Origin of the sequence: Sphingobium sp. C100 (assembly GCF_000508185.1) — a bacterium.
In the GTDB taxonomy this organism is placed as follows: domain Bacteria; phylum Pseudomonadota; class Alphaproteobacteria; order Sphingomonadales; family Sphingomonadaceae; genus Sphingobium.
In genome coordinates, this window is the sequence record NZ_AYOY01000142.1 from 1 (window position 1) to 52,894 (window position 52,894).

Genomic DNA, 52,894 nt, shown 5'->3' on the forward strand with positions numbered 1-52,894 from the left:
AAGCCGATGAACCGGCCGCGCCGGCCGCGCCCGAAACGCCGGCCGCTGCTGCGCCCGAACCGCAGGCGGAAGCCGCACCCACGGCGCCCGCCGCTCCGGCAGCGACCGCCGCCGTGCCGCCGCCGCGCCGCCTCACCCCGGTCACGCCCGCAGGCGGAAGCCGCACCCACGGCGCCCGCCGCTCCGGCAGCGACCGCCGCCGTGCCGCCGCCGCGCCGCTTCACCCCGGTCACGCCGGCCAAGCGTCCTGAACCGGCCAAGCCGGAACGGGCCAAGCGTGGCGACGATAATCGCCGCCAGTCGGGCAAGCTCACCGTCACCAAGGCGCTGGCCGATGACGACAGTGCGCGTGCCCGCAGCCTCGCCGCGTTGAAGCGCGCCCGTGAAAAGGAACGCCGGGCCCATTATTCGGGCGGCAACCAGCCGCGCGAGAAGCAGTCCCGCGACGTGATCGTGCCGGAAAGCATCACGGTGCAGGAACTTGCCAACCGCATGGCCGAAAAGGGCGCGGACCTGGTCAAGGCGCTTTTCAAGATGGGCACCGCCGTCACGCTTAACCAACCGATCGACCAGGATACGGCCGAACTGCTGGTCGAGGAATTCGGCCACCGCATCCAGCGCGTGTCCGATGCCGACGTCGAAATCGGCATGACCGGCGAAGATGACGCGCCTGAAACGCTCCAGCCCCGCGCGCCGGTCGTGACCATCATGGGCCATGTCGACCACGGCAAGACCTCGTTGCTCGACGCATTGCGCGGCACCAGTGTCGTGTCGGGCGAAAGCGGCGGCATCACCCAGCATATCGGCGCCTATCAGATCAAGACCAAGGGCGGCGACCTCATCACCTTCCTCGATACGCCGGGTCATGAGGCTTTCTCGGAAATGCGCGCCCGCGGCGCCAACGTCACCGACATCGTCATCCTGGTGGTGGCGGCCGACGACGGGCTGATGCCGCAGACGATCGAGGCGATCAATCATACCAAGGCCGCCGGCGTGCCGATGATCGTGGCCATCAACAAGTCCGACAAGCCGGAAGCCAACCCGCAAAAGGTGCGCGAGCGCCTGCTGAGCGAGGAGATTGTGGTCGAGGATATGGGCGGCGACGTTCAGGACGTGGAGGTGTCGGCACTCAAGAAGACGGGCCTCGATGAACTGATCGACAAGATCCTGCTCCAGGCCGAACTGCTTGAACTGACCGCCAACCCCGATCGCCCTGCCGAAGGCAATGTGATCGAGGCGCAACTCGACAAGGGTCGCGGTGCGGTCGCGACCGTGCTGGTCCGCAAGGGCACGCTCAAGGTCGGCGACACCTTCGTCATCGGCGCCGAAAGCGGCAAGGTCCGGGCGATGATCAACGACCAGGGCCAGCAGGTGAAGGTTGCAGGCCCATCGACTCCGGTCGAGGTGCTGGGCTTGTCGGGCGTGCCGATGGCGGGCGACCAGCTCACCGTCGTCGAAAACGAAGTCCGCGCCCGCGAAGTCGCGGCCTATCGTCAGGAACAGGCGACCAAGAAGCGCACCACTGCCGCCCCGACCAGCTTTGAACATATGTTCTCGGCGCTCAACACGACCGTCATCGAATATCCGGTGGTGGTGAAGGGCGACGTGCAGGGTTCGGTCGAAGCGATCGTGACGGCGCTCAACCGCATCTCGACCGACGAGATCAAGGTCCGCATCCTCCATTCGGGGGTCGGCGCGATCACCGAAAGCGACGTCACGCTGGCTGCCGCCAGCCGCGCGCCGCTGATCGGCTTCAACGTCCGTCCCAACGCCAAGGCGCGTCAGCTGGCGGAGCGCGAGAAAATCTCGCTGCGCTATTATGACGTGATTTACGACCTGCTTGAGGAAGTTCGCGGCGAAATGGCGGGCCAGCTTGCGCCCGAACGGATCGAAACGATCGTCGGCCGGGCCGAGGTGCTTCAGGTCTTCCCAGCGGGCAAGAAGGACAAGGCGGCGGGTCTGCTCGTCCTCGACGGCATCATCCGCAAGGGGCTGTCGGCGCGTCTCACCCGCGACGATGTCATCGTGTCGCGCACGAACATCGCATCGCTGCGTCGCTTCAAGGACGATGTGTCCGAAGTGCGCGCCGGCATGGAATGCGGCGCGGTCCTGCAGGATACGAACGACATCAAGGCGGGCGATACGCTCGAACTGTTCGAAGTCGAAGAGCGTCAGCGCACGCTGTAATTCGAAACATGTTCCCCTCCCTTTCGGGGAGGGGGCAGGGGTGGGTGCGATTGCTTGAACAATCGCTTCCACCCTTTCGTTTTTTGGCGGCGCTCGCTACGTTCGCGACCCACCCCGGCCCCGCCCTGGAAGGGAGGGGGGAGAGTTAATAGATTATGGCTCAACAGCAATCCGAAGGCCCCTCTGTCCGCCTGCTGCGTGTGGGCGAGCAGGTGCGTCACATCCTCTCGGAGATTCTCCAGCGCGGCGACGTGCATGATGATGTGCTGACCAAACATGTCGTCAGCGTCACCGAAGTGCGCATGTCGCCCGACCTGCGCCACGCCACGGTCTTCATCAAGTCGCTGCTTGGCCAGGATGAAGAAGCGGTGCTGAAGGCGCTGCGCACCAACACCGCCTATCTTCAGCGGGAAGTGGCGACCCGCACCCGCCTCAAATATGCCGCGAAGCTCAAATTTCTGAGCGACGAGAGCTTCGATGAAGGCAGCCACATCGACAAACTGCTCCGCGCGCCGAAGGTGGCGCAGGATCTGGCGCAGGATGATGGTGAGGAAGACGGCAAGGAAGACGGCGAAGGATAACCCCTTTCGCCGGTCGACGTGACGGCGCGGCGGCGCTAACAGCGTCTTTCCCATAGTCGGGCAAAGGGGACGGGCGCATGAAGATGGTCGGCATTCTGGCACTGGGACTTGTGGCCTTGACCATGCCCGCCACGGCGCGCGAACCAGTCATTCATCCCGCCGTCATCAGCGATCCCAGGCCTGACGCCGCGCATCCCGCCGGCATGAGCGCCTTCGTCATTCCGGCGCAGGACGGCGCGATGAACGCGGTCATCTACACCGCCTCCGGTGCGGGGCTGCATCCGACCGTGCTGCTGCTCCACGGATTTCCGGGCAATGAGCAGAATCTGGACCTCGCCCAGGCGGCCCGGCGCGCCGGCTGGAATGTGTTGACGCTCCATTATCGCGGTAGCTGGGGCAGTCCGGGCGCCTTCTCCTTCGCCAATGCCTCCGAAGACGCCTTCACGGCGCTGCAATTTCTCCAGCAGCCATCGACCATCGCCCAATATCATATCGACACCAGCGCGATCGTCGTCGCCGGGCACAGCATGGGCGGCTTCATGGCGGCCGATGCCGCCGCGGCCGATCCGCGCGTCGCTGGCCTGTTTCTGATCGATCCGTGGGATCCGGCGCAGACCGTCGCGTCGCTGGCCACGCCCGACGGTGAAGCGGCGTGGAAGGCGGAGGTGGCAAGCGACCTGCCGCCGCTGCGCGGCGCCGGCTACGAAGGCCTGACCGGCGAGATCCGGGCCGATACCGCGAAGTTCGACCTTGGCCGGCAATTGGCGGGCTATGGCCGCCGGCCGCTCACCATCATCGGTGCCGAACGGGGGATCGGCGCCATGGCGCGCAAGGTCGCGGCCGATGCGCAGGGCGCCAACCCCAATGCCAAGCTGATGGTCTGGCCGACCGACCATAGTTTTTCCGACCAGCGGATCGCGCTCGCCGACGCGCTGGTCCGTTTTCTCGCCGCCGTCGCGCCCACCATGCGCTAAGCCGGATGAGGCTGGAATAAACCGCGATCTGCCGCAATGACATCGACGGCGCCCCGCCGCCGCTATTTCCCTCCACCTGCAAATCCCGTTATGCCGGATGCATGGCCAAGCTTTATTTCTACTATAGCTCGATGAATGCGGGCAAATCGACGATCTTGCTGCAATCGGACTTCAATTATCGCGAACGTGGCATGGACACCATGTTATGGACCGCCGCGATCGACACGCGCTACGGTCGGGGGCGGATCGTATCGCGCATCGGGCTGGAGGCGCAGGCCCATCTGTTCGAACCGGGCATCGACATGTTCACCGCCATCGCCGCCCAGCATCACCGCACGCCTTTGTCCTGCGTGCTGGTGGACGAGGCGCAATTTCTGTCCCGCGATCAGGTCTGGCAACTCGCCGCGGTCAGCGACGATCTTGGCATACCCGTGCTCTGCTATGGCTTGCGCACCGATTTTCGTGGCGACCTGTTCGAAGGCAGCGCGCATCTGCTGGGCATCGCGGACATATTGGATGAGATCAAGACGGTCTGCGAATGCGGGCGCAAGGCGACGATGAACCTGCGCGTCAACGCGGAAGGGGGGGCGATCCGCGCCGGCGCCCAGACCGAGATTGGCGGCAATGATCGTTATGTGGCGCTGTGCCGCCGCCATTTCCTGGCGCAGATGCGGGGCTGACAGGCGGGGCGGGTGGCATTACAGGCGCCCGATGCACGGCTGGATCATCCTCGACAAACCCCATGGCCTTGGCTCGACCCAGGCGGTGAGCGCGGTCAAGCGCGCGCTGCGCACGCAGAGAGAGCTGCTGGGCGGCACGGAAAAGTGGAAGGTAGGCCATGGCGGCACGCTCGATCCGCTGGCGACCGGCGTTCTGCCGATCGCGGTGGGGGAGGCGACCAAGCTGGCGGGCCGGATGCTCGACAGCGACAAAATCTATGACTTCACTGTCGCTTTCGGTGTCCAGACCGATACGCTGGACCTGGAGGGCAAGGCGGTTGCGCAGAGCGACCACCGGCCGACGCCAGCGCAGGTGGAAGCCGTCCTGCCCCGTTTCATTGGCCCGATTGAACAGGCGCCGCCTGCCTATAGCGCGATCCTGATCGACGGCCAGCGTGCCTACGACCTCGCCCGCAAGGGGGAGGAGGTCGAAATGAAGATGCGGTCGGTGACGATCCACGGCCTTGTTCCCGTCCGGTTCGACGCTGTCGACAGTGGCGCGGACGTCACGGAGGGGGCCGCGCTTGCCGCCATCACCCTCACCGCTAATGTGTCCAAAGGCACCTACATCCGCAGCCTTGCCCGCGACATTGCGCTGGCGCTTGGCACGGTCGGTCATGTCACCATGCTGCGCCGGGTGAAGGCCGGGCCGTTCACGCTGGAAACCGCGATTTCGCTGGACAAATTGGACGAAGCTGCTAGGGGCGGCGGCATCGGTGGGCTTATGCTGCCGCTGACGGCGGGGCTGGACGACATCCCGGCTCTTCCCGTCTCTCCCGATGAAGCACTGGCGCTCCGACAGGGGAAGGTGCTCATGGGGAAACCGCATACCGGCTTGTTACTGGCGATGGAGGGCGACACGCCCGTCGCGCTGGTTCAGGCCAGTGGCCCGGAAATCCGGGTGGTGCGCGGCTTTAATCTCTAGTTACAGAAAGGAAGCCGATGTCGATTACTGCTGAGCGCAAGGAAGCGCTGATCAAGGAACATGCCCGCGTCGAAGGCGACACGGGTTCGCCCGAAGTGCAGGTTGCGATCCTGACGGAACGCATTTCCAACCTGACCGAGCATTTCAAGGGTCATCACAAGGATAACCACAGCCGTCGCGGCCTGCTGATGCTGGTCAACAAGCGCCGTTCGCTGCTGGACTATCTGAAGAAGAAAGATGGGGCGCGGTATACCGACCTCATCGCCAAGCTGGGTCTGCGCAAGTAATCCTGCTAAAAGGGACGGCCCCATTCGGGGCCGTTTCTGATTCTGACATCCATCATCCGGCAATCCGGCCAGGTGGTGGAATTTTGGGGGAAAGTCCCCCGCACCGTTCGCCGAACGGGGGAGGGAACGCCCCTCCATTCATGGGCCATCCACGGCCCGACACAGGCCCCGCCCGGCAATAGGGCCAGGTGGGCGAAGGAAAAAATCTATGTTCGATGTAAAGAAAGTTTCGATCGAGCTGGCCGGCAAGACGCTGACCCTCGAAACCGGCCGTATTGCGCGTCAGGCTGACGCCGCCGTGCTGGCCACCTATGGCGAAACCGTGGTGCTGTGCGCCGTGACCGCCGCCAAGTCGGTGAAGGAAGGCCAGGACTTCTTCCCGCTGACAGTCCATTATCAGGAAAAATATTCCGCCGCCGGTCGTATCCCGGGCGGCTTCTTCAAGCGCGAGCGCGGCGCGACGGAAAAGGAAACGCTGGTTTCCCGCCTGATCGACCGCCCCATCCGTCCGCTGTTCCCCGAAGGTTTCTATAACGAAATCAACGTGATTGCGCAGGTTCTGTCGTTCGATGGCGAAAGCGAGCCTGACATTGTGGCGATGATCGCCGCGTCGGCCGCGTTGACCCTGTCGGGCGTGCCCTTCCTGGGGCCGATCGGCGCCGCGCGCGTTGGTTACAAGGATGGCGAATATCAGCTGAACCCCAGCCTGGACGAAGCCAAGGAAGGCGAACTCGACCTGGTCGTCGCCGCCACCCATAACGCCGTGATGATGGTCGAATCCGAAGCCAAGGAGCTTTCGGAAGACGTCATGCTCGGCGCCGTCCTGTTCGCGCATGAAGCGTCGAAGAAGATTGTCGGCGCGATCATCGAGCTGGCCGAAAAGGCTGCCAAGGAACCCTGGGACATTGCCAAGGGCGATGATCTGGACGACCTGAAGAAGAAGCTCAAGAAGCTGATCGGCAAGGACATTGCGGCCGCCTACAAGCTGACCGACAAGTCGGCCCGCTCGAACGCGCTGAACGAAGCCCGCGCGAAGGCGAAGGCCTGGTTCGCCGAGGAAGGGCTGGACGCGCAGGCCGTGATGGCCGGCATCAAGCTGACCAAGAAGCTGGAAGCCGAAATCGTTCGCGGCGCCATCCTGAAGGATGGCCAGCGCATCGACGGCCGCACCACCACGCAGATCCGCCCGATCGAGGCGATGGTCGGTTTCCTGCCCCGCACCCATGGTTCGGCGCTGTTCACGCGCGGCGAAACCCAGTCGATCTGCACGACCACGCTGGGCACCAAGGACGCCGAGCAGATGATCGACGGCCTTACTGGCCTTCATTATGAAAGCTTCATGCTGCACTATAACTTCCCGCCCTATTCGGTCGGCGAAGTCGGTCGCTTCGGTGCGCCGGGCCGCCGCGAAGTGGGCCATGGCAAGCTGGCATGGCGTGCGCTGCACCCCGTGCTGCCGAGCAAGGAAGATTTCCCCTACACCATCCGCGTTCTCTCCGACATTACCGAATCCAACGGTTCGTCGTCGATGGCGACGGTGTGCGGCGGTTCGCTGTCGATGATGGACGCGGGCGTGCCGCTCAAGCGTCCGGTGTCGGGCATCGCCATGGGCCTGATCCTGGAAGGCAAGGACTTTGCGGTCCTGTCCGACATTCTGGGTGATGAGGATCATCTGGGCGACATGGACTTCAAGGTGGCGGGGACCGAAAACGGCATCACCACCATGCAGATGGACATCAAGGTTGCCGGCATCACGCAGGAAATCTTCGAAGTCGCGCTGCGCCAGGCCAAGGAAGGCCGCGCCCATATCCTGGGTGAGATGAGCAAGGCGCTGTCCTCGACCCGCACCGAGCTGTCGGCCCATGCCCCGCGCATCGAGACGATCCAGATCGACAAGGCGAAGATCCGCGACGTCATCGGCACCGGCGGCAAGGTCATCCGCGAAATCGTCGCGGAAACCGGCGCCAAGGTCGACATCGACGACGAAGGCATCATCAAGATCAGCTCGTCCGATACCGCGCAGATCGAAGCGGCCAAGGCGTGGATCCTGGGCATTGTCGAGGAAGCGGAAGTCGGCAAGGTCTATAATGGCAAGGTCGTCAACATCGTCGATTTCGGTGCGTTCGTGAACTTCATGGGTGGCAAGGATGGTCTCGTCCATGTCTCCGAAATGAAGAATGAGCGCGTGGAAAAGCCGACCGACGTCGTGTCCGAAGGCCAGGAAGTGAAGGTCAAGGTTCTCGAGATCGATCCGCGCGGCAAGGTTCGCCTGTCGATGCGCGTCGTTGACCAGGAAACCGGCGAGGAACTGGAGGACACCCGTCCCGCCCGCGAACCGCGCGAACCTCGTGGAGATCGCGGCGAAGGCCGCGGCGACCGTGGTGATCGCGGCCGTGGCCCGCGCCGTGACGGCGGTGGCGGACGTGGTGGCGACCGGGGCGGCGATCGTGGCCCCCGCCGTGACCGCGGCACGCGCAGCGAAGGCGGCAAGGGCGATGATGATGGTTCCAACGCCGGTCTGCCCGATTTCCTGACCCAGGACTGAGGAATTTCGGCCGGACCGCAAGGTCTGCGCTGAAGTCATTGATAAACGGGGCGTCCGATCCTTCGGGCGTCCCGTTTTCGCATTTGTCGCGACTTGACTAATCTTGATCAATGCGATGCGGTAAACTTCTGCTACTGTAACGAGCCAGCATTGGGGGTCATATGCAAAGGAGCAATGAGCGCTTTGTCGAACGCCTGCCGCTCGTGCTCGACCGGCCGGTTTACGCCTATGTGCTGACCGTGATTTTCAGCGCCGCCGCGTTGATGCTGCGCCTGGCGGCCGAACCGCTGCTGCCTGCCGGCTATCCCTTCGTCACCTTCTTCCCCGCGGTGATCCTTTCCTCCTTCCTGTTCGGCGTGCGGCCCGGACTGTTCGGCGGGATGGTTTCGGGACTATTATCCTGGTATTTCTTCATTTCGCCGGTCCATAGTTTCGTCATGAATCCGGCCGTGGCCATGGCGATGCTGTTCTACGCCGGGGTCGTGGCGGTCGATATCGTCCTGATCCATTTCATGCAGCGCGCCAATTTCAATCTGGCGGTTGAACGGGAACGCAGCCGGGCGCTCGCCGAAAACCGCGAGTTGCTGTTCCGCGAGTTGCAGCACCGGGTGTCCAACAATTTGCAGGTGGTCGCCGCTATGCTTGCGCTCCAGCGTCGGCACATCGACCATGACGTGGCCCGGCGGGCGCTGGACGATGCCTCGGCCCGGCTCGCTCTGGTCGGACGGATCAGCCGCGCTTTGTATGAGCCTTCGGGAAAGGGGCAGGAAATCCGCGCTTTCCTCCTGACCCTGACCGCCGACATCTTGGATGCTTCGGGACGCAACGACGTCACGGTGACGGTGACTGCGCCCGATTCTCTGGCGCTCGAACCCAATGTCACGGTGCCGCTGGCGCTGGTCGTGGCGGAATCGGTCAGCAACGCCATCGAACATGGCCTGCCCGACCGCGCCGGCAGCATCCATGTGATGCTGGAAAACGGATCGGGCGAACTGACGTTGCGCATCATCGATGATGGGAAAGGCATTGCGCCGGACTTCGAGCCGGGCGACGGCCAGTCACTGGGCCTGCGCATCGCCAATGCGCTGGCGGCGCAGCTGGGCGGGCGCTTTGCGCTCCAGCCGGGCGCGCAGGGCGGCGCCATCGCGCGGCTCGACCTGCCGCTTGCTGCGGCCTGTTGAAAAGCCAGCCCCATTCTGCCGCTTGGCGAGGGCGATCCGCTCGGCTATGACCCGCCCATGCTGACGAAAACCCTGACGCGCATCGGCGCGGCCACCGCCCTGGTCCTGATCGCCTCGCCCGTGCTCACCGGATGTTCGACATCGAAGAACAAGGCCGACACCCTCTATGTCGCCCGCGATGTGTCGACCCTCTATAATAGCGGCAAGAACCGGCTCGATCGCGGCCAATATAAACTCGCCGCCGCCCTGTTCGACGAGGTGGAGCGCCAGCATCCCTATTCGCCCTGGGCGCGCCGGGCGCAGCTCATGTCGGCCTTCAGCTACTATATGAACCGGGACTATCCCGAATCCATCGCGGCCGCGCAGCGCTTCCTGTCGATCCACACCGGCAACAAGGACGCGCCCTACGCTTATTATCTGATCTCGCTTTGCTATTATGAGCAGATTGCCGACGTCACCCGCGACCAGAAGATCACGCAGCAGGCGCTCGATTCGCTCGGTGAACTGATCCGTCGTTATCCCGACACCCGCTACGCCGCCGACGCCCGGCTGAAAGTGGATCTGGTCAACGATCATCTGGCCGGCAAGGAGATGGAGGTCGGGCGTTTCTATCAGCGGCGCGGCCAGTGGCTCGCCGCCACGCTGCGCTTCCGCACCGTGGTCGACAAATATGAGACCACGACCCACGCGCCCGAGGCGCTGGAGCGCCTGGTCGAATCCTATCTCGCGCTCGGCATTCCGGCCGAAGCGCAGAAGGCCGCCGCCGTGCTGGGCCGCAACTATCCCGGCACCAAATGGTATGAGCGCAGCTACAAGCTGATGCGGGAACATGGCGGCGGCAACGCCTAGTATCTAGTCCCTCCCTTCCAGGGGAGGGGCTGGGGTGGGTAGCGCCCCTGCAAGGGGCCGCTACCAGCCTCACCGTTGCAGGCGCCGCGGGCGCGGCGCACCCACCCCCGGCCCCTCCCTTGAAAGGGAGGGGGGAGTAATCGTGCTGCTGACCTCGCTCGCCATCCGCAACGTCGTGCTGATCGAGGCGCTGGACCTGGAGTTCGGCGCAGGCCTGTCCGTCCTCACCGGCGAAACCGGCGCGGGCAAGTCGATCCTGCTCGATTCGCTGGGGTTGGCGCTGGGCGCGCGCGCCGACAGCGGCCTGGTCCGCAATGGCGAGGCGCAGGCCAGCGTCGTCGCCGCCTTTGAGCCGCCTGCCGCCGATCACCCGGCCGCCACGCTGCTGGCCGACAATGGCATCGACATGGAGCCGGGTGAACCGCTGCTGATCCGCCGCACGCTCAAGGCTGACGGTGGGAGCCGCGCCTTCGTCAATGATCAGCCCTGTTCGGCCGCGCTGCTGCGCGAATTGGGCGGGTCACTGGTCGAAATTCACGGCCAGCATGACGATCGCGGCCTGCTCAACCCGCGTGGCCACCGCGCGCTGCTCGACAGCTATGGTCGCTGTGAAGCGGGCGCAGTGGCTGTGGCCCATGCGGCGTGGCGCACCGCCGCCAGCGCTCTCGCCCAGGCGCGCGAGATGGTGGAAAATGCTGCGCGCGACCGGGATTATCTGATCCACGCGGTTGACGAACTGCGCACATTCGCGCCCGAAGCCGGCGAGGAAGCGACCCTCGCCGAAGAGCGCGCGACCATGCAGAAGGGCGCGCGCCTGGCCGACGATCTCTCCGCCGTCAGCGATTGCCTCACCGGTTCGGATGGCGGCCTTGCCCAGTTGCGCCAGGCCGCGCGCCGGCTCGATCGCATCGCGGGCGAGGAACCCCTGCTCACCGCAGTGCTCGAAGCGCTCGACCGCGCCGTGGCGGAGGCGGGGGAGGCGGAGGATCGCCTTGTCGAAGCGGCCGAGGCGCTGAGCTTCGATCCCGCCCGCCTCGACGCGATCGAAACCCGCCTGTTCGACCTGCGGGGGCTCGCCCGCAAGCATCAGGTCGCGCCCGACGATCTGGCCGCATTGGGTGAAGAGATGGCGGCGAAGCTGGCCGCGATCGAGGGCGGAGAGGAGCATGTCGCCGCGCTTGAGGCCGATGTCGCGCAAAAGGCGGACGCCTATCGCGCCGCCGCGAAGGCGCTGTCGGGCGAACGCCAGCTTGCCGCCGGTCGCCTGGACGCGGCGGTTGCCGGGGAACTTGCGCCGCTCAAGCTGGACGCGGCCCGTTTCCGCACCATCGTCGCCCCGCTGGACGAAGGACAATGGAGCGCGCAGGGCATGGACCGGGTCGAATTCGAAATATCGACCAATCCCGGCGCGCCCTTCGCGCCATTGGCCAAGATCGCATCGGGCGGCGAATTGTCACGCTTCATCCTGGCGCTGAAAGTGGCGCTGGCGGAGCGGGGCGGGGCCGATACGCTGATCTTTGACGAGATCGACCGGGGCGTGGGCGGCGCGGTGGCCGATGCGATCGGCGAACGCCTGTCGCGGCTGGCGCGCAGTAACCAGATTCTGGTCGTCACCCACAGCCCCCAGGTGGCGGCGCGAGGGGCGGGCCATCTGCTGATCGCCAAGTCCAGTGACAGCACGGTGACGCGCACTGGCGTTCATGCGCTGGACGATGCGGAACGCCGCGAGGAAATTGCGCGGATGCTGTCCGGCGCGGAGATCACCGCAGAAGCGCGGGCGCAGGCGGAACGGCTGCTGGAGGCTTGATATGGGGAAGGAAGGGCCATGATCCATGACCGCAGAGACATTCTCGGCCTCACCGCCGCCGCGATCGCCGCCAGCGCCATTCCTGTTGCCGCGCAGGACGCCCGCCCGCGCCATGGCCTGATCGGCCAGATGTTGAGCCAACCGGGCAAGCGCGACGAACTGGTCGCCATCCTGACCAACGCGACCGGCGCGATGCCCGGCTGCCTCTCCTATGTCGTGGCGCTCGATGCCGCCAATCCCGACGCGATCTGGATCACCGAAGTCTGGGACAGCCGCGACAGCCATGCCGCCTCGCTCGAACTGCCCGCCGTCCAGGCCGGCATCGCCAAGGCGCGGCCGATCATCGCGGGCTTCGGGCAGCGGTTCGAAACGGTGCCGGTGGCGGGGGTTTAAGTGCATGGACGTCAAGCAAATCCAATGGCTTATGGCGACGTTCCAATTGGTGGCGCTTTTTTGTTTGATCCGTGGCGTCGATGATCTTCGGAAGAAACGATATGTCTGGGCCGGGTTAGCTTTTATAGCGACCGCGCTCCTGCTTTTTACGCCAATTCAGACGCATGCTGCGAAAATTGATCTTCCGCAGTCGATGAGCGAATAGCGGCCTTTCTGGTGGGCAAGCGGTTCGCTAAAGCATCCCCATGAAAGACCCCGCCAGCCTCCCAGAAGCCGAAGCCGCCAACCGCCTGATGCGCCTTGCCAGGGAGGTAGCGAAGCATAACCACCTCTATCATGACCAGGATGCGCCGGAGATCAGCGATGCGGATTACGACGCGCTGATCGCTGAGAACAACGCGCTGGAAGCGGCGTTCCCGCACCTGATCCGCGCCGATTCGCCCAATGCCCAGGTCGGCGCGGCGGCGACATCGGCGCTGGGGAAGGTGCCCCACGCCGTCCGCATGATGAGCCTCGACAATGGCTTTTCCAATGAGGATATCGGCGAGTTCCTGGCCCGCGTCCGCCGCTTCCTTGCGCTCCCGGAGGAAGCGCCGCTGGCGCTCACCGCCGAGCCGAAGATTGATGGCCTGTCCTGCTCGCTGCGCTACGAACAGGGCGCACTGGTCCTCGCCGCGACCCGCGGCGACGGCACGACCGGGGAAGACGTGACCGCCAATGTCCGCACCATCGCCGACATTCCCGACCGGCTGACCGGCGCGGACATCCCTGACCTGTTAGAGGTTCGCGGCGAAGTCTATATGGCGAAGGCCGATTTCGTCGCCCTCAACGCCCGTCTGCTCGCTGAAGCGGACGACCCGGAAAAGGCGCGGCAATTCGCCAATCCGCGCAATGCCGCCGCCGGATCGCTGCGCCAGAAGGACGCCGCCGTCACCGCCAGCCGTCCGCTGCGTTTCCTGGCCCATGGCTGGGGCGCTTACAGCGCGCTCCCCGCCGACACCCAATTGGGCGTGATGCAGGCGATCGCCGCCTGGGGCTTGCCGGTTTCCGACATGCTGGCCTGCGTCGACGGGCTGGACGCCCTCATCGCCCATTATCGGGGGATCGAGGCGGCGCGGGCCGACCTGCCCTTCGACATTGACGGCGTGGTCTACAAGGTTGACCGGCTCGACTGGCAGCAACGCCTCGGCTTCGTGGCGAAGGCGCCGCGCTGGGCCATCGCCCATAAATTCCCCGCCGAGCGCGCCCAGACCACGCTGGAGGCCATCGACATTCAGGTCGGTCGGACCGGCAAGCTGACCCCGGTGGGCCGCCTCACTCCTGTCACGGTCGGCGGCGTGACTGTCTCAAACGCGACTTTGCACAATGCCGACGAGATCGAGCGGCTGGGCGTCCGCCCCGGCGACCGCGTCATCGTTCAGCGCGCCGGCGACGTCATCCCGCAGGTGGTCGAAAATCTGACGCGCGAGGAAGAGCGCGATCCTTTCCCGTTCCCGACCCATTGCCCGGTATGCGGCTCCGAAGCGGTGCGTGAGGAGGGGGAGGTCGATTATCGTTGCACCGGCGGCCTCATCTGCCCGGCCCAGCGGTTCGAGCGACTCCGCCATTTCGTCAGCCGCGCTGCCCTGGACATTGAGGGACTGGGCGAGAAGACGATCCAGGAATTTCTCGACCTCGGCTGGATCGCCGAACCGGCCGACATTTTCCGCCTGAAAAAACATCGCGCGGATTTGCTGGGCCGTGAAGGCTGGAAGGAAAAGTCGGTCGACAATCTGCTCGCCGCGATCGAGGCGAAGCGGCAGCCCGATGCCGCGCGGCTGCTGTTTGGCCTGGGCATCCGCCATGTCGGTGCGGTGACGGCGCGCGATCTGCTCAAGCGCTACACCACGTTGCCCGGCGTTCGCGCCCTGGCGGAAGAGATCATCGCCCTGCGCGCCGCCGCTGACCCGGCCGAAACACAGGCCAGGCGCGACAAGGCGATCGCCGAACATATCGGCGTCGAAAATGTTGGCGCGGCCGTCGGCCATGCGCTCGCGGATTTTTTCCACGAGCCGCATAATGTGGCGGCGTGGGATGATCTGCTCGGCGAGGTTTCGCCGCCCGACTATATCGTGGAAACCACTGCCAGCGCCGTCACCGGCAAGACGGTCGTCTTCACCGGCAAGCTGGAAACCATGAGCCGCGACGAAGCCAAGGCGCAGGCTGAGCGGCTTGGTGCGAAAGCGGCCGGATCGGTCAGCGCCAAGACCGATCTGGTCGTCGCGGGACCGGGCGCGGGCAGCAAGTTGAAACAGGCGAGCGCGCTGGGGATCGAGGTGATCAGCGAGAAAGCCTGGGCGCAGATCGTGAAGGCGGCGGGGTAGGAAGGGGCGGTTGAGGCGCCCCCAATAACGATCGATCCTCAGAACACCGGCATGTTCGCCGGATCGTCTGGGTCTGCCGTCGGGGCCGGGATAGGCGAAACCGGCGTATGGATGCCGCATTCCACCTTGTCCCAGCCGCGCCAGCGGCCTGCGCGCGGGTCTTCGCCCGGCATCACCTTGGACGTGCAGGGTTCGCACCCGATCGACAGATAGCCCTGCGCTTCCAGTGGATGACGCGGCAGGTCATGCTCGGCGAACCAGGCTTCCAGATCGATCTTGGTCCAGTCACCCAGCGGATTGAGCTTCAGCCGGCCATCCTCCACCTCGAACCGGGGCAGGTTCTGGCGCGTCACGGACTGGAACGCCTTGCGGCCTGAAATCCAGGCGTCCAGACCATCCTTGGCGCGCTTCAACGGCTCGACCTTGCGGATGTCGCAGCAGCCGTCCGGGTCGTAGGACCAGCGAAGGCCCGTCTCGTCCTTCTGGGCGATGACTTCGGCGATCGGCGTCACCGTCCGACTGTCGGTAAAGCCCAGCCGCTTGATGAGCGTGTCGCGATAATGCAGCGTCTCGGCGAACATCTTGAGCGTATCGACGAAGATCACCGGCACCGTCGGGTCCGCTTTGGCCACCAGATCGAGCAGCACCGCGCTTTCCGTGCCGAAGGAGGAGACGACGGCGACATTGCCGGCGAGGCCTTCTGCAAACACGGTCTTGAGCATGGTCAGCGTATCGACGCCTTCGAACCGCGCGTTGAGCGCGTCGGCTTCCGCCTGGGTGAAGGCGGGGCGGGCGTCGATGATGTCGATCTGGCGGGCAGGTTCAGCCATTTATAGTCTCCGGGTGCCGTTTCGCCCAAATCGGGCGGCGGCCGTCGATGGTCTTCTGATAGACGTCGTCATAGCGGTTGAGCGCGCGGTCCACGGCGGCGTCGTCCAGCGGCTTGGCCGGGTGAAAGCTGTCGAAGCCGCAGCGGCGCATCGCCACGATCTGATCGACCAGCACGTCGCCCACCGCGCGCAGTTCGCCGGCATAGCCCGCTTCGCGCAGGATGCGGGCGGCCGAATAGCCGCGTCCGTCGCCAAAGCCGGGGAAGTTCACCTCCACCAGCGACAGGCGATCGAGGAAGGGCAGCAATTCGCGCGCATCCTCGCCCGGTTCGATGCGGACGGCGGTGGCGTTGGACTGGCCGGTGAAGGCCTCGACCGTGACGGCCGGTTCCTGCGTGGCCTCGCCATCGCGGAAGGAGAGGAACTCAACCATAGATCGCCTCCTTGAAGGGCTTCATGCCGATGCGGCGATAGGTGTCGAGGAAGCGTTCCCCGTCGGTGCGTTCCGCCAGATAGATGTCAGTGACCTTCTCGATCGCGTCGACCACGCCGTCCTCCGAAAAGCCGGGGCCGGTGATCTGGCCAAGCGAGGCATCCTCCGCACCCGATCCGCCGAGGAGGAGCTGGAAATTCTCCACGCCCTTCCGATCGACGCCCAATATGCCGATATGGCCGGCATGATGGTGGCCGCAGGCGTTGATGCAGCCCGAAATTTTGAGCTTCAATTCGCCCAGTTCCGCCTGCCGCTCCGCATCGGCGAAGCGTTGTGCGATCTTCTGCGCCAGCGGGATCGAGCGCGCATTGGCGAGTGCGCAATAGTCGAGGCCGGGGCAGGCGATGATGTCGGTGATGAGGTCCAGATTGGCTTCGGCCAGACCCGCTTCGTCCAGCTTCTGCCAGATGGCGTAAAGGTCCGCCTTCTTCACATGCGGCAGGACCAGATTCTGCGCATGGGTGACGCGGATTTCGTCCAGCGAATATTGCTCCGCCAGGCCGGCCACCAATTCGATCTGTTCGGCCGATGCGTCGCCGGGAATGCCGGTCAGCGGCTTCAGGCTGATATTGACGATCGCATAGCCGGGCGCCTTGTGCGCCGCGACCTGCCGGTCGACCCACAGGGCGAAGGCGGGATCGGCGCGGTCGATGTCCTCGCCCAGGCCGGTTTCATAGGCGGGGGCCGCGAAAAAGGCGCGGATGCGGTCCAGTTCCTCGGTCGGCGGGTTGAGGCCAAGGGTGCGCATATGCGCGAACTCCTCCTCGACCTGCCGCTTATATTCCTCGACGCCGATCTCATGGACCAGGATCTTGATCCGGGCCTTGTATTTGTTATCGCGGCGGCCATAGCGATTATAGACGCGCAGGCAGGCCTCCAGATAGGAGATGATCTCGTCCTCGCCCACGAAGTCGCGGATCAGCGGCGCGACCATCGGGGTGCGGCCCATGCCGCCGCCGGCATAGACTTCCGCGCCGATGACGCCATCGCGCTCGACCAGTTTCAGGCCGATATCATGCAGCCGCATCGCCGCGCGATCATCCTCGGTCGCGATCACGCAAATCTTGAACTTGCGCGGCAGATAGGTGAATTCGGGGTGGAAGCTCGACCATTGGCGCAGCAACTCGGCCCAGGGGCGGGGGTCGGCCACCTCGTCGGCGGAAACGCCCGCATATTGGTCCGAACTGATGTTGCGGATGCAATTGCCCGACGTCTGGATGGCGTGCATCTCCACGCTCGCCAGTTCGGCCAGGATGTCGGGCGCATCCGCCAGCTTGATCCAGTTATATTGGAGGTTCTGGCGCGTCGTGAAATGGCCGTAACCCTTGTCATATTTCGCTGCAATCTCGCCCAGCTTGCGCATCTGCGCGGCGCTCAGCGTGCCATAGGGAATGGCGACGCGCAGCATATAGGCGTGCAGCTGAAGATAGAGGCCGTTCATCAGCCGCAGCGGCTTGAACTGGTCCTCGGTCAGCGCGCCGGCCAGGCGGCGTTGCACCTGGTCGCGAAATTCGTCGACGCGGGCATCGACGATGGACTGGTCATAGCTGTCATAGCGATACATGGTCAGATCACCCAGTTGCCGGCATCGGCGTCATTCGGTTTCAGTGTAAGGTCGGGGCGCACGGTCGGACCGAGCGCGCGGATGCGGTCCTTGATATGGGCGGGGCGAACGCCTTCGTCGGTGGCGGTGGCGTCGATGACATAGGCGCCCACGACGCGCAGCGCGGCTTCCTCCGCGCGGGCGAGATCGTCGCCATGCTCGCCGACATCGGCGCTGTCGCCCACCTGCCGCGACCAGCCTTCGCCCGCCCACCAGATGACGTCGCCACTCACCAGGTCATTGCCCGTCAAAATCTTCATTTCGCCCTTTTCCCATAAGGCCCGTCCGTTGCCGGGCCTTCCTTAGTCCATGCCATGTCGCGATAGATGTTGAGGCTGTCCTGCGCCAGCGCATGGGCCGCCACCTCGCCGACCACGATCAGGGCCGGGCTTTTCACCTGTTCCCGCGCCACCATGTCGCCAAGGTCGGCGAGCAGGGTGCGCAACGTCCGCATGTCGGCGCGCGTGCCATTTTCCAGCACCGCCACGGGCAGCGCGGGCGACACGCCGTCGGCGATCAGCTTGTCGGCGATGTCGGCCGCGGTCGCCACGCCCATATAGATGACGAGGGTGCGGCCCTTGCCCGCCAGGCCCGACCAGTCCTGATCGGTCAGCCCCTTGCACTGGCCCGCGACGAAGCTGACCGCGCTCGACGCGGCGCGATGGGTGAGGGGGAGCTGGGCCTGCGCCGCGCTGCCGATCGCGGCGCTGATGCCCGGCACGACTTCCACCGGGACGCCGGCCGCGCGGCAGGCGTCGACTTCCTCGCCGCCCCGGCCAAAGATGAAGGGGTCGCCGCCCTTGAGGCGCACCACCTTGCGGCCTTCGCGGGCCAGATCGACGAGCAGGGCGTTGATCCCGTCCTGCGGCATGGAGTGGCGGCTGCGTTGCTTGGCGACGGAAATCAGTTCCGCGTCGGGCGACGCCAGCGCCAATATTGCGTCCGATACCAGACCGTCGTGCACGACCACGTCCGCCGCACCGATCAGGCGCGCGGCCTTGATCGTCAGCAGGTCCGGGTCGCCCGGGCCCGCGCCGACCAGAAAGACGGTGGCGGGTATCAAGTCGGTCATGGAGGGCAAATGGCGAAAGCCCCGCGCAAGTTCAATTCAGAATGGATATGCGGGGGACTAGGAAATGTTTTTGCGTTCAATCGCCCATGGCGGTGACATCAATGTCCTTGAGGCCGACGCCGATCGACGCGCGCGGCGTTTCGATTTCCGCCGACACCACCGGATAGGCGCAATAGTCGGCGGCATAATAGGCGCTGGGGCGGTGGTTGCCCGATATGCCGACCCCGCCGAAGGGGGCTGCGGATGTCGCGCCGTTGGTCGGCCGGTTCCAGTTGACGACTCCGGCCCGGACGTTCGACCAGAATTGATTATATTGTTCGGGCGTCCCGCCGATCAGCGACGCGGAAAGCCCGTAGCGGCTATTGTTCGCCTCGGCGATCGCGTCGCCGAACTCGGCCACGCGCACCACCTGAAGCAGCGGTCCGAACAGTTCGACATCGGGCCGTTCCTTCATCGCCGTCACATCGATGATCGCGGGGCTGAGGAACGGCAGGCCCGGCTGCGTGCGGACCATATGCTTGATCGGCCGGCCGCCATTGCTCATCAGATAAAGGAAGCTCTCGGTCAGCCCGTCGGCGGTCGGATTGTCGATCACCGGTCCCATATAGGGGGTAGGGCTGGCATGGGGATGATCGACGATCAGCCGGTCGGCCAGCTTCTTGACTTCCGCGATCGCCCGGTCGGCCAGGCTGTCCTTGACGATCAGCCGGCTGGCCGCGGTGCAATGCTGGCCACCGGACAGGAAGGCGGACTGGATGATGATCGTCGCCGCGGCGCTGATTTCCGGCGTGTCCCACAGAACGATCGGATTATTACCGCCCATTTCCAGCGCCAGGATTTTCGAGGGCTGGGCCGCGAACTGGCGATTGATGGCGATGCCGGTCTGGGCCGACCCGGTGAACAATATGCCGCCGACATCGGGATGGGCGGTGAGCGCCTTACCCACATCAGGGCCGCCCTGCACCAGCCGCACGGCGTCCTGCGGCACCCCCGCCTCATGATAGAGCTTGACCAGCATCTCGCCGACGGCCGGCGTCTTTTCCGACGGTTTGAACAGCACGGCGTTGCCGGCCAGCAGCGCCGGAAGGATATGGCCGTTGGGCATCTGCGCGGGGAGATTATAGGGGCCAAGCACGGCCATCACGCCATGGGGCTTGTGCCGCACCGACTGGCGTGCACCCAGATTCGCTTCCAGCCGCCTTTGCCCGGTTCGTTCGGAATAGGCGGCGACGCTGACATCGACCTTGGTCATGACGGCGCTGACTTCGACGCGCGCGTCCCAGAGCGGCTTGCCGGTCTCACGCGCGATCAGGTCGGCCAGCGCTTCTTCGTTCCGGCGCACGACATTGACGAAGCGGCGCAGCGTTTCGATGCGATAGGCGATGGGTTGCGCCGCCCATTTGGGCCAGGCAGTGCGGGCGCGAGCGACCTCCATATCCACGTCGCCGGCTTCGCCCTGCCAGAGCAGGACGCCGGTGGCGGGTTCATGGGATGTAAGCGACGCGACCATTTGCGACGCGGTATGGCGGAAATTGGTTAAGGAAAGAAGAGGGGCTTTGGGTCAGCTTGTCGCAGTTTTTCCGTGCGCCTCTCCCATGCGTCGGATCGCCGCAACTTTGGCATGGAGCGGCGCCCAGTCATCGTCCTGATCGATCGCGCTCCAGATCGCCTCGACCTCGTCAATATGCATGGAGCAAGGCGCGTCGTCGGACCAATAGGCATGATCCCTCGCCCCCGGCGCCGCCGGGAAATCCGCGATCGCCTCGCGGAACGGCGTCCAGGCGGCATCGTCATAGCCCGCGCCCTCGCGCGCCGCGCCGCCACGCCAATCATGGAAGAAACGGTCGATCGGTGTCCCGCTCGTCACCATGGCGCGCACCGCCGCCTCGATCATCGGGCCGGGCGCCTGTCCCGGCGCCACGCCCAATCGCCAGCAGAAACGCCGCTGCATCGCGTCCCCATATAGCGCGGGAAACCGCTCAAGCTGATCGATCAGCGGCTGCGCTTCCACCAGCGGGCGCAGCGACACCGCCAGTTGCGCCACGTCCCAGTGAATCGCCTCTGCCTGCCGCCCGAAGGCGTAGAGGCCCGCATGGTCGAAATAAGCGGCGGTGAAGGCCGCATCCCACAGGGGGGTGAAGCGCCACGGCCCATAGTCGAAACTTTCGCCCGTCACGTTGATATTGTCGCTGTTGAGCACGCCATGAACGAAGCCCGCGACCATGTAGCTCGCCGCCAGATCGGCGGTGCGCTCGACCACCCGGCCGAGCAATTGCGCGGGGGGATTGTCGCCCGGCGCTTCGTCATAGAGCCGGGTCAGCGCATAGTCGGTCAGTCTTTCCAGCAGCGCCTTGTCATCCTGAAAGGCCGCGCGCTGGAACGATCCGATGCGGACATGCGAATGGCTCAGCCGCACCATCACCGCGCCACGGGTGGGGGAGGGTTCGTCATTGCGTTCCAGCGCCTCGCCCGTCTCGATGATGGAAAAGGTCTTGGATGTATTGACGCCCAGCGCCTCCAGCATTTCCGTCGCCAGAATCTCACGCACACCACCCTTCAAGGTCAGCCGCCCGTCGCCAAAGCGGCTATAGGGCGTCTGGCCCGAACCCTTGGTGCCCAGGTCCAGCAGGCGGCCGGCATCGTCGCGCAACTGGGCGAACAGGAAGCCGCGTCCGTCGCCGATGTCGGGGTTGTATTGGCGGAACTGGTGGCCATGATAGCGCAGCGCCAGCGGCCGCGGCAGGCTGCCCGCCAGCGGCGCGAAGCGCCCGAAATGCGCGATCCATTGGGCGTCGCTCAAATCGGCCAGTCCCACTGATGCGGCGGCGCGGTCGTTGCGGTAGCGCAGGATGGTTTGCGGGAAGTCGGCGGCCGTGACCGGATCGGCGATGGCGGGCATCAGCGTGTCGATTTCGGTCGCGGGACGAAATTTGGCGGCTTGCGGCGTCTGGCTCATATGGCGATATGGGGGCGCCAGGGCGGAAGGATCAAGCTTGACCGGCTATAAGGACGGATATTGGTGGTCACCCGATGGGCTGCGGCTCCATTATCGGGATTATCCAGCAACAGGAGCAGGTAGCGATGACGGGCGCCCGCCCTTGTTGTGCCTGCCGGGCCTGACCCGCAATGCCCGCGATTTCGAGCCGCTGGCCGGCCGACTGGCTGGCGAATGGCGGCTCATCTGCCCGGACATGCGCGGCCGCGCCGAAAGCGCCTATGCCAAGGATGCGATGACCTATGTCCCGCTGAGCTATTTGCAGGACATCAGCCGATTGCTGGCGGACCTCGCCATCACGCGCTTCGTCGCGGTCGGCACTTCGCTGGGCGGGCTTATCACCATGTTGATCGCCGCGACTCATCGTGAATGGCTGGCTGGCGCCGTGCTTAACGATGTCGGCCCGGCGCTGGATGATGCGGGACTGGATCGTATCCGGTCCTATGTCGGCGTCGGTCAGTCGCACCCCACCTGGGTCCATGCCGCCCGCGCCCTGGCGGAGGCGAATGCCGACGTCTATCCGGGCTATGGCCTGGAGCAATGGATCGCCATGGCCAAGCGTCTCTATCGCCTCAACAGCGGCGGGCGCATCGTGCTGGACTATGACATGAAGATCGCCGAACCGATCCGCGCCATGGGCAGCGAGGCGGGGGTCGATATGTGGCCGGTGATGCAGGCGTTTCGCGGTATCCCAACGCTGCTGCTGCGCGGTGAACGGTCCGACCTGCTGAGCGTCGCCAGCGCCCGGCGCATGGTCGGGGAAATTGGCGAAGGCGCCGAACTGGTTACGGTGCCCGATGTCGGTCACGCCCCGGCGCTGGATGAACCCGAAAGCGCGGCGGCGATCGACCGGCTGCTCGATCGGGTGTTGCGTGGCTGAACCGCCCCATATTCTCCACGTCCATGGCAGCTTCACCCTGGGCGGCAAGGAAGCGCGCGCGGTGCGCCTGATGAATATCTGGGGCGACAAGGCGCGGCACAGCATCGTCAGCGCCGATCCCGATGCGCTGGGCGCGCGCGCGGCGATCGACCCGGCGATCCGGGTCGATTTCCCCGATGGCCCGTCCTTCGCCGGCAAGCCGGGCCTTGCCCGCTATCGCCAGATCAGGGCGTTTCTCAAGACGTTCGACCTGATCCTGACCTATAATTGGGGATCGATGGATGCGGTCATGGCGCATCGGCTGGCCGGGCCATCGGCCGCCCTGCCGCCGCTGATCCATCATGAAGATGGTTTCAACGCCGACGAAATCGATCGGCTGAAGACCAAGCGTAACCTGTTCCGCAGGGTCGCTCTGCAAAAGGCGCAGGGGCTGGTGGTGCCATCGGTCCGGCTGGAGGGCATTGCCCGCACGGTGTGGAAACAGCCCGCGCGCAAGGTGCATCTGATCCGCAACGGCATCGACGTCGCCCGCTATGCCGATCCCCCAGCGCCCGACGCCATGCCCGGCCTGATCCGCACGCCCGGCAAGCTGCTGGTCGGCACGCTCGCCGGTCTGCGGGCAGTTAAGAATATCCCGCGTCTGGTCCGCGCCGTCGCCGCGCATCGGGACCGGCTGCAACTGGTGGTGGTGGGCGAGGGGCCGGAGCGCGACGCGATCGTCGCGGAAGCCGCGGCGCATGGCCTGGACGACCTTTATATGGCCGGCTTCATGGACCGTCCCTGGCGCTTCGTCGGCCTGTTCGACATTTTCGCCCTGTCGTCCGACAGCGAACAATTTCCGATCTCGCTGGTGGAAGCGATGGCGGCCGGAATTCCCGCTGCGTCGATGGATGTCGGCGACGTCGCCGACATGGTCGCGCCGGAGAACCGGGCCTTTGTGGTGCGGGACGAGGCGGGGCTGGCACAGGCGCTGGGCGCGCTGGCCGCCGACCCCGATCTGCGGGTCAGGCTGGGGGCCGCCAACCGCGCCCGCGCCGGCCGGGATTTCGCCGAGGAAACCATGGTGGATGCTTATGCGTCCTTATATGGCGAGGCTCTGGCCAGCCCCTTGATTTTGCGCTAGGGCCGCGCGAAATTCGTCGCAGGCAGTTAATGCTGCTATAGGGTTGTTTTTTACCCGGTCGCGGGGGGCCGGTCCGTTTTGCGGGAGATATCGTTGTTCAAGGGGTTGAAGCCCATCGTCTATGGTGGCCGTGAAGTATGGCCGCTGGTCGAAGGCGGCAAGGGCGTTGCCGTATCCAACCACGCCAGTTCGGGCGCCTGGGCGGCCGCTGGCGGCATCGGTACGGTGTCGGCGGTCAATGCCGACAGCTATGACAGTTTCGGTAATGTCATCCCCCAAATCTATCATGGCCGCACCCGCCGGGACCGGCATGAGGAACTGATCGCCTATGCCGTTGACGGCGCGGTCGAGCAGGTAAAGCGCGCGTTCGAAATCGCCGGCGGCAAGGGCGCGATCAACATCAATGTGCTGTGGGAAATGGGCGGCGCGCAGCGCGTCCTCCATGGCGTGCTCGAAAAGACGCGCGGCATGGTGGCCGGCGTCACCTGCGGCGCGGGGATGCCCTATAAGCTGAGCGAGATCGCGGCATCCTATGGCGTGTCCTACCTCCCCATCGTGTCCTCCGGCCGCGCCTTCCGCGCATTGTGGAAGCGCGCTTATTCCAAGGCGTCGGAATGGCTGGCGGCGGTGGTCTATGAAGATCCCTGGCTGGCTGGCGGCCATAACGGCCTGTCCAACGCCGAAGACCCGCGCGCGCCCCAGGACCCCTATCCCCGCGTCCGCGACCTGCGCGCGACCATGCGCGAAGGCGGTATTTCGGATGATGTGCCGATCGTCATGGCGGGCGGCGTCTGGGCGCTCAAGGACTGGAACGACTGGATCGACAATCCCGAACTGGGCGCGATCATGTTCCAGTTCGGCACCCGTCCGCTGCTGACGCAGGAAAGCCCAATCCCCCAGCTGTGGAAAGAACGGCTGATGCAACTGGAGCCGGGCGACGTGCTGTTGCACCGTTTTTCGCCCACCGGCTTCTACAGTTCGGCGGTCCGCAATCCCTTCCTGCGCCAGCTTGAAGCGCGGTCGGAACGGCAGATCCCCTTCAGCACCGAACAGGCGGGCGATCATACGCACCAGCTTGACGCGGGCGTGAAGGGCAAGAATTTCTGGGTCACGCTGGGCGATCTGATGCGCGCGCGCGAATGGGTGGGGCAGGGCTTCACCGCCGCGCTCAAGACGCCGGACAATACGCTGGTCTTCGTGACCGAGGAGGAACGGTCGGAAATCCGCAAGGACCAGGCCGACTGCATGGGTTGCCTGTCGCAATGCGCCTTTTCCAGCTGGATGGACAGCGAGACCAACTCGACCGGTCGTCTGGCCGACCCACGCAGCTTCTGCATCCAGAAGTCGCTCCAGGAAGCCGTCCATGGCGGCGATCTCGACAAGAATCTGCTGTTCGCGGGCCATGGCGCCTATAAGTTCAAGCAGGATCCCTTTTATTCGAACGGGTTCGTGCCGACCGTGAAGCAACTGGTCGACCGCATCCTGACGGGCGACTGATGGCGTCCGATATGGTTGGCGATATGGTTGGCGATATTCAGGGGCTGGCGGTGCTGCATTATGACACGCCGCATTTCGAAATGGTGCGGCCGGGGCAGTTCGTGCTGTGCGCCGTGTCCGGCGCGCGGATCGACCTTGAAGACCTCAAATATTGGAGCGCGGAGTTTCAGGAAGCCTATCGCGGGCCGGAAGAAGCGACTCGCGCTTTTCTGAAGCATCGCGCCTCCGGGCAGGGCTGAACCGGCTGGGCGACTATGGTTGCGATCCCATTTTGGGTTGGCGCACGGCTCCGATATTTCGAGGGGCATGGAATGGTCATTCATCGCCCTCACGATGCGCTTCGCCGCAACTTTGCTGTTCCGCCGGGGTGAAAACTGTTGTAATCCTTCCTGAGAGGCGACGAGAGAGCGCCGAGGGTGGAAGGATGTCTGCTAATGTCTCGTATCGACATTTTTGGTGATCGTATTTGTATCATATCGAGCCTGCTGATCGTCGGCTGGTTTCTCTACAGCATCATAGCCTGATCGCGTTCCGGTCGCCCGCTGTCGGGGTGGTCGGGGCCGCGCTATCGGGCCCGAAGTGTGTCCGTCATTTGCATGAGTTTTTGGAGAAATCATTTTGTTCAGCCATGTCATGGTCGGCTCGGAAAATCTGGATCGCTCCAGGGCCTTTTACGATGCCCTGTTCACGGCCGTCGGCGGGAAGCCGGCGGTAACCGATGAAAAGGGTCGGTTGATCTATATGCATGATGGCGCGGTGTTCATGGTGACCCGCCCGATCGACGGAGAGCCAGCCTGTCATGCCAATGGCGGCACGATCGGCTTTGCGATGGCGTCGCCCGACCAGGCGGATGCCTGGCACGCGGCCGGCGTCGCGGCGGGGGGCACGGCGTGCGAGGACCCGCCGGGCGTAAGGGAAGGCGGGTTTGGCACGCTGTACCTCGCCTATTTGCGCGATCCCGACGGCAACAAGCTATGCGGTCTGCACCGGGTCGGCTGAGCCTGACCCGATCGGCAAAGACGTTCGATCCCCCTAGGTAGATCACCGGGCTTCACGCCCATGTTATTTTGACGAATAAGACCCCGACCCGCGTCACCAAAGGCTGAAGCACTGGGTATCGCATCGACCTCGCCAGGTGCCGTGTTCCCTTGTTCGAGGAGAAGAGGATGACACGCAAAACCGTCGATCGCCCGCGTCCACGCCGCACGGACGAAGTGCCGGAGGAAATCTACATTCCTCATCCGTCCTGGACCCGCCCGAACCGCGAGCCGGTGGCGAATGACGTTCTGGCGCCCGGTGAATTCTGGGCGAAGCTCGGCCTTTAAGGCGGTTAGCGGAAAACCACGGTCTTGCCGCCGTTCAGCAGCACGCGCCGGTCGGCGATCCAGCCCACCGCGCGGGCCAGCACCTGCGCTTCGATGTCGCGGCCGATGCGGATCATGTCGTCGGCGGTGGCGCGATGGTCGATGCGTTCGACCGCCTGTTCGATGATCGGCCCTTCGTCCAGGTCGGCGGTGACGAAATGGGCGGTCGCGCCGATCAGCTTGACGCCCCGTTCATGCGCGCGGTGATAGGGGCGGGCGCCCTTGAAGCCGGGCAGGAAGCTGTGGTGGATGTTCACGCAGCGCCCCGCCATCCGTTCGACCAGGCCTTCCGATAATATCTGCATATAGCGGGCCAGGATCAGATAGTCGGACCGGCCGCGATCGAATATGTCGAGCAGCGCGGCTTCCTGCCTGGCCTTGTCGCCATTGGACGGCAACTCATGATAGGGGATGCCGTGCCATTCGGTGATGCGACGCATGTCGGGGTGGTTGGACACCACGCCCATGATGTCGACCGTCAGCATTCCGGTCTGCCAGCGATGGAGCAGGTCGGCCAGGCAATGCGATCCTTTCGACACGGCGATCAGCATCCGGGGCCGGTGGCTCGCTTCGGTCAGGGACCAGTCCATGGCGAAGCCCTCACCGATGTCGGCAAAGTCGGCGCGCAGCCCGTCGGTATCGCGCATCCTCTCGTCGGTCGCCTCGAACGCGACGCGCATGAAGAACAGGCCGGCCTCGCGGTCGGCATATTGCTGGCTATCGGTGATGAAGCCGCCGCGCTCCGCCAGGAAACGGCTGACCGCCGCGACGATGCCGACGCGATCGGCGCAGACCAGGGTCAGCACCCAGGATGAAACGACAGGATCTGGCAACGGCCCCTCCGATAATGATGGGAAGCCGTTGCCCTAACCCGTTCAGCTGTTCAACCCGTTAACCGGCACCGCCGCCACCCCGTCCGCTTCGAAACTGGCGATGGGATAAGCGCAATAATCGGCGGCATAATAGGCGCTGGGGCGGTGATTGCCGGACGCGCCCAGGCCGCCAAAGGGCATGTTGCCGGCCGCGCCCGTGGTCGGGCGATTGCGGTTGACGACCCCGGCGCGGCTTTCCTCCACCACGCGCCGCCACAGCGCCTCGTCCTGCGAGATCAGCCCGGCGGACAGGCCGAAGCTGGTGGCGTTGGCGGTGGCGATCGCGGCGTCGAAATGAGGCACCCGCATGATGGTCAGCACCGGCGCGAAAATCTCCGCATCGGGCGCGTCCACGCCGGTCACGTCAAGCAGGGCCGGGGTGACGAAGGCGGCGCTGCGATCCTGCACGCCGTCGAACGGACGGATCACCTGCGCGCCCCGCGCGATCAGGTCGCTGACGGCGCGATGCGCTGCGGCGGCGGCCTGATCCGACACCAGCGGTCCCATGAAGGCTTCGCCCGGCTCGTTCCACGCCGCGATCGGCAACCGGGCCGCCAGGGCGGCGGTCGCCTCGACGATGGCGTCGCCCACCGCGCCTTCCGGCACGATCAGCCGGCGTGCGCAGGAACAGCGCTGGCCGGTGGTGATGAAGGCCGAATTGACGATGATCGATGCGGCCGCTTCCGGGCTGTCCCAGGCGATCAGCGGGTTGTTGCCGCCCAGTTCCAGCGCCATGATGACATGCGGCCGATCAATGAGCGCGCGGCGCAGCGCGGCGCCCGCGCCCGCCGATCCGGTGAAGAGCAACCCGTCAATGTCGCCCGCGACCAGCGCCTCGCCAGTGGCGCGGCCACCCTGCACGACGGTCAGCAGCCCATCGGGCAGGCCCGCCGCCGCCCAGGCTTCGGCCATCGCTGCGCCAGTGGCGGGCGTGATTTCCGATGGCTTGAACAGCACGGCGTTACCCGCGATCAGCGCGGGGACGATATGGCCGTTGGGCAGATGGCCGGGGAAATTATAGGGGCCAAGCACCGCCATCACACCATGGCCGCGATGGCGCAGCACCGCGCGGCCAAAGGGCATGTCAGCGGCCCGTTCCCCGGTGCGTTCGGCATGGGCCTTGATCGACACCGCCACCTTGGCGATCATCGATCCCACTTCGGCGTCGCTTTCCCACAGCAGCTTGCCCGTTTCGCGGGCGATGAGCTGCGCCAGCATCGCGCGGCGCTCTTCCAGCACCTCGGCATAGCGGCGCACCACGGCGATTCGCTGATCGACCGGCAGCGCGCGCCAGCCGGGCAGGGCGGCGCGGGCGGTGGCGATGGCGTGGCGGCAATCATCGGCGTTCGCGACCGGGCCTTCCCAGACCAGTTCGCGCGAGGCCGGATCGAAGGACTGCAGCATCATGCTCACCGTGCGGCGCTTTCTTGCGCGCTGGTCATCGCGAAGATGCCGGTGGCGTTGCCGGTGTCGAAGGCCAGGTCGATCCGGCCCGTCTCCGGGTCGATGTCGCGGCTGATGAATTCGTAAAAGGATCCGGGCACTTGCCGCCACTCTCCGTCGGCGAACAGCCGTTCGACGCTGTCGGCGCGAAAGGCGGTCTGGCGCACCCGGCCAGTGGCGGATATTTCCAGCTTCTCCTTCATCGGCCGGTCCTCGGCCTTCAGCCGGTCGGCCAGCGCGGCGACGTCTGTCACCCGGTCGGTCGCGTGATTGAAGGCATTGCCCTCCGTCGCGATCCAGGCGGCTTCGTTGGAGCGGGAGAGGAGCAGTTGATAGTCCGCGAATGCGGGCAGTTCATGCTGGCGATCAAACGCCGCGAGGATGGTCGGCAGGGCCATAACCGCGACAGCGAAAGCGACAGCTTCACCGGCTGCGTAGCGATCCAGCACCGCCTTGGCATCCGCGTCCAGCGGATCGCGAGAGGTGCCGAAGACACGGGCCGCCGCCGCGCCGAATTCCGCGTCGAACCGGTCGACATGCAGTTCGGACAGGAAGAATTGCGGGATCGCATCGGGATAGTCGCGATGACGATAGGCGCGGCCGGTCATCTTCAGCCGGTCGAGCGGATAGACGGCCGCCATTTCATAGCCGAGCGGCAGGAAGATACGGGTGAACGCATCCTCGCCACCGGGCAGGGCGCCGGTCGGGCCGTCGGGAAAGCGGATGGCGCGCAGCGCGCCATGGTCGAACATCACCTTGCCGCCGCGCGCCAGCGCGTCGGCGACATAGGCGTCGCCGCTCGGCACCCGGCGCAGCAGGTCGTGGAACAGGGCGATGTTGAGCGCCATGGCAAAGGCGGCGCGCGATACCGTTTCGCCGCGCTCCGCCAGCAGGGCGGGGTCGATCGCCAGCATGTCCAGCGTGCGGCGGCCGGTCGCTTCGCCCAGGGTGGCGACGACCAGCCTCTCTATCGTACCCATATTCTCATTCGACATATATACGCTCCGGGATGACAGCCGCCTTATCGCAGGATAGACGGGATTTTCAAAATGGCGACCAGTCATCTGTTGATGCGAGTTTGGAATGAGCAATATCCGCAAATGGTTGCCGCCGATGAACGCGCTGACCGCGTTCGAGGCAGCCGTGCGCCATGGCGGCTTTTCCCGCGCGGGCGCGCAGATCGGCCTGACCCAGAGCGCCGTCAGCCGGCAGATCGCGGCGCTGGAGGACTGGTTGCAGGCGCCGCTGTTCGACCGGATCGGGCGGCGGGTGCGGCTGAACGAAGCGGGGCAGGCCTATGCCGACGAATTGTTGCCCGCGCTCGACGCCATCCGCCGGGCGACCGCGCGCGCGTCGGCGCGGCCGTCGCAGACCGCGCTGCGCGTCGCGACCCTGCCCAGTTTCGGGATGCGCTGGCTCGCGCCGCGCCCGCCGCAACTGACCGCGCGCCATCCCGACCTGGTGATCGACTTCGCCGCCCGCTCGCAACCCTTTGATTTCGGGCATGAGGATTTCGACGCGGCTGTCCATTTCGGTGTCGCGGAAGAATGGCCGGGGGTGGCGATGGACTTTCTGTTCCGCGAGGAAGCGGTGCCGGTCTGCGCCCCCGCCTGGCTGGCGGCGCATCCGCTGCGGGAGCCGGCCGACCTGTTGCAGGTGCCGCTGCTCAGCCAGACATCGCGTCGCGACGCCTGGCCGCGCTGGCTGGCGGCGGCGGGGGTGGATGCGTCCGGGTTGGCGCCGGGGCCGGCCTTCGAACATTTCCTGATGTTGGCGCAGGCGTCGGCGGCCGGTGCCGGCGTGGCGCTGATCCCCAGCTTCCTCATCCGCCCGGAGCTGGAGGCGGGGACGCTCGTCATCCCGTTCGCCCGGCCGATGTCGAGCGAACAGGCCTATTATCTGGTCTATCCGCCCGAGGCGCTGGCCAGTCCCGCGGTCGCGCAGTTTCGCGACTGGATGCTGGAACAGGCCGCCGGGCGGTAGATCAGTTCTTCTTGGGGAAGCAGTCGGCGCCCGCCGCCTTGATCCGGCCGCACAGCCGTTCGGCATCGCCGCTGCTGGCGAGCGGCCCGGCCTGAAGGCGGGTGATGCTGCCGGCGCGCACCAGATAGGGCTGATAGGCGGACAGGCCGGAAACCTTGCCGGTCAGGCTGTTCCATAGCGCGCGGGCGCTGCCTTCCTGACTGAAGGCGCCAAGCTGCACGCGCCAGTCGCCCGACGCCGCCGGCGCGGGAACGGACGCGGCCGGCTTGAGTGCGGGTTGGGGCGCAGGCTGGGGCGCGGGTTGCGGTGTCGCCCTGGGTGGCGGTGGCGTCGCGGCGGCTTGCTGCACCGGCGGCTTGGGCGCGGCCGGAGTCGGCGCTGGCGCGGCGGTAACGGGCGGCCCTGACGCGGGAATGTCCGTCGTGCGAACGGCGGAAGATGAAGGCCGGAAGTCGGGGCGGGATTGGGGCCGGATGGGGGCGGCCGGCGCGCTGGCCAGCGAGTCGCCCTTATTCTTTTCCAGGCTCGCCGCCATGGTCAGCCCCTGCTTGCGCTGCTCCTCGGGAATATATTTGTCCATCTGCTCCAGGCTGGTCGCCGCCTGGGGCAGGCCCGACGCCGACGCGCGGCTCATCAGCGCATAGGCGCGCACCCAATCCTTGCCGATCAGGTCGCCGTTGAACAGCGCGGTGCCGACGATATATTGCGCGCGCGCTTCGCCCCGCATCGCCGCGCGTTGCAGATAGGGCATGGCGTTGGCGCGATCGCCCTGCTGGAACATCAGCAGGCCCAGATTGTCTTCGGCGCGCAAATGCCCCTGGGCTGCGGCCTTGCGATACCAGTCGAGCGCGACATTCAGGTCCGGCTGCACGCCCCGGCCCAGCTTATAGGCCTGGCCCATGTTGAATTGCGCGTCGGGATCGCCCGATTGCGCCAGCGGCCGCCATTCGGCGATCGCCCTGGCATAGTCGCCCTGCTGCCAGGCGTCGACGCCCGCTTTCACATCGGCGTGGGCGGGCATGGCGACGCCCAACATCGCGGCGAACATCGCCAGCCCCAACATGTGCTTTTGCTGCATGTGTCCATGCTCCTGACCAATAGCGTTCCCGCCCGTCTATGGGCAAACAAGGTTAATGTCCTGTTAGCGCGGCGCGCCACAGTCAAAGTCGCTCTTTGGTGCAGTTAACCAAATTTTAGGCGCGCTCGTGGCACTCCAGCCCGGAATTGAATTTCTGTGGGGGAATTGCGTGCGGATTCTGGCTTTGGCATCGCAGAAGGGCGGGTCGGGAAAGACCACCTTGTCGGGGCATCTGGCCGTGCAGGCGCAGCGCGCCGGGGCGGGGCCGGTCGTGCTGATCGACATTGATCCGCAAGGCTCGCTCGCCGACTGGTGGAACGAGCGCGAGGCCGAATTCCCCGCCTTCGCCCAGACGACAGTCGCCCGGCTTGCCGCCGACCTTGAGATATTGCGTCAGCAGGGCTTCAAGCTCGCGGTCATCGACACGCCGCCCGCCATCACCATGGCGATCCAGAGCGTGATTTCCGTCGCCGAACTGATCGTCGTGCCGACCCGGCCCAGCCCGCACGACCTGCGCGCCGTGGGCGCCACGGTCGACCTGTGCGAACGCGCAGGCAAGCCGCTGATCTTCGTCGTCAACGCCGCCACGCCCAAGGCGCGAATCACGTCCGAAGCCGCCGTCGCGCTGTCCCAGCATGGCACGGTCGCGCCGGTCACGCTGCATCACCGCACCGATTTCGCCGCGTCGATGATCGACGGCCGCACGGTGATGGAGGTCGATCCCAAGGGGCGGTCGGCCGGCGAGGTCGAGGCGCTGTGGTCCTATGTTTCGGACCGGCTGGAAAAGAATTTCCGCCGCACGGTCTTTTCCGTGCCCCATGGCAGCGTCGGCACCGTCGCTGCGCGTCCCGTCGGCGGTGGCTTCGGCCGCCGCGTGATGGGCCAGTAAGAGGAGGACCGGTGATGGCCGAACCCAAGCCGCTCGCATCGCTCACCTCTGGCCTGTTGGCGCGCAAGGGCGCGGCGCAGCCCGCCATGCGCCGTCCCATGCTCGGCTATGGCCGCGGGCCGGCGACAGCCCTGCAACAGGATGATCTGGGCTGGAACGACATGGGCTTCGACGTGGAGCCCACGCCGCAGCCGATGGAACAGCCGCCGGTCGCGATCGGCCTTACCCCGATGAGCGCCACGCTGAGCGTGCCGGTCCCGGCGGTGGTGACCGAACGCGAGGAACTGGCCGAACGGATCGGCGCTCAGGCCGAGGCCGTGGAGCCTGAGCCGACAGCGCAGCCCGAACCGACGGCGCAGCCCGAACCGGTGGTCGAGCAGACCAAGGCGCCGGTGAAGCGCGCCAGGGCGCCCGCAGGGGACCGCAAGGCCGCCTTCACGCTGCGCCTCGACGCCGGGCGCCATCTCAAGCTGCGGCTTGCCAGCGCCGTGACCGGCCGCTCCGCGCAGCAGATGGTCACGCAGGCGCTGGACGATTTTCTCACGACCCTGCCGGAAATCGACCGGCTGGCCGAACAGTTGCCGCAGTCGCGGCGCAAGATGACGAAGGGTGGGTAAGATGATGAAGCGCACGACGTTCGGAAAGGCGGCGGTTTCATCGCTGATCGTCGCCACGACCATGGTCGGTTGCACGGGGGCGGCGTTTCATCCTCGCGCGTCGGTCTCCCAGCCCAAGGGCGATCCCGCGAAACTCGCCGGGAAGGCGGCCGAGGCGTTGAAGGACCGCCATGCCGGCGACGCTGTGAAGGCGGCGGAGGCCGCCGTCCAGCTTGCGCCGCAAAATGCTGAATATCGCCAGTTGCTGGGCCGCGCCTATGTGCTGGCCGGGCGCTTCGCTTCGGCCGAAACCGCGCTGTCGGATGCGCTGGCGCTGGGTAGCAGCGACGCGCGGACGGTCGTCAGCCTGGCGCTGGTCCAGGTGGCGCAGGGACGGCCCGACGCCGCGCGCAGCCTGCTGGCCGGTCATGCCGAGGCAATCCCCGCGTCGGACTATGGTCTGGCGATGGCGATGGCCGGTGACGCGGACGAAGGCGTGCGTATCCTGTCCCAGGCGATCCGCGATCCGTCGGCCACCGCGCGCACGCGCCAGAACCTGGCCTATGCCTATGCGCTGGCCGGGCGGTGGAAGGATGCGCGGCTGGTCGTGGGCATGGATCTCGATCCGCTCGACGCCAACAAGCGGGTGACCCAATGGGCGCAGGTCGCCGCGCCGTCGCTCGCGCCGCAGCGCGTCGCCGCGCTGATGGGCGTCACCATGAACGAGGCGGATCAGGGACAGCCCACGATGTTGGCGCTGGCGCCAACTCCGGTTGCCGATCCGGTCGAAATGGCGGCGGCAGAACAACCCGCCGCGCCGCTACCCGAAGCGCTGACCCCGCAGCCAATTGCGGTCGCCGCCGCCGATCCGGCGCCACAGCCGCAAGTCAAGGCCGCGGCGATCAAGCGCATCGCCGCCCCGACCCGCGTTGCCGCGCGCGACTTCATCATCGAGGATCGCACCCACAAGCCGGCGCCCGCCAAGGCCGTCGCCCGGACGCAGCCGGCGGTCGCCACCCAGCCGGCAGCCCGGATGCAGCAGGCCGCCTTCATCAAGCCGGTCGGCAGTCCCAGCAACTGGGTGGTCCAGCTTGGCGCCTATGACAGCGCGCCGATCGCGCGGGAAAAATGGATGGCGATGGCCGGGCGCAACAATGCGCTGGCGGCCTTCCCCGTCCTGACGAGCCAGGCGACGGTCAACGGCAAACTCTATCATCGCCTTGCGATCAGCGGCTTTGCCAATCGGGGCGATGCGATGACCGCCTGCCGGATGATCCGGTCGCAGCATGGCCAATGTTTCGTGCGGGAAACCGCGCCGAACGCGACGCCGCAGCGCTGGGCCGTCGCGGGCCGGGGCCGCCAATACGCATCGCGCTGAACGTCCTTCCCCCTCCCAAGCGTGACTGAAGCGCGCGGAGCCAACCGGCTTCGCGCGCTTTTTTTTGGCGGGGCAGAGGGTGGGAAAAACTGGCTCCCCGAGTAGGAGTCGAACCTACGGCCATTCGATTAACAGTCGAATGCTCTACCGCTGAGCTATCGGGGAACGGCCCGGATTGCGCCGGGCAGGCGGCGCATATGCCGCGACGCGCCCGGATTGGCAAGAGAGCGGGATGCGAAAATCGGCGACCGATCCGGTCGCCCTTTCAGTCGGTTTCGCCGATAATGTCGGCAAAGAGTCGCGGATCGACATTCGCGCCGGAAATCACGATGGCGCGGTCGCCATCGGTGGCGGGCGCCTCGCCCGCGAGCAGGGCGGCGAGGGCGACCGCACCGCCCGGTTCGGCGACCAGCTTCAATGTCGAGAAAGCAAAGCGCATCGCGTGCCGCACCTGCGCGTCGCTCACCGCCAGGCCGCCCGCCAGCAGCGCCTTGTTGATCGGGAAGGTGAGCGCGCCGGGGCTGGGGGACAGCAGCGCGTCGCAGATGGAGCGGGCATCGTCGGTGACCCGTTCGCGCACGCCGCTGCGCAACGACCGGGCGGTGTCGTCGAACTGGTCGGGTTCGACACTGTAGATGGCGATGTCGGGATGCGTGGCCTTGACCGCGGTGGCGACGCCCGACAGCAGCCCGCCGCCGCCGCAACAGACGAGGATCTGGGCAACGTCCGCCCCGGCCTCGCTGGCCTGTGCCAATATTTCCAGCCCGACGCTGCCCTGGCCCGCCATCACATGGGGATCGTCGAAGGAGGGCACCAGCGTCGCGCCGCTTTGGGTGGCGAGGCGGGTGGCGATCTCCTCCCGGCTTTCGCGGATACGGTCATAGGGCACGATATGCGCGCCCAGCGCCTTTGTATTCGCGATTTTGATCGCAGGGGCGTCGGCGGGCATGACGATCGTGGCGGGAATGTCCAGCATCCGCGCGGCGCACGCGACGCCCTGCGCATGATTGCCGGACGACCAGGCGACCACGCCGGCGGTCCGCTCGGCCGCGCTCATCCGCGCCAGGCGATTATAGGCGCCCCGGAATTTGAACGATCCGGTATGCTGCGCCCCTTCGAACTTGATGAAGACCCGGCCGCCAACGCGTTCATTAAGCGCGCGATTTTCGATGAGCGGCGTGCGTATCGCCACGCCATTGAGCAGGCGAGCGGCGTCAAGGACGTCGGCGATCTGGATGGCGGGGAAACCGGGCATCAAACACTCCATGCGATACCCCATGACAGCCGGGGCCTTGCGCGCCTGTCTGCGGTTATCGATGATGGAGCGGAAAGAAAAGTGGCTCCCCGAGTAGGATTCGAACCTACGGCCATTCGATTAACAGTCGAATGCTCTACCGCTGAGCTATCGGGGAGCAACCCGGATTTTGCCGGGCAGGCCGCGCCTATAGCAGTGGCTTTCCGACAATGGCAAGCGTCAAATTACGGAAATTTACGCGATGAACTGTTCCGCTGCGATCCGGTCGTCCAGCGTATGTTCCGGATCGAAAAGCAGCGTCAGCGGCGTGGTGCGGTCGATGCGCACCTCTACCTGCGCGACGTCGCGCACTTCGCGCTGGTCGGCCACCGCGCTGACCGGGCGCTTGACCGGGTTGAGCACGGTGAAGCGGATCTGGGTCGCTTCGGGCAGGATCGCGCCGCGCCAGCGCCGTGGACGGAACGGACTGATCGGGGTCAGCGCGACCAGCGCGGAGCCGAGCGGCAGGATCGGGCCATGGGCGGACAGATTATAGGCGGTGGACCCGGCCGGGGTCGCCACCAGCACACCGTCGCACACCAGTTCGGGCAGCACGGTGCGGCCGTTGACCTGCACTTCCAGCGTGGCGGTCTGGCGCGTTTCACGCAGCAGCGAGACTTCGTTGATCGCGGGGATCGAAAATTGTTCGCCATCGACGGTATCGACCGTCATGCGCAGCGGATTGACCTTGAAGCTCTTGGCCCGGTCCAGCCGCTGTTCCAGCCCGTCGAGCCGCCATTCGTTCATCAGGAAGCCGACCGTGCCCAGGTTCATGCCGAATACGGGCATGATCCGGCGGCCTTCCAGCATCGCATGGAGCGTCTGGAGCATATAGCCGTCGCCGCCCAGCGCGACGATCATGTCGGCTTCCTCCACCGGCACGAAGTCATAGGCGGCGCGCAGCCGGTCCTCCGCCGCGCGGGCCGCCTGGGTGGGGGACGCGACCAGCGCGCGCCGCGTTTCGGTGCTCATCCGCCGGTCACGCTCATATGGCGGGCGGTGGCGGCGCGCGCGCCGGCGCCGATACGGAAATCATGCGCGGCGGGCTTGAGCCGCAACGCGCGGTCGATCAGCGGTTGAACCGCGTCGATCCCGCCCTCACGCAGCGCCGCCTTGAAATCCACATGATCCTCATGCCCCAGGCACATGAAAATCTTGCCTTCGCAGGTCATGCGGATGCGGTTGCAATCGGCGCAGAAATTATTGGTGAGGGGCGTGATGAGGCCAAGCCGCACGCGCATCCCCTCCACCGCATGATAGCGCGATGGGCCGCCGGTGCGATGGGCGATGGGGGTGAGCGCGTGATGTGCGCCGAGCGTATCGACGACCTGCGTCAATGGCAGATAATGGTCGGTCCGATCCTCGCCCGTGTCGCCCAGCGGCATGGTTTCGATGAGGCTGAGGTCGAAGCCCTGGGTGTCGCACCAGCGCAGCATCGGCAGGATTTCGTCGTCGTTGACGCCCTTGAGCGCCACCATGTTGATCTTGACGGCGAGGCCGGCGGCGCGCGCGGCGTCCAGTCCGGCCATCACCTGGTCCAGCCTGCCGCCGCGCGTCACATGGGCGAAGCGATCGGGATCGCGGCTGTCGAGGCTGACATTGATCCGTCGGACGCCAGCGTCGAACAATCGTTCCGCATGACTATCGAGCCGGGTGGCGTTGGTGGTGAGGGTCAGTTCGTCCAGCCCGCCTCCCAGATGACGGCCGATGCGGTGAACCAGGTCGCCGATGTCGCGGCGCACCAACGGCTCGCCGCCGGTCAGGCGAATCCTGCGAATACCGCGCGCGATGAACAGATCGGCCAGCAGTGCGATTTCCTCCAGGGTCAGCACCTGATCCTTGGGCAGGAACTGCATCCGCTCCGCCATGCAATAGCGACAGCGCAGGTCGCACCGGTCCGTCACCGAAATCCGCAAATAGCTGATCCGGCGGCCCAGACCGTCGACCAGGGGCGCGGACGAAGGGGCGGCAATGGCCATGACCGCATAGCTAGGCGATGGTCCGGGCAGGTGCAAGCGCCCCGGTTGTTGCGGGGATGCGAACGGCTCGGTAACGCCTTGCTGCTAGGACGGTGCGATGGGCGGCGTCGGGGAGACAGGTCAAGTGAGCGGGGACGCCGCATCGAACACACAGCATAGCCTGTTCATCCTGTCGCCGCGCGACCGGGACGGGCTGGCGCAAGCGGCGCAGGCGGTCGGATGGCGGGCGATCGGCGCGCGCCGGCCCGGCGATGCGCCGCAGCGTTTCCTGCGCAGCGAGGCGCAGGTCGCTTTGATCGACCTGCGGCGGGGCGGCGATCCGGGCAAGCTGCTGGCGCCGCTCGTGCCGGCGATGGAGGCGGGCGGCGGCGCATTGGTCGCGCTGGTCGATCAGGCGGAGGAAGCGCGCGTGCCCGCGCTGCTGGATGCGGGCGCCACTCATTTCCTGCTCGCGCCCTTCAGTGCCGACGGACTGCGCGCCGTGCTGGGGTCGGCGCATCGGCTGGTCGAACGGCTGGGCGGCGGCCAGAGCCCCAGCCAGCGGGCGCAGCGTATCCGGCGCGGCGACGCGCTTTACTGGCAATTGGGCAGCGACGGCATGTTGCGCGTCAGCGAAGCGTTGGTGCGGCATCTGGCGCTGGATGCGCCGTCGATCGCGCCGGCCGCGCTGCTGCGCAGGCTGCCGCGCGCCGAACGCCATGGCGTGCTGACGGCGCTCCGGGCGATGGCGCGGGCCGGGCGGCCGGCGGCGCTGGCTCATGGCCTGCCCGACCGGCCGGGCGATCGGCTGGTCCATCATCTGCGGATCGAGGAAGGGCATATCGCCGCCGATGTCGAATGGCTGTCCGATCAGCATGAGCGGGAGAGCACCAGCCGCGACTATCTGACCGGATTGCGCTCGCGCCCGGCCGCGCTTGAATGGCTGGATCGGCGGGCGGGGTTGCCGACCACGGTGCTGCTGCTGTCGATCAGCCAGTTCGAGCGGATGAATACCGCCTATGGCCAGGTGGTCGGCGACGCGCTGCTGGGTCGGATCGCGCGCCGGATCGAGCGCATGGTGGACGATGTCGCGCCCGGCGCGATGGTCGCGCGCATCGCGGGCACGGAGTTTCTGGTCGGCCTGACCGGCGAGGCTGGGGGGAGCGACCGGGCGACCTTTCTGGCACGCCAGTTGATCGGCGCGATCGGGCGTCCGTTCAGCGCAGGCGATCATCTGATCCGGCTGATCGCGCGTTGCGGCATCGCTCAGGCCAGGGCGGAGGATGACGCCACCCATTTGCTGCGGCGGGCGGGCACGGCGCTGGCCGACGCGCGGCAGGCGGGCGGCGAGGGTATTCGCATCCTGTCGGCGGAGAAGCAAAGCCGGCAGGTCGATCCCGACCGGCTGGAAACCGACCTGCGGCTGGCGCTGGACCGGGGGGAAATCGGCATCGTGTTCCAGCCGCAATATCCCGTCGATTCAGAGCGGATCAGCGGGGTCGAGGCGCTGGCCCGCTGGAACCATCCCCATTATGGGCCGCTGGGCGCGGGCATATTGTTCGCCACGGCGGAGCGATCCGATTATATGCTGCCGCTGTCGGCTCATATTCTGGCGGAAGCCTTGCGGCAGGCGGCGGCCTGGCCCCGCGCGCTGGCGCAGTTGCGCCTGTCGATCAACGTCACGGCGGCGGACATAGCCCAGCCGCGTTTCATGGCCGAATTGCTGGAGATGGTGGACCGCAGCGGTTTTCCGCGCGCACGATTGACGGTGGAGATCACCGAAAGCGGGCTGATCCGGGATATTGATGCAGCCGCCGCGCTGCTGCGGGCGCTGCGGAGCGAAGGGCTGGCGGTCGCGATCGACGATTTCGGCACCGGCTATTCCAGCCTCGCCTATCTCAAGTCCCTGCCGCTCGACTATCTCAAGATCGACAGCGGGCTGGCGCAGGATATTGCCGGGACGGCGCGCGACCGGATCATCGTGCGCGGCGTCATCCACATGGCCAAGTCGCTGGGCCTGAAGGTCATTGCGGAAGGGGTCGAAACCCAGCAGCAGCTCGACCTGCTCGCGCGCGAAGGGTGCGATTATTATCAGGGCTTTCTGCGCTCGGCCGGCATCTCGTCGGCCGATCTTATAGCGCTGGTCCTGGACTGACTCGAAGAAAAGGGGCGCGGGAATGATCCCGCGCCCCTTTTTGATCCTTGGTCGATGCGAGCAAGGACATCCGGCGTGGCCGGATCGCGAGGATGATTACAGCGCGGCCTTCAGCTTATCGACCAGGTCGGTCTTCTCCCAGGGGAAGAAGTCGCCTTCGGGCTTGCGGCCGAAATGGCCATAGGCGGCGGTCGGCTGATAGATCGGCTTGTTGAGGCCCAGATGGGTGCGGATGCCGCGCGGGGTCAGGCCGCCCAGTTCCGAAATGCCCTTGATCGCGTCCTCGATCTTGTCGTCGCCAACGGTGCCGGTGCCGTGGGTATCGACATAGAGCGACAGCGGTTCGGCGACGCCGATCGCATAGGCGATCTGGATGGTGCAGCGCTGGGCAAGGCCGGCGGCGACCACATTCTTGGCGAGATAGCGGGTGATATAGGCGGCCGAACGGTCGACCTTGGTCGGGTCCTTGCCGCTGAACGCGCCGCCGCCATGGGGCGATGCGCCGCCATAGGTGTCGACGATGATCTTGCGGCCGGTCAGGCCCGCGTCGCCGTCCGGCCCGCCGATTTCAAAGCTGCCGGTCGGATTGATGTGATAGACGGTCTCGTCCGAAAGCAGTTCGGCCGGGATCACCTTGGCCACGACGGACTTTACATAGGCCTTGAGTTCGGCTTCCTTCTCACCCTTGTCATAGCCCTTGGCATGTTGGGTGGACACCACGATGGCGGTGCAGGCGACCGGCGTGCTGCCTTCGTAACGCAGCGTCACCTGGCTCTTGGCGTCCGGTTCCAGGAAGGGGGCGGCCTTGGAATGGCGGTCGGCCGCCATGGTTTCCAGGATCTTGTGGCTGTAATAGAGGGTCGCTGGCATCAGGTCGGGCGTGTCGTCGGCCGCATAGCCGAACATGATGCCCTGATCGCCCGCGCCTTCATCCTTGTTGCCGCTGGCATCGACGCCCTGGGCGATATGCGCCGACTGGGCGTGGAGATTATTTTCGAAGCGGAAGCTTGCCCAATGGAATCCGTCCTGCTCGTAACCGATGCGCTTCACCGTGTCGCGGACGGCGCGTTCGATTTCTTCTTCGGCGCCCGGCGCCCATTGTCCATTTTCATAGACGCCCTTGCACCGGATTTCGCCGGCGAGGACGACGAGCTGGGTCGTCGTCAGCGTTTCGCAGGCGATGCGGGCTTCGGGATCTTTGGAAAGGAACAGATCGACGATGGCGTCGGAAATCTGGTCCGCAACCTTGTCGGGGTGGCCTTCGGAGACGGACTCCGAGGTGAAGAGATAATTGCTACGCATGAGACTCCCGTAAGACGCTTGGGCGAATTCCGATATAAAGAAATGTTTATGTGGCCTTTAGCTTTTGCTGCGACGCAAGGCAATGGCCAGCCCAAAGAGCAGGATGATGACCATCAGCCCGGCCCAGTTGCCGATGTGGGCGAAAAGGGTGGGGGGCAATGCCGGCGGCAGGCCGCCGTCCAGATAGCCTGCGCGGTTGAGGCCGAGCGACCGCACGACATGGCCGCGTGCGTCGATGATCGCGGACACGCCGGTCGGCGTGGCGCGGACGATGGGAACGCCTTCCTCCAGCGCGCGCAGGCGCGCTTGCGCCAGATGCTGGACCGGTCCCCAACTGCCGAACCAGGCATCGTTGGAGGGGTTGAAGATAAAGGCGGGGCGGTTGGCTGCGTCGATCACATGGCCAGAGAAGATGATCTCGTAACAGATCTGGACGCCCATCTTGATCTCGGGCCGACCAAGGCTGGCTGGCAGGGGCAGGCTTTGCGGGCCGGGACCGGGCCAGAAATCGGCGTCGCCGGGGACAAGACGGGACAGGCCGATCGGCTCCAATATGTTTCGCAGCGGCAGATATTCGCCAAAGGGCACCAGATGCGCCTTGGAATAGCGGCCGGCCGTCGTCGCCTGGGGCGTTACGATCCACACGCTGTTGTTGGCGCCGGCGAGCTTGCTCACCGGGACGCCATTATCCTCGACCGTCTTGAAATAAACCTTGTCTGCGCCGGTCATCAATAGGTCGCCGGGACCAAGCAGCGCGGCCAGACGCGCGCGCCAGTCGGGCTCCAGGTCGAGATAGGCGGGGATCGCCGCTTCGGGCCAGAAGATGAGGCGCGGGGCGGCGTGCGGCTGGCCGGAGAGGGTCGCGAGCTTGGCGAAGTTGCGATATTCCGCCTCGACCGAATATTTTTCGTCCTGCCCGATATTGGGCTGGACCACGCGGACGCGCGGCGCGCCCGGTGGTGTCGGCGGCGCGGGCGACAAGATGCCCCACAGGGCGAGCAGCAGCAGCGGCGCGATCAGGACGGCGGCGGGGCGATAGCGGCGCCGCGCGAGCAGCAGGATCGCGCCGGCCGCAAGGAGCACCAGCGCGCCCAGCCCATAGGTGCCGATGATCGTCGCCGCTATGGCGGCGCCGGTCGGGAGTAGCAGGACGCCGATCGGGTTCCAGGCAAAGCCCGTGAAGAGGGACGCGCGCAGATATTCGGCCACGACCCAGGTCGCGGCGAAGATCAGGAGGAAGGAGAGCGGATTGCCGTCGATCCGGCGGTTCAGCCACCATGCCCCCAGCGCCGCCAGGCCGGGATAGAGGGCGAGGTAGAGCGAGAGGATCAGCACCGCGCCATAGCCGAACCAGTGCGGCATGGAGTCCTGAAAGGTGAAGGCATGGGCGATCCAGTTGAGGCCCAAGGTGAAATGGCCAACGCCAAACAGCCAGCCGCGCAGGAAAGCGGCGCGGCGGTCCGGTGCGCGTTCGATCAGGAGGATGAGCGCGACGAGGCAGGCGAGGGCGAGCGGCCAGAGCTTGAGCGGCTCGAAGCCCGTGGCGGAGAGGAATCCCGCCAGCAGCGCCGCGATCTTGGGATGGCGGGCGAAGGCGGTCTTCATCGCGTACCTCAGCGAATTGTCGCCATGGTGGCGCCGGAACATTTGTCGCTCTTGTGTCCGCCGCCCGATAGCATGGATGCGGCGATGAAGCCGCCCACGATCAACGCGAGGAACAATGTGGAGAGAAGGGCCAGATATTTCTCGATGAACGCCTTGATCGGCCGGCCGAACTTCCAGAACAGGAAGCCCACGAGCATGAACTGGAAGGCGCGCGACAGGATGCTGGCCCACAGGAAGGTGAAGAGCGGCAGTCCGATGAAGCCCGCCGTGATGGTGATGAGCTTGAAGGGGATGGGCGTGGCGCCCTTGATCAGGATGATCTCCGCCCCATAGTCGCGCAGATAGCAGGCGGCGACCGGGAATTTCTGGGCCAGGCCGAGCGCGTGCAGGATCTGCTGCCCCACCGCTTCATAGAGGAAATAGCCGATAGCGTATCCCAGCAGGCCGCCCATGACCGATGCGATGGTGCAGATCAGGCCGAACCGCAGCGCGCGCTCCGGCCGGGCGAGGCACATCAGCCCCAGCAACGGGTGCGGCGGGATCGGGAAGAAGCTCGATTCCATGAAGCTGATGACGAAGAGCCAGCGTTCGGCGTGGCGGTGCGCGGCCTTGGCCAGCGTCCATTGATAGAGCCTGGTGAGCATCGCGCGCCGACCTAGCCGAGATCAGTCGCGCCCGCCAGCGCTTTTGCCAGCACGACCATCGCCAGCGGCGGATCGAGAGGGATGGGAAAGGGACGCGTTTCGGCAGTCAGCCTATAGCCCCGGCGCTGATACCAGCCGATCAGTTCGACGCGGCTGTCTATGACGGTCATTTCCATCATCGTCGCGCCGAACAGGCGGGCGGCCTGATGCTCCGCAGCGGTGACGAGGCGGCGGCCAAGGCCCGCCGCCTGCAACATGGGGTCGATGCAGAGCAGGCCCAGATAGGCGAGGCCGTTCCCGCGATCGCTGATCTGGACGCAGCCGACCGGCTCTTCACCGGTGCAGGCGACGAGCAGCCGGTCGAGCGGGCTGGCGAGGATCGCCTCCAGCGCGGAAAGGTCGGTGCGCGGGCCGGTCAACAGATCCGATTCGAAGGTCCAGCCCTGCCGCGCGTCGTCGCCGCGATAGGCGCGCTCGATGACGGGATGGAGGGCGGGAAGGTCAGCGGGCGTGGCGAGGCGGATGTCCATGCCGCGCCCCTTAGCGGCTTGGCGATGCTTTGGGCAGAGGGAAGCGAGCGGCTTGAAGGCCGGATCGACGCTTCTAAAATGGGCGTGAGAGGAGATGCGTGATGCAGAATATGGGCGAGGGCAGTTGCCCCTTTACCTTCAACACCGATCCGGCAACGTTCAAGGTCGGCGATTCGGTCAGCTATCGGGTGACCGGGGGGCTGGAGGGCATCGCCTTCGCCGGCGTGCTGATGGAAGTGCATGACGATCATGTGGTGCTGACGAGCAACCCGGAGGACGAGGCGAGCCGGATGCGCGCCACGCGGGAAAGCCGCCCGCTGGTGCGGGAGGAAGATGTATGTTGACCGACGGCTGACGGGACCGGTTGATCGCGCGGGGGCGTGACGGCGTTGACTGTATCGCGCCGTCTGGGCAAGACCGGTGTCCCTATCGTCCTGTTCGGTTCGCGCGTTTGACAATCTCTTCCATACCCTGGGATAAAGTGCGGCAACGCACGGGCGGCGTCGCGTTCGCGCTGGTGCTCAACCTGCTGCTGCTGCTGGCGCTGTTCACATTGTCCCCCAAATTGCAGCCGCCCAAGATGGACCCGCGCCTGCCCGTCACCTTTGAAACCGAAGCGGGTCCAAAGGCGGTGCAGGAACAGGCCAAGGCGGAAAAGGCCGAGCGGCGCGAGCGAACCAAGGACAGCCCGAAGCAACAGGCTGCCCCGGTGGTGCGGCCCCCCGTCGAGGTGCAGAAGCCCGCGGAACAGCCGCCTTCGCCCTTTCCCTTCCTGACCCTGAACCGCGAGCAGATGGCGTCGGCCGACATCGGCAACCTGCCCAAACAGACGCCGGGCGAGGGCGCTGCCGGGTCTGGCGACAGCGCCGCCGTGGCCGGGCCGGGCGAAGGGCCGGGGGGCGTGCAATTGTTCGACGCGGAATGGTATCGGCGGCCCACCCATGCGGAACTGGCCTCCTATCTGCCCAGCAATGGGCCGGCCGAGGGCTGGGGCCTGGTCGCCTGCAAGACGATCGACCATTATCATGTGGAAAATTGCCAGGTCATGGGCGAATCGCCGATGGGGTCGGGCTTTGGCAGGGCCGTGCGCCTTGCGGCCTGGCAATTTCTGGTGTTGCCGCCGCGCGTCAACGGCAAGGTGATGGTGGGCAGTTGGGTCCGCATCCGCATCGATTATACCCGCCGGGTAGTCGGCGCGGGCGGATAGCGGCCAATCCCGCGCGTCCGGCCCGCGCGCCGGCGGCCGCACCGGCTTAGGCGCTTCGCATCCAAATGGAGGCGAAGCGATGCGGATAGCGATATTGACCTTTGACGGCTTCAACGAAATGGACAGCTTCGTCGCGCTCGCCTTGCTCAACCGGGTGAAGGGATGGCGGGCGATGATCTGCGGGCCGGGCGCGACGGTGACGTCGATGAATGCTGTCCAGGTCGCTGTCCAGGTTGATCTGGATTCGCTGGCCGAGATGGACATCGTGCTGGTCGGCAGCGGTGTGCGGACGCGGCAGGTGGCGGCGGATGGGGCGCTGATGGCGCGGCTGCGGCTCGACCCCGCGCGGCAGTTGATCGGCGCCCAATGTTCGGGCGCATTGCTGCTGGCCGGGCTGGGGCTGTTGGGCGACATGCCGGCCTGCACCGACCTTACCAGCCGACCCTGGCTGGTGGAGGCGGGCGCGAAGGTGGTCGACGCGCCCTTTCATGCGGCCGGCAATGTGGCGAGTGCGGGGGGCTGCATGGCGGCGCAGTATCTCGCCGCCTGGGCCATTGCGCGCGGCGCGGGCGAGGCGGAGGCGCGCGCGGTGATCGACTATGTCGCGCCGGTCGGTGAGAAGGCGGTGACGGTCGAGCGGGTGATGGGCGTGGTTGCGCCGTTCCTGGCGTAACGGGTCAGCCCTTTGCCTGGCTGGCGATGAACAGCGCGCGCTGCGCGGCGAAGGCCCGCTGGAAGGCGGGGCGAGCCTCGCCGCGGGCGACATAGGCGGAAAGGTTGGGACAGGCGTCCAGCAGGCCCGTGCTGCTCAAGCGGCGCAGCACCATCACCATCAGCAGGTCGCCCGCGCTAAACGCGCCGTCCAGCCAGTCCGCATCGCCCAGCCGTTCGGCCAATTCGTCCAGCCGGACCCGGACGCGCGCTTCGAGTATGGCGAGATGCTCGTGATACCAGGGCTTGTCGCGGATCAGGAACGTCGCTGTTTCGCGATCCAGGACCGGCGGTTCGACCGTGCTGAGCGCGGCGAACATCCATGCGATAGCGCGCGCCCGCTCCTGCGGATCGACCGGAAGCAGGCCGGCGTGGCGCTGCGCGATGTGGAGGATGATCGCACCCGATTCGAACAGCACCACATCCTCATCCTCATAGGTCGGGATCTGCCCGAAGGGGTGGCGGGCGCGGTGGGCGGGTTGCTTCATCGCCTCGAACGACAGCAGCCGGACGTCATAGGGCTGTCCTACTTCCTCCAGCGCCCAGCGCACGCCCATGTCGCGCGCCAGTCCCCGGCCCCGGTCGGGCGATGCTTCGAAGACGGAAATCATGATGGCCATTGCGGGGGCTCCTGATGCCTGGCGGCGTCCTGCGCGCCCCAGCATAGGGTTTCAGCCGACCCCGCGCCACGCCGGACATAGGAAAGGGCGCCCGGTTATGCCGGGCGCCCTTCGCTTGGGAATGGGAAGATGTCAGGCCTTGTAGACTTTTTCCACCGCCGACCGGAATTGGGCCATGTCCTCGGCCGAACCGACCGTGACGCGCGAGACGGTGGGCCAGATGGGCCAGTTGCGACCGATCTGCACCTTTTCGGCGGTGGCGAGCATCGCGGCCTGCATTTCCTTGGCCGGCTTCTTCCAGTCCATCATGAACATGTTGGCCTGGCTGCCCGACTGAACGTCGATGCCCTTCTTCATGAGCCAGGCGATGGTTTCCTCCCGATTGGCGATCATTTCGGCGCGGCGGGCCTTGATGAGGTCGGCTTCGGGATAGACGGCATTGCCGCAGGCCATGGCGGTGATGGACAGGCCGCCGGCGGTCGGGCCGAACAGCATGATGCGCTTTTGCACTTCGGGATCGGCGAAGGTGAGGCCCAGGCGCACGCCGGCCATGCCGAACAGTTTCGAGAAGGTGCGCATGACGATCAGATCCTTGCGCCCCGCCACCAGCTTCGCGGCGCTCGGCGCTTCGGAGAAGTGGATATAGGCTTCGTCGATCAGCAGCACCGAATCCTTGGGCTTGTTGGCGAGCAGCCATTCGATGTCGGCCAGCGGCGTCACGGTGCCGGTCGGATTGTTGGGCGTGCAGATATAATAGAGGCCCGCATTGGGATTGGCCGCCAGCATCGCCTTCACGTCGTGACCCGCGCCGGGCGCCTGGGGCGCCTTGGCGATGGGGGCCTTCAGATAATCGGCGGTGCGCCAGGCGGATTCGAAGGTCGGGTCCGCCGTCACCAGCCCCTTGGTCGGCGAGCAGAAGGCGGCGACGGTGCTGACCAGCGGGCCGCCCGAACCGGGCCACAGCATGACGTGGCTTTCGGGAATGCCCTCAACCGATGCGACGGTCTTGACCAGTTCGCCGCGATAATTGTCGGGATCATACCAATTGCCCAGCGCGGCGGCCTTGGCGGCGGCATCGACGCCCGACGGGAAAGGGCCGGTCCAGCATTCGTTGGAACCGATCCGCACCGCGCCGGCGACGCCGCGCGCGGCCTGCTGCTGCGCCAGGGCCGTTCCGCCCAGCAGCGAACTGGCGGCGACGCCAGCGCCGACCAGCGCGGCGACCTCGCCCAGCTGGCGGCGCGAATAGCCGCGTTCCATCAGATCGTCCCTGGCATCCTTGTTCAGCATCATGGTCATGTCGTCCGTCCCCGTTTGCAAGAAGCGCGTCACTCATGGGGAAAGACGAAACGGCGACACATTTCCGCAATGTGCCGCCGCCCGGAATTAAAATTTATATGTGCCGACGATTTGAAAGGCCGGCCCGAGGATCAGGCTTTCCAGACCTTGTCGACCGCCGCGTTGAACGCTTCCATTTCCTCCATGGACCCGACCGATACGCGCGACACATTGGGCCAGATCGGCCAGTTGCGGCCGATCTGCACCTGTTCGGCGAGGATGGCGGCCTGCATTTCCTTGGCCGGCTTTTTGCCCCAATCGACCATGAACATATTCGCCTGGCTGCCGGGAATGACCTTGATCCCCTTGGCCGTGAGGTGGCTGATCGCCTTTTCGCGGGCCGCGACCATTTCGGCACGGCGCGCCTTGATGAGGTCGGCCTGCGCGACCGAGGCGGTGCCGCAGGCCACGGCGGTCATCGGCAACATCGCCGTCACCTGCCCGCCGTCATAGCGCATCATCTTTTCCATCAGCGTGGGGCTGGCGAAGGTGAGGCCAAGGCGCATCCCGGCCATGCCGAACAGTTTTGAAAAGGTGCGCAGGATCAGCACGTCGTCGCGGGTCGCGGCCAGCTTTGCGGCGTTGGGACCGTCGACCCAGTGGATATAGGCTTCATCGACGACCAGGACCGCGTCCTTGGGCTTGTTGTTCGCGAGCCATTCGATGTCGGCGATGGGCGTGACGGTGCCGGTGGGATTGTTGGGCGAGCAGATATAATAGACGCCGGCATTGGGATCGGCCGCCAGCATCGCCTTCACATCATGGCGATAGTCGGGCGTCAACGGCACTTTCGTCACCTTCGCGCCCAGCCAGTCGCCGGTGCGCCAGATCGCTTCATAGGTGGGGTTTGCCGTGACGATGCCGCGCGTGGGCGAGGCATAGGCGACCGCGACCCGGCTCAACGGATCGGACGAACCTGGCCAGGCCAGCACATGGTCGGCCGGGATGCCCTCGACCGCCGAAACGGCGTCGAACAGTTTTTGATGCTCATTGTCGGGTTCGTAGCGATTGCCTTCGTTGACCAGCTTGTAGGCGGCCTCCGCCGCAACCGGGAAGGGACCGGTCCAGCATTCGTTGGCGCCGATCCGCACCGCGCCCTCGACCGGCTTTGCCGCCTGCTGCGCGACGGCGCCGGTGGCGCGCAGCGTCGCGGTCGCCGCGCCCAGCAACGCCGCAGCCTTTGCAAGCTGCCGACGCGAATAGCCGCGATCGAGAAGATCCTGTTCGAAATGGGTGGTAGCGGGTTGCGTCGCCATGGTCCTGTCTCCCTGCGCGCCTTCTGAAAAAAAAGGCCGTTCATCCCGTTTGACGAATGTACAGAATGTTTCCGCCATGCAAATGGCCTGGCTTGTCGAAAGCGCAGCTTTTTTTGCCGCGGCAATCATGCATGAATCTTGGAAAGCGCGCGAGCAATCTGTTAGCGCTCGATCATGCCCAGCACCCCCGCCGCCGCCGCTCGCCAGATCCTCATCCGCCTGCAAGAGGTGATGGCATCGCGCACCAGCGCGCAGGCGAAGCTCAACAAGGTGGTGGAGATTATCGGCGAGTCGCTGTCGAGCGAGGTGTGTTCCATCTATCTGGTGCGCGAAGGCGTGCTGGAACTGTTCGCGACGCGCGGCCTGAAGCAGGAGGCCGTGCATGTCACCCGCATGGCGATGGGCGAGGGGCTGGTCGGCCTGATCGCGACCAATGTCGAGACGCTGAACCTGGACGAGGCGGCGGCGCATCCCGATTTTTCCTATCGTCCCGAAACCGGCGAGGACCGGTTTCACAGCTTTGCCGGCGTGCCGATCGTACGGCGCGAGCGCGCCATCGGCGTCCTGGGCGTACAGCATGTGGAGCCGCGCAAATATGAAGAGGTCGAGATCGAGGCGTTGCAGACGGTCGCCATGGTGCTGTCCGAACTGATCGCCAATGCCGAGCTGGCCGATGACGGTCCGGCCGACGCCAGGGTGGCCGATACCGGTACGACCATGTTGCAGGGATTGCAGCTGGTGATGGGGATGGCGCGCGGCCATGCCGTGTTCCATCAGCCGCGCATCCATGTCGAGCATACGGTCGCGGAAGATACCGAGGCCGAACGGCAGCGCGTCATTTCCGCCTTCGCCAAGATGCGCGAACAGATTGACCGGATGACCGGCGCGGCCGAGTTCGGCACCGAGGGCGAGCATCAGGAGGTGCTCGAGACCTACAAGATGTTCGCCTATGACGAAGGGTGGATCAGGCGGATCAACGAGGCGATCGACAGTGGCCTGACCGCCGAGGCGGCGATCGAGCGGGTGCAGCAGCGCACCCGGATGCGGATGCGCCAGATTGACGATCCGCTGTTGCAGGACCGGATGCATGATCTGGAAGACATGGCCAACCGGCTGTTGCGGATCGTGTCCGGGCAATTGGGGACCGCCGCCACCATGGGGTTGCGACAGGACGCCATCCTGATCGCGCGCAACCTGGGACCGGCCGAATTGCTGGAATATGATCGACGTCGCCTGCGCGGGGTGATCCTGGAGGAAGGATCGCTGACCGCCCATGTCACCATCGTCGCGCGCGCCATGGGCGTGCCGGTGCTGGGGCGCGTGCGCGACGTGCGCCATCAGGTCAATGAAGGCGACCTCATCCTGATGGATGTGGCCGAAAATAGCGTGCTGATCCGCCCGAGCGCCGACATGGACGAGGCGTTCGAGAACCGGCTGCATGTGACGCAGAAGCGGCGCGCGGAATTCGCGGCGATGCGCGACCTGCCTTCGGTCACGACCGACGGGCAGCGGGTCGAGTTGATGGTCAACGCCGGGCTGCGGGAGGATGCGCAGGCGCTGGACCTGGTCGGCGCCGATGGCATCGGCCTGTTCCGCACCGAGTTCCAGTTCCTGGTGTCGGCCACCCTGCCGCAGCGTGAGAAGCAGCAGCGGCTCTACAAGGATGTGCTGGACGCGGCCGGGGATCGGCCGGTCATATTCCGCACGGTCGACATCGGCGGCGACAAGGCGCTGCCCTATATGACCCGCGACGGCGACGAGGAACTGGAGGATAATCCGGCGATGGGCTGGCGCGCGCTGCGGCTGGCGCTGGATCGCGACGGGTTGATGAAGGCGCAGGCGCGCGCCCTGCTGGAGGCGAGCGCTGGCAAGGTGCTGCACGTCATGTTCCCGATGGTGTCGGAACCATGGGAATATGAGCAGGCGCGCGCGTTGGTCGAGCATCAGCGCGAATGGTTGCAGTCGCACAAGAAGAAGCTGCCCATCGCGGTGCGGTATGGCGCGATGCTGGAGGTGCCGGCGCTGGCCGAGGTGCTGGACCTGTTGCTGCCGCAGGTGGATTTCCTGTCGATCGGGACCAATGACCTGACCCAGTTCCTGTTCGCAGCCGACCGCGCCCATCCCAAGCTGGCGGAACGCTACGACTGGTTGAGCATCGCCATATTGCGCTTCCTCGACCGAGTGGTGCGGATGTGTGAAGCGCATCAGGTTCCGGTCGGCGTGTGCGGCGAAATGGGTGGCCGCACGCTGGAGGCGATGGCGTTGATCGGCCTGGGTATTCGCCGCCTGTCGATCACGCCCGCGTCGGTCGGGCCGGTCAAGGCGATGATCCGCACCGTCGATGCGTCCGAACTGCGGGGCGTTATGCGTGACTATCTGGATCATGGCGTGCTGGACATCAGGGCGCGGCTGACGCAGTGGGCGGCCGCGCGGAGCATTGAACTGAGTTGAAGCGGCGGGTGCGGCGTTGACAACGCCCGTCTCGCAATGAGACAAGACCGGTTATCAAGGTCGCGGAGCAGCATGGCAGAAGAATCGGAAGTCGAACCCGGCGCAACGCCGGTGCAAGAGGTGCAACCTGCGACGCCGGGCGCGAAGCTGCGCGTCGCCCGCGAGGCGCAGGGGCTTTCGGTGCAGGATGTGGCAACGCGCACCCGGATCGCCCAACGACAGTTGGAGGCGATCGAGCGCGACGATTATGCCGCGCTGCCGGGCATCCCCTATGCCGTGGGCTTCGCGCGCGCCTATGCGCGGGCGGTGGATGTGGACGAGGTGGCGATCGCGGCCGAAGTGCGGGAGGCCGTCCATGGCTCCGACCTGGGCGCGAACCGTTATGAGGCGTTCGAACCGGCCGATCCCGCCCGCGTCCCGTCGCGTACATTGGCCTGGACGCTGGCCGCCATCGTCCTGCTGCTGGTGGGCGGCTATATCATCTGGCGCACGCAGTTATTCACGCCGCCCAGCAGCGAGGAAATCGCCGCGCAGGAACCAGCCCGGCCCGCCGCCCGCCCGGCCGGCGCCGCCCCTGTGGCGCCCGTGCCGCAAATGGTGGTGTTCACCGCGGTCGATGATGTCTGGCTGCGCATCGTCGATGAAGCCGGGGAACGGCTGAAGGACGGGACGATGAAGAAGGGTGAGAGCTTCACCCTGCCGACCGGCGCGCGCAATCCCACGATCCTGACTGGCCGGCCGCAGGCGTTGAACGTGACCGTCGGTGGCAAGTCGGTGGCGCCGCTGGGCGAAGCGGACCGCACCATCGCCGATGTGCCGGTGAGCGCCGAGGCGCTGCTGGCGCGGGGCGCGCAGGCGCCGGCGGCCACGGCCCGCCCGGCCTTGCGTCCGACCGCGCAGCGGCTTGCGGCGCCCG

Annotated in this window: 49 protein-coding genes, 2 tRNA genes and 1 pseudogene; 29 read left to right on the plus strand and 23 right to left on the minus strand. The window is 66.0% G+C overall.

Annotated features, from left to right (window positions below; genetic code table 11):
- The 13 genes and pseudogenes from infB to ligA all read left to right on the plus strand — a co-directional run.
- Nucleotides 1–2,187 (plus strand): annotated as a pseudogene (gene infB, locus C100_RS35335) (translation initiation factor IF-2); the annotation flags it as partial.
- A gap of 155 nt (nucleotides 2,188–2,342) precedes the next feature.
- Nucleotides 2,343–2,768: a 30S ribosome-binding factor RbfA gene (gene rbfA, locus C100_RS35340; protein ID WP_024019783.1), complete on the plus strand. Its 426-nt coding sequence runs from the start codon at nucleotides 2,343–2,345 to the stop codon at nucleotides 2,766–2,768.
- A gap of 77 nt (nucleotides 2,769–2,845) precedes the next feature.
- Nucleotides 2,846–3,742 carry an alpha/beta hydrolase family protein gene (locus tag C100_RS35345; protein WP_024019784.1) on the plus strand — a complete coding sequence of 299 codons (897 nt, stop codon included), beginning with the start codon at nucleotides 2,846–2,848 and terminating at the stop codon, nucleotides 3,740–3,742.
- A 101-nt stretch (nucleotides 3,743–3,843) separates the two neighbouring features.
- Nucleotides 3,844–4,422 carry a thymidine kinase gene (locus C100_RS35350; RefSeq protein ID WP_024019785.1) on the plus strand — a complete coding sequence of 193 codons (579 nt, stop codon included), beginning with the start codon at nucleotides 3,844–3,846 and terminating at the stop codon, nucleotides 4,420–4,422.
- 31 nt (nucleotides 4,423–4,453) lie between these two features.
- Nucleotides 4,454–5,386: a tRNA pseudouridine(55) synthase TruB gene (gene truB, locus C100_RS35355; protein WP_024019786.1), complete on the plus strand. Its 933-nt coding sequence runs from the start codon at nucleotides 4,454–4,456 to the stop codon at nucleotides 5,384–5,386.
- 17 nt (nucleotides 5,387–5,403) lie between these two features.
- Complete coding sequence (rpsO, locus tag C100_RS35360; RefSeq protein ID WP_024019787.1) at nucleotides 5,404–5,673, plus strand: 30S ribosomal protein S15; 270 nt, start codon at nucleotides 5,404–5,406, stop codon at nucleotides 5,671–5,673.
- A gap of 208 nt (nucleotides 5,674–5,881) precedes the next feature.
- Entirely contained in the window at nucleotides 5,882–8,218 is a 2,337-nt protein-coding gene (gene pnp, locus C100_RS35365) for a polyribonucleotide nucleotidyltransferase (RefSeq protein ID WP_024019788.1), read from the plus strand.
- Nucleotides 8,219–8,379: 161 nt separating this feature from the next.
- Entirely contained in the window at nucleotides 8,380–9,399 is a 1,020-nt protein-coding gene (locus C100_RS35370) for a sensor histidine kinase (protein WP_024019789.1), read from the plus strand.
- Nucleotides 9,400–9,456: 57 nt separating this feature from the next.
- Nucleotides 9,457–10,248, plus strand: coding sequence for an outer membrane protein assembly factor BamD (locus C100_RS35375; protein ID WP_024019790.1), 792 nt, complete (start codon nucleotides 9,457–9,459; stop codon nucleotides 10,246–10,248).
- 145 nt (nucleotides 10,249–10,393) lie between these two features.
- A complete protein-coding gene (gene recN, locus C100_RS35380) occupies nucleotides 10,394–12,055 on the plus strand; it encodes a DNA repair protein RecN (RefSeq protein WP_031309393.1) in 1,662 nt (553 codons plus the stop codon).
- Nucleotides 12,056–12,073: 18 nt separating this feature from the next.
- Nucleotides 12,074–12,448: a putative quinol monooxygenase gene (locus tag C100_RS35385; protein WP_024019792.1), complete on the plus strand. Its 375-nt coding sequence runs from the start codon at nucleotides 12,074–12,076 to the stop codon at nucleotides 12,446–12,448.
- Between the two features lie 4 nt (nucleotides 12,449–12,452).
- Entirely contained in the window at nucleotides 12,453–12,653 is a 201-nt protein-coding gene (locus C100_RS35390) for a hypothetical protein (RefSeq protein ID WP_024019793.1), read from the plus strand.
- A gap of 40 nt (nucleotides 12,654–12,693) precedes the next feature.
- On the plus strand, nucleotides 12,694–14,811 hold the full coding sequence (ligA, locus tag C100_RS35395) for an NAD-dependent DNA ligase LigA (protein WP_024019794.1): 2,118 nt from the start codon (nucleotides 12,694–12,696) through the stop codon (nucleotides 14,809–14,811).
- Between the two features lie 38 nt (nucleotides 14,812–14,849).
- Here ligA and C100_RS35400 read toward each other — a convergent pair whose 3' ends face one another.
- From C100_RS35400 to C100_RS35430, 7 genes are all read right to left on the minus strand, one after another.
- Nucleotides 14,850–15,641 (minus strand): phosphoadenylyl-sulfate reductase, encoded by a 792-nt coding sequence (locus C100_RS35400; RefSeq protein ID WP_024019795.1) that lies wholly within the window; start codon nucleotides 15,639–15,641, stop codon nucleotides 14,850–14,852.
- On the minus strand, nucleotides 15,634–16,074 hold the full coding sequence (locus C100_RS35405) for a DUF934 domain-containing protein (RefSeq protein ID WP_024019796.1): 441 nt from the start codon (nucleotides 16,072–16,074) through the stop codon (nucleotides 15,634–15,636). Before C100_RS35405 ends, C100_RS35400 begins: the two co-directional genes overlap by 8 nt.
- Nucleotides 16,067–17,698, minus strand: coding sequence for a nitrite/sulfite reductase (locus C100_RS35410; RefSeq protein ID WP_024019797.1), 1,632 nt, complete (start codon nucleotides 17,696–17,698; stop codon nucleotides 16,067–16,069). The genes C100_RS35405 and C100_RS35410 overlap by 8 nt, the downstream gene beginning before the upstream one ends.
- Nucleotides 17,699–17,700: 2 nt before the next feature.
- Nucleotides 17,701–17,997, minus strand: coding sequence for a DUF2849 domain-containing protein (locus C100_RS35415; RefSeq protein ID WP_024019798.1), 297 nt, complete (start codon nucleotides 17,995–17,997; stop codon nucleotides 17,701–17,703).
- A complete protein-coding gene (cobA, locus tag C100_RS35420; protein WP_024019799.1) occupies nucleotides 17,994–18,809 on the minus strand; it encodes a uroporphyrinogen-III C-methyltransferase in 816 nt (271 codons plus the stop codon). The genes C100_RS35415 and cobA overlap by 4 nt, the downstream gene beginning before the upstream one ends.
- Before the next feature lie 76 nt (nucleotides 18,810–18,885).
- Nucleotides 18,886–20,319: a succinylglutamate-semialdehyde dehydrogenase gene (astD, locus tag C100_RS35425; RefSeq protein WP_024019800.1), complete on the minus strand. Its 1,434-nt coding sequence runs from the start codon at nucleotides 20,317–20,319 to the stop codon at nucleotides 18,886–18,888.
- Between the two features lie 51 nt (nucleotides 20,320–20,370).
- Nucleotides 20,371–21,765: a protein adenylyltransferase SelO family protein gene (locus C100_RS35430; protein WP_024019801.1), complete on the minus strand. Its 1,395-nt coding sequence runs from the start codon at nucleotides 21,763–21,765 to the stop codon at nucleotides 20,371–20,373.
- Between the two features lie 37 nt (nucleotides 21,766–21,802).
- Between C100_RS35430 and C100_RS35435 the strand changes: the two genes are divergently transcribed.
- From C100_RS35435 to C100_RS48855, 6 genes are all read left to right on the plus strand, one after another.
- A complete protein-coding gene (locus C100_RS35435) occupies nucleotides 21,803–22,684 on the plus strand; it encodes an alpha/beta fold hydrolase (protein ID WP_024019802.1) in 882 nt (293 codons plus the stop codon).
- Nucleotides 22,626–23,807 (plus strand): glycosyltransferase, encoded by a 1,182-nt coding sequence (locus tag C100_RS35440; RefSeq protein ID WP_084625379.1) that lies wholly within the window; start codon nucleotides 22,626–22,628, stop codon nucleotides 23,805–23,807. Before C100_RS35435 ends, C100_RS35440 begins: the two co-directional genes overlap by 59 nt.
- A gap of 93 nt (nucleotides 23,808–23,900) precedes the next feature.
- Nucleotides 23,901–25,304 carry an NAD(P)H-dependent flavin oxidoreductase gene (locus C100_RS35445; RefSeq protein ID WP_024019804.1) on the plus strand — a complete coding sequence of 468 codons (1,404 nt, stop codon included), beginning with the start codon at nucleotides 23,901–23,903 and terminating at the stop codon, nucleotides 25,302–25,304.
- 23 nt (nucleotides 25,305–25,327) lie between these two features.
- Nucleotides 25,328–25,543, plus strand: coding sequence for a DUF2093 domain-containing protein (locus C100_RS35450; RefSeq protein ID WP_031309397.1), 216 nt, complete (start codon nucleotides 25,328–25,330; stop codon nucleotides 25,541–25,543).
- A gap of 379 nt (nucleotides 25,544–25,922) precedes the next feature.
- Nucleotides 25,923–26,303, plus strand: a complete 381-nt coding sequence (locus tag C100_RS35455; protein ID WP_024019806.1) for a VOC family protein — start codon at nucleotides 25,923–25,925, stop codon at nucleotides 26,301–26,303.
- A gap of 167 nt (nucleotides 26,304–26,470) precedes the next feature.
- Nucleotides 26,471–26,629: a hypothetical protein gene (locus C100_RS48855; protein ID WP_024019807.1), complete on the plus strand. Its 159-nt coding sequence runs from the start codon at nucleotides 26,471–26,473 to the stop codon at nucleotides 26,627–26,629.
- Nucleotides 26,630–26,634: 5 nt separating this feature from the next.
- On the opposite strand, the gene purU is transcribed toward C100_RS48855, so the two are convergent.
- The 3 genes from purU to C100_RS35470 all read right to left on the minus strand — a co-directional run bounded on the left by purU (nucleotide 26,635) and on the right by C100_RS35470 (nucleotide 29,978).
- Nucleotides 26,635–27,474, minus strand: a complete 840-nt coding sequence (gene purU, locus C100_RS35460) for a formyltetrahydrofolate deformylase (protein WP_024019808.1) — start codon at nucleotides 27,472–27,474, stop codon at nucleotides 26,635–26,637.
- A 69-nt stretch (nucleotides 27,475–27,543) separates the two neighbouring features.
- Nucleotides 27,544–28,947 (minus strand): succinylglutamate-semialdehyde dehydrogenase, encoded by a 1,404-nt coding sequence (gene astD, locus C100_RS35465; RefSeq protein ID WP_031309401.1) that lies wholly within the window; start codon nucleotides 28,945–28,947, stop codon nucleotides 27,544–27,546.
- 2 nt (nucleotides 28,948–28,949) lie between these two features.
- On the minus strand, nucleotides 28,950–29,978 hold the full coding sequence (locus C100_RS35470) for a 2-oxoadipate dioxygenase/decarboxylase family protein (protein WP_031309402.1): 1,029 nt from the start codon (nucleotides 29,976–29,978) through the stop codon (nucleotides 28,950–28,952).
- A gap of 88 nt (nucleotides 29,979–30,066) precedes the next feature.
- On the opposite strand from C100_RS35470, the gene gcvA reads away from it, so the two are divergent.
- A complete protein-coding gene (gene gcvA / locus C100_RS35475) occupies nucleotides 30,067–30,966 on the plus strand; it encodes a transcriptional regulator GcvA (protein WP_024019811.1) in 900 nt (299 codons plus the stop codon).
- Between the two features lies 1 nt (nucleotide 30,967).
- Here the strand turns inward: gcvA and C100_RS35480 are convergent, their stop codons facing one another.
- A complete protein-coding gene (locus C100_RS35480) occupies nucleotides 30,968–32,044 on the minus strand; it encodes an SPOR domain-containing protein (protein ID WP_024019812.1) in 1,077 nt (358 codons plus the stop codon).
- A gap of 169 nt (nucleotides 32,045–32,213) precedes the next feature.
- On the opposite strand from C100_RS35480, the gene C100_RS35485 reads away from it, so the two are divergent.
- The 3 genes from C100_RS35485 to C100_RS35495 are packed head-to-tail and all read left to right on the plus strand — an operon-like array spanning nucleotide 32,214 to nucleotide 34,907.
- Nucleotides 32,214–32,933, plus strand: coding sequence for a ParA family protein (locus C100_RS35485; protein ID WP_024019813.1), 720 nt, complete (start codon nucleotides 32,214–32,216; stop codon nucleotides 32,931–32,933).
- A gap of 14 nt (nucleotides 32,934–32,947) precedes the next feature.
- Nucleotides 32,948–33,550, plus strand: coding sequence for a hypothetical protein (locus tag C100_RS35490; RefSeq protein ID WP_024019814.1), 603 nt, complete (start codon nucleotides 32,948–32,950; stop codon nucleotides 33,548–33,550).
- A gap of 4 nt (nucleotides 33,551–33,554) precedes the next feature.
- Entirely contained in the window at nucleotides 33,555–34,907 is a 1,353-nt protein-coding gene (locus C100_RS35495) for an SPOR domain-containing protein (protein ID WP_031309404.1), read from the plus strand.
- Between the two features lie 90 nt (nucleotides 34,908–34,997).
- On the opposite strand, the gene C100_RS35500 is transcribed toward C100_RS35495, so the two are convergent.
- The 5 genes from C100_RS35500 to moaA form a co-directional block, all read right to left on the minus strand.
- Nucleotides 34,998–35,072 (minus strand) — tRNA-Asn (locus C100_RS35500).
- Nucleotides 35,073–35,172: 100 nt separating this feature from the next.
- Nucleotides 35,173–36,162 (minus strand): threonine ammonia-lyase, encoded by a 990-nt coding sequence (locus tag C100_RS35505; RefSeq protein ID WP_024019816.1) that lies wholly within the window; start codon nucleotides 36,160–36,162, stop codon nucleotides 35,173–35,175.
- An 82-nt stretch (nucleotides 36,163–36,244) separates the two neighbouring features.
- Nucleotides 36,245–36,319 (minus strand) — tRNA-Asn (locus C100_RS35510).
- A gap of 77 nt (nucleotides 36,320–36,396) precedes the next feature.
- Nucleotides 36,397–37,173 carry an NAD kinase gene (locus C100_RS35515; RefSeq protein ID WP_024019817.1) on the minus strand — a complete coding sequence of 259 codons (777 nt, stop codon included), beginning with the start codon at nucleotides 37,171–37,173 and terminating at the stop codon, nucleotides 36,397–36,399.
- Nucleotides 37,170–38,180 carry a GTP 3',8-cyclase MoaA gene (gene moaA / locus C100_RS35520; protein ID WP_024019818.1) on the minus strand — a complete coding sequence of 337 codons (1,011 nt, stop codon included), beginning with the start codon at nucleotides 38,178–38,180 and terminating at the stop codon, nucleotides 37,170–37,172. Before moaA ends, C100_RS35515 begins: the two co-directional genes overlap by 4 nt.
- 97 nt (nucleotides 38,181–38,277) lie before the next feature.
- On the opposite strand from moaA, the gene C100_RS35525 reads away from it, so the two are divergent.
- A complete protein-coding gene (locus C100_RS35525) occupies nucleotides 38,278–40,314 on the plus strand; it encodes a putative bifunctional diguanylate cyclase/phosphodiesterase (protein ID WP_024019819.1) in 2,037 nt (678 codons plus the stop codon).
- A gap of 96 nt (nucleotides 40,315–40,410) precedes the next feature.
- Here C100_RS35525 and metK read toward each other — a convergent pair whose 3' ends face one another.
- Genes metK through C100_RS35545 form a run of 4 tightly spaced genes read right to left on the minus strand, consistent with a single transcriptional unit; the run spans nucleotide 40,411 to nucleotide 44,395 of the window.
- Entirely contained in the window at nucleotides 40,411–41,616 is a 1,206-nt protein-coding gene (metK, locus tag C100_RS35530; protein ID WP_024019820.1) for a methionine adenosyltransferase, read from the minus strand.
- A gap of 57 nt (nucleotides 41,617–41,673) precedes the next feature.
- Nucleotides 41,674–43,221 carry an apolipoprotein N-acyltransferase gene (gene lnt / locus C100_RS35535; RefSeq protein ID WP_031309407.1) on the minus strand — a complete coding sequence of 516 codons (1,548 nt, stop codon included), beginning with the start codon at nucleotides 43,219–43,221 and terminating at the stop codon, nucleotides 41,674–41,676.
- Nucleotides 43,222–43,229: 8 nt separating this feature from the next.
- Nucleotides 43,230–43,865 (minus strand): YqaA family protein, encoded by a 636-nt coding sequence (locus C100_RS35540; protein WP_024019822.1) that lies wholly within the window; start codon nucleotides 43,863–43,865, stop codon nucleotides 43,230–43,232.
- 11 nt (nucleotides 43,866–43,876) lie between these two features.
- Nucleotides 43,877–44,395, minus strand: a complete 519-nt coding sequence (locus C100_RS35545) for a GNAT family N-acetyltransferase (protein ID WP_024019823.1) — start codon at nucleotides 44,393–44,395, stop codon at nucleotides 43,877–43,879.
- A gap of 101 nt (nucleotides 44,396–44,496) precedes the next feature.
- On the opposite strand from C100_RS35545, the gene C100_RS35550 reads away from it, so the two are divergent.
- The 3 genes from C100_RS35550 (at nucleotide 44,497) to C100_RS35560 (ending at nucleotide 46,275) form a co-directional block, all read left to right on the plus strand.
- Nucleotides 44,497–44,739: a hypothetical protein gene (locus tag C100_RS35550; RefSeq protein ID WP_024019824.1), complete on the plus strand. Its 243-nt coding sequence runs from the start codon at nucleotides 44,497–44,499 to the stop codon at nucleotides 44,737–44,739.
- Nucleotides 44,740–44,846: 107 nt separating this feature from the next.
- The gene (locus C100_RS35555; RefSeq protein ID WP_024019825.1) at nucleotides 44,847–45,602 is read left to right on the plus strand and encodes a hypothetical protein; all 756 of its coding nucleotides are present in this window, start codon (nucleotides 44,847–44,849) and stop codon (nucleotides 45,600–45,602) included.
- 79 nt (nucleotides 45,603–45,681) lie between these two features.
- Complete coding sequence (locus tag C100_RS35560; protein ID WP_024019826.1) at nucleotides 45,682–46,275, plus strand: DJ-1/PfpI family protein; 594 nt, start codon at nucleotides 45,682–45,684, stop codon at nucleotides 46,273–46,275.
- Between the two features lie 4 nt (nucleotides 46,276–46,279).
- Here the strand turns inward: C100_RS35560 and C100_RS35565 are convergent, their stop codons facing one another.
- From C100_RS35565 to C100_RS35575, 3 genes are all read right to left on the minus strand, one after another.
- A complete protein-coding gene (locus C100_RS35565; RefSeq protein ID WP_024019827.1) occupies nucleotides 46,280–46,933 on the minus strand; it encodes a glutathione S-transferase family protein in 654 nt (217 codons plus the stop codon).
- A 132-nt stretch (nucleotides 46,934–47,065) separates the two neighbouring features.
- Nucleotides 47,066–48,232, minus strand: coding sequence for a pyridoxal phosphate-dependent aminotransferase (locus C100_RS35570; protein ID WP_024019828.1), 1,167 nt, complete (start codon nucleotides 48,230–48,232; stop codon nucleotides 47,066–47,068).
- A 131-nt stretch (nucleotides 48,233–48,363) separates the two neighbouring features.
- Complete coding sequence (locus tag C100_RS35575; RefSeq protein WP_031309408.1) at nucleotides 48,364–49,527, minus strand: pyridoxal phosphate-dependent aminotransferase; 1,164 nt, start codon at nucleotides 49,525–49,527, stop codon at nucleotides 48,364–48,366.
- A gap of 174 nt (nucleotides 49,528–49,701) precedes the next feature.
- Between C100_RS35575 and ptsP the strand changes: the two genes are divergently transcribed.
- Nucleotides 49,702–51,978, plus strand: a complete 2,277-nt coding sequence (ptsP, locus tag C100_RS35580) for a phosphoenolpyruvate--protein phosphotransferase (protein ID WP_024019830.1) — start codon at nucleotides 49,702–49,704, stop codon at nucleotides 51,976–51,978.
- Between the two features lie 72 nt (nucleotides 51,979–52,050).
- Nucleotides 52,051–52,894: helix-turn-helix domain-containing protein (locus C100_RS35585; RefSeq protein WP_024019831.1), on the plus strand; the 844-nt coding region annotated here is incomplete at its 3' end.

What these genes read in the sequence shown, in the direction of transcription:
- rbfA (WP_024019783.1), top strand. Translation starts at nt 2,343, where the DNA reads ATGGCTCAACAGCAATCCGAAGGCCCCTCTGTCCGCCTGCTGCGTGTG.
- astD (WP_031309401.1), bottom strand. Translation starts at nt 28,947, where the DNA reads ATGATGCTGCAGTCCTTCGATCCGGCCTCGCGCGAACTGGTCTGGGAA.
- C100_RS35345 (WP_024019784.1), top strand. Translation starts at nt 2,846, where the DNA reads ATGAAGATGGTCGGCATTCTGGCACTGGGACTTGTGGCCTTGACCATG.
- ligA (WP_024019794.1), top strand. Translation starts at nt 12,694, where the DNA reads ATGAAAGACCCCGCCAGCCTCCCAGAAGCCGAAGCCGCCAACCGCCTG.
- C100_RS35385 (WP_024019792.1), top strand. Translation starts at nt 12,074, where the DNA reads ATGATCCATGACCGCAGAGACATTCTCGGCCTCACCGCCGCCGCGATC.
- C100_RS35390 (WP_024019793.1), top strand. Translation starts at nt 12,453, where the DNA reads ATGGACGTCAAGCAAATCCAATGGCTTATGGCGACGTTCCAATTGGTG.
- lnt (WP_031309407.1), bottom strand. Translation starts at nt 43,221, where the DNA reads ATGAAGACCGCCTTCGCCCGCCATCCCAAGATCGCGGCGCTGCTGGCG.
- C100_RS35560 (WP_024019826.1), top strand. Translation starts at nt 45,682, where the DNA reads ATGCGGATAGCGATATTGACCTTTGACGGCTTCAACGAAATGGACAGC.
- C100_RS35430 (WP_024019801.1), bottom strand. Translation starts at nt 21,765, where the DNA reads ATGAGCCAGACGCCGCAAGCCGCCAAATTTCGTCCCGCGACCGAAATC.
- rpsO (WP_024019787.1), top strand. Translation starts at nt 5,404, where the DNA reads ATGTCGATTACTGCTGAGCGCAAGGAAGCGCTGATCAAGGAACATGCC.
- moaA (WP_024019818.1), bottom strand. Translation starts at nt 38,180, where the DNA reads ATGGCCATTGCCGCCCCTTCGTCCGCGCCCCTGGTCGACGGTCTGGGC.
- C100_RS35495 (WP_031309404.1), top strand. Translation starts at nt 33,555, where the DNA reads ATGAAGCGCACGACGTTCGGAAAGGCGGCGGTTTCATCGCTGATCGTC.
- C100_RS35375 (WP_024019790.1), top strand. Translation starts at nt 9,457, where the DNA reads ATGCTGACGAAAACCCTGACGCGCATCGGCGCGGCCACCGCCCTGGTC.
- gcvA (WP_024019811.1), top strand. Translation starts at nt 30,067, where the DNA reads ATGAGCAATATCCGCAAATGGTTGCCGCCGATGAACGCGCTGACCGCG.
- C100_RS35505 (WP_024019816.1), bottom strand. Translation starts at nt 36,162, where the DNA reads ATGCCCGGTTTCCCCGCCATCCAGATCGCCGACGTCCTTGACGCCGCT.
- astD (WP_024019800.1), bottom strand. Translation starts at nt 20,319, where the DNA reads ATGGTCGCGTCGCTTACATCCCATGAACCCGCCACCGGCGTCCTGCTC.
- C100_RS35415 (WP_024019798.1), bottom strand. Translation starts at nt 17,997, where the DNA reads ATGAAGATTTTGACGGGCAATGACCTGGTGAGTGGCGACGTCATCTGG.
- C100_RS35545 (WP_024019823.1), bottom strand. Translation starts at nt 44,395, where the DNA reads ATGGACATCCGCCTCGCCACGCCCGCTGACCTTCCCGCCCTCCATCCC.
- C100_RS35450 (WP_031309397.1), top strand. Translation starts at nt 25,328, where the DNA reads ATGGTTGGCGATATTCAGGGGCTGGCGGTGCTGCATTATGACACGCCG.
- C100_RS35550 (WP_024019824.1), top strand. Translation starts at nt 44,497, where the DNA reads ATGCAGAATATGGGCGAGGGCAGTTGCCCCTTTACCTTCAACACCGAT.
- C100_RS35480 (WP_024019812.1), bottom strand. Translation starts at nt 32,044, where the DNA reads ATGCAGCAAAAGCACATGTTGGGGCTGGCGATGTTCGCCGCGATGTTG.
- C100_RS35525 (WP_024019819.1), top strand. Translation starts at nt 38,278, where the DNA reads ATGGGCGGCGTCGGGGAGACAGGTCAAGTGAGCGGGGACGCCGCATCG.
- ptsP (WP_024019830.1), top strand. Translation starts at nt 49,702, where the DNA reads ATGCCCAGCACCCCCGCCGCCGCCGCTCGCCAGATCCTCATCCGCCTG.
- C100_RS35400 (WP_024019795.1), bottom strand. Translation starts at nt 15,641, where the DNA reads ATGGCTGAACCTGCCCGCCAGATCGACATCATCGACGCCCGCCCCGCC.
- C100_RS35410 (WP_024019797.1), bottom strand. Translation starts at nt 17,698, where the DNA reads ATGTATCGCTATGACAGCTATGACCAGTCCATCGTCGATGCCCGCGTC.
- truB (WP_024019786.1), top strand. Translation starts at nt 4,454, where the DNA reads ATGCACGGCTGGATCATCCTCGACAAACCCCATGGCCTTGGCTCGACC.
- C100_RS35370 (WP_024019789.1), top strand. Translation starts at nt 8,380, where the DNA reads ATGCAAAGGAGCAATGAGCGCTTTGTCGAACGCCTGCCGCTCGTGCTC.
- C100_RS35540 (WP_024019822.1), bottom strand. Translation starts at nt 43,865, where the DNA reads ATGCTCACCAGGCTCTATCAATGGACGCTGGCCAAGGCCGCGCACCGC.
- C100_RS35470 (WP_031309402.1), bottom strand. Translation starts at nt 29,978, where the DNA reads ATGTCGAATGAGAATATGGGTACGATAGAGAGGCTGGTCGTCGCCACC.
- C100_RS35515 (WP_024019817.1), bottom strand. Translation starts at nt 37,173, where the DNA reads ATGAGCACCGAAACGCGGCGCGCGCTGGTCGCGTCCCCCACCCAGGCG.
- C100_RS35565 (WP_024019827.1), bottom strand. Translation starts at nt 46,933, where the DNA reads ATGGCCATCATGATTTCCGTCTTCGAAGCATCGCCCGACCGGGGCCGG.
- C100_RS35405 (WP_024019796.1), bottom strand. Translation starts at nt 16,074, where the DNA reads ATGGTTGAGTTCCTCTCCTTCCGCGATGGCGAGGCCACGCAGGAACCG.
- metK (WP_024019820.1), bottom strand. Translation starts at nt 41,616, where the DNA reads ATGCGTAGCAATTATCTCTTCACCTCGGAGTCCGTCTCCGAAGGCCAC.
- C100_RS48855 (WP_024019807.1), top strand. Translation starts at nt 26,471, where the DNA reads ATGACACGCAAAACCGTCGATCGCCCGCGTCCACGCCGCACGGACGAA.
- pnp (WP_024019788.1), top strand. Translation starts at nt 5,882, where the DNA reads ATGTTCGATGTAAAGAAAGTTTCGATCGAGCTGGCCGGCAAGACGCTG.
- C100_RS35440 (WP_084625379.1), top strand. Translation starts at nt 22,626, where the DNA reads ATGAACCCGAAAGCGCGGCGGCGATCGACCGGCTGCTCGATCGGGTGT.
- cobA (WP_024019799.1), bottom strand. Translation starts at nt 18,809, where the DNA reads ATGACCGACTTGATACCCGCCACCGTCTTTCTGGTCGGCGCGGGCCCG.
- C100_RS35575 (WP_031309408.1), bottom strand. Translation starts at nt 49,527, where the DNA reads ATGGCGACGCAACCCGCTACCACCCATTTCGAACAGGATCTTCTCGAT.
- C100_RS35570 (WP_024019828.1), bottom strand. Translation starts at nt 48,232, where the DNA reads ATGACCATGATGCTGAACAAGGATGCCAGGGACGATCTGATGGAACGC.
- C100_RS35350 (WP_024019785.1), top strand. Translation starts at nt 3,844, where the DNA reads ATGGCCAAGCTTTATTTCTACTATAGCTCGATGAATGCGGGCAAATCG.
- C100_RS35490 (WP_024019814.1), top strand. Translation starts at nt 32,948, where the DNA reads ATGGCCGAACCCAAGCCGCTCGCATCGCTCACCTCTGGCCTGTTGGCG.